Below are 49448 nucleotides of genomic sequence, written 5' to 3'. Positions count from 1 at the left end.
AATTGTTATGAGCTTAAAGAGAAAGTATTCGTAAATGAAGAACTAAAAAAATTCATAGATGATAATTTGATTTTCACTGAAGTTGATGTTGATAAATACAAAAATATTTCTGATGAGTATAATGTTAAATGGCTTCCTTGGATAATAGTAATTGACAGCGACAAAAACATATTATACACAAAGAATTCATTTTCAAGTTTCGATAACAAAATGGCTTTGAGTATAAAAGAAGATTTAGAGAAAATAATTAATAAATAAATTTGATATATACTAAGAATTTTTAACTTTGTCAATTTTTTGTGCTAGCTTTACCCTACGGGTACACTTCGTGCCACCACCCCACACTACTCGCCGTAGGGGCTTCCCCACACTACTCGCCGTAGGGGCTTCCCCGCACTACTCGCCTAGCTAACGCAGTATTCGCCATACGGGCAACCCGCACCGTATATCCTAACCTTACAGACAGTACAATGTAGGTGCGGCTGATTATCCAACATTAAACAAAATGTTTATTCAAAATTATTAACATCAGAATTATTATTAAATTTATTCTTTAATAATTCAATATTAGGGGCAATATCAAAACCTAAATCCCCTATTTTTATAACTTTATTAAAAAAGAATTCACTTATTTCACTTTGACGTAAATCATAATTTCTTTTATAGGCTTCTATATTCCAACCTTTCATAAGTGCTTTATTGGCATATCTTTCACATGCTCCTATTATACAATTAGCAGCATGTTCTTTAGAAATCCCTCTTTCTAAATAATCTTGTGAGGCACTTGCCACACTTCTATATATTATATTATATATTTGAGAAACAGAAAAATTATTTAATAATAATTTAAAAAGAGAATAAGTCTTTTTTGCTGGATTAAATTTAAATTTAACTTTAGCTATTCTATACATCAGATATTCTATACATTCATTTATAGCTATTTCAATCCATAAATTATAAGCTTCATCAACATTATCTAAAGTAAAATATTCAGGATTAATAATAGTTTCAATTGTTTTTTCCAATGAATGATCTATTTTTGATATATTTATTAAATATTGTACTCTGCTAATATAATAAACATTTGGGAATTTATCCGAATCTTCAAATGCATTTATATTAGAAAATGGGCTAACCAATAATATTTTTTCTTTTGTTAATTCTCTATATATATCAAAATCAAAATTGTCATAAGGAGATAATTTTATATTTGACAACTCTAATTCTTTTATATAGTCTAAGTCTTCAGATATTAAAGCCCTTACTATAGCTCCTAAATATATCTTATTTGTAAAACTTAATTTTTCAAAAAGAATAGGATCTATTGCGAAAGTATTATAAGCTTCAAAAATCATCTCTTGTTTAGAAATCTCTTTATCTAATAGTTCCTGTTTACAATGTTCACAATTACAAAATTTATCATCATATTTATGATTACAATTTGGACAATATAAATCATAAGTATGATATTTATTACCATAAGTTTTTGAATGTCTATTTGCTACCATATAACTTTTACAATATATACATTCATATTCCTTAAATACAACAGGAGGAAAATATGTATATAATTTAGAAGCCTGTATATCTAATTTATATTCTTCTAAAATTTCTTGTACAGTTATGTTTTCAGAATAATATTTTTCTATTAAAATATTTAAATCTTTTTCATTTAAATGAGATAAATCTTTATACATTTACACCCCCTCAATGACTCTAATTTCAGTATCACTCAAATTATAAATTTTAATCTTCTTTATCATCTATTCTATATTTTATTTCATAATTTTTAATAAAATCAATTTCTTTTTTGGTAAGTCCATACAAAGGATAGATAAAATCATCTATTTCATCAATTATATTTTTGGACATTCTAATTTTATATTCCTTAAAAGAAGTTATATTTTTATAATTAGTTTTTTCATGAACAATAACATTTTTTTCTATGTCATTTAAATATTTTGAATATAACTTTTCAATATATTTTATTTTATCATTATCTAACTTATCAATAGGAATTTTAAAACTCTCTATTTCGTATTTTTTCATATTTAAATTATCTGAAAATATTTGATAATACCAAAAATATAAATTACTACTTAATATAGCCCCTATTGTATTAGCAATTTTTTTATCAAAATAAATTACTTTTTCTGAAGCTGCTTTAGTAGTAGAATAATTAGTAATTACTTTAAAATATCTTCCTCCTGCCATTCTATAATAAATAGGACTTCCTTTATCTTTTACTAATGAACCTATATTATTTTTTATCTTAAATAATTTTCTTAATATATTAACTTCTATTTGTTTACTTATTTTAGGATATCTTCCAAGTAATTTAAATTCTTTTACATCAATAAATTCCAATCTATTTAAAATATCTTGAATAGTATCTTCATTACTTTTTCTATACATTTTTGTACATAATACTTTTTTATTTATTGTATTAGTTTTTAAACATTCCAATATAGAAACATTAACTACAGCATTTAAAAATATAGGTTTTGGTCTTACAGAGTAATTTGATATTTTAATCAATTCACATTGTTTATTAAAAAATTTATGCATACTTTCCATTGATTCACTAGATACTATAGACATAGGAGTTATATATATTAATACTCCCTTATTTATTAGAGATAACCCTTTCTCTATAAATAATGAAAATGTATCAGTAGAACCTTTTAAATTTTCATAACTATTTTTTATTGTCTTAGCAGTTATATAATTATTTTCAAAATATTTTTTTTCATACTTAGTTATTTTAGCACCATAAGGAGGATTTCCTATTACAATATTAAAATTATCAACTGAACCAAATTGAATAACTGGAGAAAAAAATTCAGCTGTGTGATTTTCAAAAGGATTCCAAGATAATATTTTTTCCCTAATTTTTTCATTTACAAGCTCAATATTTTTTACAATACTTTGAAACTCTAAAAATCTATATCTTGCATTTTCTTTTTCTTCTGGAGTTGAAGCTGAAAAGAATAATTTAGCAATATTATTCATTTTCTCTTTAACACCATTAATAACATTAATATTATAGTTATCCATTGTACCATCTTCAATATCAAATTCTAAACTTTTTAAAGAATTAGCACATATAAATCTAAAATCTAAATTTGGAAGAGCTTTAACTCCTAAATTTTTAATTTTTTATCTGCTTTTGCTTCATCTATTATCAAAGTTAAAAAAGCTCTCAATCTGCTAATTTCAATAGCTATAGGCTGTATATCAACTCCATATATGTTGTTTTTTAATATATTTAATTTATAAGAATAACTATACCTTTCTCCGTTTTCTATATTTATATGGCTACTGTAATATTTATTATCTTCATCATATTTTTCTATAAGATATAATATTCTCTGTAATACACCTATAGGGAAGGCTCCAGAACCGCATGCTGGGTCAAGTACTTTTATATTATAAAGACATTTAAAAAGTTCTTTTTTTTCTTCTTCTGTAAATTCAACTCTTTTATTAAAATTAAATATATCATCTATCTTTTCTTCAGGAATATTAAATGCATTAGATTTCAAATAAAATTTTATAGAAGATGTTATTATATAATCAACAATTTCTCTAGGAGTATAGAAAGCTCCTGTTATATTTCTAGTATTGTTTTTGTTATTATTTTTTTTATTTTCTTCATCAGGATTAATTTCATCAAGTAATTCTTCAAAAATACGTCCTAGCATTTCAGGGTCTATGCTTATCTCAACATCGAAAGGAGCACTCTCGTCAACAGTAAAATTGTACATATCAAAAAATTCAAATAGGCCCTTTATTATATCATCGTCTATTGTTTTTACTGCCTCATCGTCTTCCTTCTTTGAAAATAATCCGCCGTTCAAAAATGGTATGCTCTTCTCATAATTATATATCACTCTGTCCTTTGAAAATTTTCGCTTCTCCATATCCATATTAAGAACATTAAAAAATAAATCCTCAAGTACATCGCTGTAATAATTTTCTTTATATTTAAGATTCTCAAAAACACCGCTATTTAATATATCATTTGGTATAAGTTCCTTCTCTCTCAAAAACCAGCAGAAAAGCACGCGTCCCAAAAATCTTAATGCAAACTCTTTAGCCTTATTCTCATCTTTATCAAAATATTTTATTACATCATTATGTATATACTCAAAATATTTCTCAATACCTTTATAAAACTCTTGATTAACGCCTTCCACGCTGAATGCATTTTCTATACTGGCAACACTTTTAAAAATATCGCTTGTAAGTCTGCTCTGTGGAGTATGTAACTTTATACCCTCGCCAAGCAAAAAAGTATATCTCTTAGGATTACTATAATCCTTCTTTATCTCAATAGCATTTCCTACAAATACACCTATCCTGTCATGCTTTACATAAGAAACCCTATATATTCCCTCTTTATCCTCATACAATATAAAAAATATACCCTTACCGTACTCTCCGGCACTAAGTATCTTACTGCATAGCCTTGAAATTTTTACTCTGCTTGCAAGCCTAGTATTTGTTATGCGAACTTCATACACTCCGATAGTCTCATCATTATTATCGCATACATTCAAGTCCACAATCCAAATAACGCTCTTTAAAAAATCCTTATTTTTCTCTAGTATCTCTTCCTCACTGCTTATAGAACCATATTTCTCTGTAAAATTCTCTCCCAAATGTTTAGCCCATTTACTTTTATCATAAGCCTCATCAAATTTAAAATTATTTACAGTATTATTTTTTGTATTACTATTTTTAGCCATAGAGATACTCCTAAATTTTCATACTATAATCATATATCAAAACTGCATAAAAATAAACAATATTTATTTTACTTTTACACACCTAAACAATTACTTTTTTATAATATCTATATAATGTATAAAAGTTGCCAAAATATATTTGTTCAGGTATATACTCAAATATATCCTACTTCATTAAAATACTATTTAATGTTATAATCATAAAAAATTATAATTTGGATATATGATAAAAATGAATATTATCACTAATAAACATGAAACTTTATTAAATTGTTTTAGAATCAATGACAGAGAAATAGAAGAAATAAACATATTGGTAGGATATTGCAGATATAGTGCATTTTATGATATAGCTAACGATGATATAGCTAAAGAAATATTTTTGAAAGCTAATGTAAAAATAATAATTGGAATGAATATAGATAATAAATCTCACTATCTATACTCAAATTTTAAAAATGATAATAAAGAAAATATAGAAAAAATTATAAATAACTTTTTAGAATATACAATATCTGAAAAAAATACTGATAATATAAAGGTTATAGAATTATTTAAAACAAAATGTAAAAACTCTACACTTGAAATAAGAAAAACTAAAGAAGATAATCATGCTAAACTGTACTTATTAAAATACCTAAAAAAACCAAATGAAAACTCATTTAACAATGGTTTGTTTTTAACTGGTTCAAGTAATTTCTCTCACCAGGGAATAAATGAAAGAAGAGAATTTAATATACTTGGATTTGAATACTTTGATCAATTATATGATTTTTTTAAGAATGAATGGAAAGATGCAGAAACAATACTAAATTATCAAAATCAGGAAGATTTTTTCAATAAAGCAGGAATAAAAGATAACAATTATGGTAACAAAGAAAATGATAAAAATAATAAAAATACAATATACCCTACTCCTTATGAAGTGTATCTAAAAGTAATATACGAATATTTTAATTACATTTCCAATGAAGAATTATTATGCAGACCTAAGGACTATAATTATGTAGATTATAAGTATCAATTAGACGCTGTAAAAAATGCAATCAAAAGCATCATCACATATAATGGTGTTTTGATATCCGATGTTGTAGGACTGGGTAAAAGTATAATAGCTTCTACAATAGCAGCAATCTCCTCAAAATGAAAACCGTTGAAGAAATAATAATTATATCTCCTCCTAAAATTATATACTCTTGGGAAAATTATAATTCAGAGTTTAAATTAAATGCTGTAATTAAAAGTTCTGGAAAATTAGATGAAATATATGTATATGTTCAAAATCATAGAAAACCAAGACTTATTATTATAGATGAGGCCCATAAATTTATTAACAATAAAACAGAATCATATAGCCTCATAAAAAATATATGTTCTATGAATAAAGTTATGCTCCTTACAGCAACACCTATGCATAACACCACATCAGATATATTTTCTTTAATAGATATTTTTGACAGAATGCTCACAACTGACAATAATATAAGTGAAATAAAATCAAGAATATTAAAAGAAGAAAGATCCTTAAAAATGGATTATAAAAAAGATGACAACAAGGAAGATAACAAGAAAAAGATAAAAAAAATATCAAAAGAAATATTAAGTTTAATAAACCCTGTTATCATAAGAAGAACAAGAAAAGATTTGCTTGAAGACGAAGAATACAAAAAAGACCTAGATGAACAAAAAGCACAATTAAATGATGTAGCAAGCCCTCAGCTTCATGATTACAATTTAGGTGATATTTCTCAATTATATGCAGATACATTTGAAAAAATCACTCCGAATAACAATGATGGAAATACTAATAAAAAAGAAGAAAATACATTATTTAATTATCAAAACAATAATGAAAATAATAGTGAAAAAGAAAACAGAAGCAAATTCAAGGCCGTACGTTATGAACCATTAGTATATTTAAGAAGCACCACAATAGAAGAACAGAAAAAATCTATGGAAATAATAGAATATGTATACGGAGAAAATATCAATAGAGATTTTGCATCTGTATCATCAAGAAACTTAACCAAATTTATGAAGCATTTGCTTGTAAGGAGATTTGAAAGTTCTATATACGCATTTAAAAAAAGCATAGACAACATGATAGATAAATATAAAATTATAAAAGATTGGATTGAGAGATCTAATTGTTATCCTATATATAAAAAAGGCGATATGCTTTATATAGAAGATTTTTTCTCTAACAATGATATAGATGACAGCAATGATATAGAATATGATAAAATAGAATTAGATTTCACAAAATTAAAGAAAGAACATGAAGATTTGAAAATTATAGAAAACGTAAAAGAAGTTTTGGACAATCAATTCTTTGAAGACTTCGATAATGATTTAAAAATACTTAAACAAATACAAAAAGACTGGAAAAATATAGGAATTGATAAAGATAAAAAATTCCAGAAATTAATAGAAAAATTAAAAAGCTTCAAAAAAGAAAATGATAAAAGAAAAATAATAATATTTAGCGAGTTCAAAGACACAGCAGATTATCTCTATGAATCTATACAAAAAGATGAAGAATTAAATAATATCTTCAGACCATTAAAATCAACTTCTGAATCAAAAAACAGAGATATAGTAGCAGACAATTTTGATGCCTCCATAAAAGAAGATAAACAAAAAGACGATTATTTCCTTCTCATAGCAACAGATACATTATCAGAAGGTATCAATCTTCATAGAGCAGGAGTAATAATAAATTATGATATTCCATATAACCCTACTAGAGTAATACAGAGAGTAGGACGTATAAACAGAATAGGAAAAAAATTATTTGATAAAATATATATACATAATTTTATACCAAGACTAGAAGCTCAAAAGAATATAAAAAACTGGCAAATTTCAAATTTTAAACTAAATTTAATAAATGCCATATTTGGAAATGATACTAAAATATTAAAAGATGATGATGAGATTAACTCTTTATTTTCATTAAAAAGAGAAAATGAAATTTTAGCAGATGATGATTTGAGTTGGGATACTGAATACAGATCAATTTATAATGAGTTGAAAAATAATGAAAAACTTTTAGAAAAAATCAAATCTATAGAAAAAAATATTATTATAAGGCGTGAATCAAATTTTGAAGGTTTACTTGAAATAGTACAAACTGATAATGGAGTTTTTGGATCTTTACTTAAAGGATCAAAAATTGATTTTAATATAGAAAATTTATTCAGAACTTTAAAAGCAAATAAAGAAGAAAAATATCTTTCTCCTAGCGAAAAATTAAAAGGACTTGATGAAGAATTACTAAGAAGAAAAAATATAAAGAAGCCTAAATCAAAATTAGATATAAATATTAGGTTAAATAAATTCTTTGAAAAATGTTCTAATGAAAAAGAAAAAGATTATACCAAAAAATTAATAAATATTATTGATAATAATTATTTATCTGACAAAACTATAAAAGAATTATCACAAAAACTAAAATCAAAAGATGGATGCAATATAAACGATTTGGAAAATATTGTACCTTATGATGAAGTTAATGAAAAATTTAACTATTCCAATAATAATTTGTCGAGCATATATAAAGGATCATATTTAATAGTAAAAGAAGAATTTAATAAAATATAATTTTTATTAAATAATAATATATATAATAGCTATAAAAAATATATAATTAATTTTTGAGTGATTATTACATATAACAAATATAAGAAATATTTATTTCAACAATTAGGCTTAATTAAATTTTTATATTTATAAAGTTTTTAAATATACTGAAATTTTTTATATTTTGTAAATATACTATCAACTTTTTTGCCGCTTACGCTCTGCGGGCTTCGTCAAAGTTACAAAAAGTGCAATTGCTATAATTTTATATTAAAAACATACATATTAAATATAGTATATAACCTATAAAATGCAGTTCTTAGCAAAGCTATCAGAGTTTATTAAGGATATAGATTATTTAACTAAATACATATAGAGTATCTGGCTGATTACCCAACATTAAACAACAAATTAATTAATTTTTATTCAAAACAAATTTTTTAACCACTCAAAACCTTGAATTATAAAAGGTGAAATATTGAAAGTAGCTTGTAATGAAGTTAATAATTTAGAATATAAATCAATATAAGCCTTAACATCTTTTTTATTTTTTGCTTCTTCAATCTTTTTTATAGTATCAATAATTTTTTGTTTACTATCATCATCAACATTAGAGTTATTTTTTATAATTTTTTCTAAATCTATTAACTCTCTAATATTACTAATATTATTATTTTCATTTGAAACATTATTAGTATTATTAAAAGTTGGTGAAACATTAATACTTGGATTATTATTAAAAATGGGGTTATTTTCTATTGATATATTTATATTATACAAATCATCTAAATTTTTTATGTTATTATTTCTTATTGAATTTAATATCTTTTACCCTTTTGTAGTTAAACGAAGTCTATTATCATTTACAATACTTCCATCAGTAAGAAATCCTATTTTTATATTTATTAAATTATAGTCTGTTAAAAAAATTAGATTTTTTTTATTTTACTATCCTCTTTTATATTTTTATTTACATAAGAAAAAAATCATTTAAATTTTCATCAATCATTTTTTAAAATTGTTTTATTATTTCAAATTCTATAATTTTATACTCCTAAATAACTTTAATTTTATTAATTATAAATTCACATAAAAAATTATCAACCCACTATATATACCCTAATTGGGTAAATAACTACTAATAAAAAACGTTATAAATTTAATATGAGTTAGTCAGACTATATGTGCATCGACAAAGTTCCGCTATGGTCTCGTAATGCATGAGATAGGCAAAAAGAAGAACATAAAAATTGACAATTAAAAAATATATTAGTATAATGCCTAAAATATTTTTTATACAATACAAAGAAAGTTAAAAGGAAAGTTTATGAAAAAAATTATATTAATGATAGCTTTAAGCATTTTAATAAGCTGTAATAACAAATCTAATAACACACAAAACAATACTACAGTTAATAACAATACAAACATAACAACCACTAACAATACCACTCAAAATACAAATCAAATTATAAGTCAGCAAACAACTCCAGAAAGAAAGAAAAAAATAGAATTTAAAAATATATATCCTATCAAACCATATACAGAAGAAGAAATTGATGAGATATTATACAAAACTATTGATGCAGAATTGGCAAATTATGGAATATCAGATAATTCCAAAAAAGAAAGAAGAGAAGAAGAAAAACAAAAAATGCAGAATATTAAAGATTTACTTTTGGAAGGTATAAATAGCAAAGATGAAAATGGAAATAGTATATTTACTCTAATGCAGGAACTTGATTATAAAAATTATACTTATAATGATTTAGTAAAATGGCTTGTTGAACATGGTATTAGTTTAGATGATACTGAAATACTAAATTATAATTATACTGATGAGATTATAGATTATTTATTAGATAGCGGAGTTAATTTTGATTATGAAACAGTATATAATAAAATTGACTTAAAAAATAATAATTATAATTTAATATCAAAATTGATTAAAAAGTTAGAATCTGCAGGTTATTATTTTTCTGATATAGATTATAAATTACAAAGCGACTTATTATTTCAGTCTATTTCAGCTGATAATTTGGATTTAGTAATATTATTTTTAAAACTTGGTGCTGATATTAATTCCATAAACAGAATGAGTGATGGTTATGTTGGAACTCCTTTAATGTATAGTCTCTATTATGAAAAGTATGATATTATGGATTATTTAAAAGAGAAAAATGCTGATATTACTATTCACTGCTTTCAAGATACAGAAGAATTAGAAAGTATTCATACTTATGATCGTCATATATCTTTTGTATTGATGGAAAATTTTCCTGTTTTAAGTCCTACAAATTTAATTAATACTGTTATCACTGGAAATAATAATGAAGATTTGATGATAAAAATATTAAATAAAATATCTCAAACTTTTAAATATGCAGATACTAGCTATATTTATTCACCTGCCTCACAAATTGAATTTACAAACAATAATGAAAAATATATTTTAATACAAAGTCGTATATTAAATGAAGAATATGTAGAAAATCTTATATCAATGGAAAAATATGTACATGATTTTGAAGTAAACGATAAATATTTTAATTATGTAACTATATGGAAAAGAGATAAAAACGATGAAAATAAAGCACAGTTTATAACAGGCTTTTATCCAATACAAAATGATTATTACTCACAAATTTATGATATTGCTTCATCAGGAAATTACATTACAATAGAAGCAATCAATGATGACGGTATATATTATTATACATTTATAACAGAAAATAATGATTTTTATTTGGATAAATTTTCTTCTAAGTATGATCTGTCAGATGAGAACGAAGAAAAGCATTATTATAATTACAAAACTGATGCTAGTAAATTTAATCACACAAGCAGAATAAAACCTATTGATTTAGAAAGAGGTTTCTTTAATAATTTAATAGAAGAATACAATAAATAAAAAATAATAAAGGGCTTTAGTTTTTTAATTAACTAAAACCCTTTGTTTTTTATCAATCAATAATGATTTATAAAATTAAATTTCCTCACCGTTCTCTATTTTTGTAAGCAAGTCAACTCTTCTAGCATGCCTTCCGCCTTCATATTCAGCATCAAGCCATTCTTTTACAATCATCTTAGCCAAATCAACGCCTACTACTCTAGCACCGAAAGCTATTATATTAGAATTATTATGCTGTTTAGAAAGCTTAGCAGAATAAGGCTCACTGCAAACCGCTGCCCTTATGCCTTTGACTTTATTAGCAGCAAGTGAAATGCCTATACCAGTTCCGCATATTAAAACACCGTATTCGTATTCTTTGCTTACAATAGCATCAGCAACCTTTTTTCCATATATTGGATAGTCAACACTTTCTGTGGTATGCGTACCAAAATCAGTAACATTATGTCCCAATTCTTCTAAATATTTTATTATCTCTTTTTTTAATTCAATAGCTGAATGATCACAGCCTATAGCAATTTTCATAATTTTTATTCCTTTATATATTTTTATTTTTTATTAATACAAATAATAATCAATTTACAGTGATAAAGTAAAATCAATTATAGACTATAAGAAAACTCTAATATAGCATAAGTTTTATTATCTTCACTGTCAAACTTTAATAAAACTTTGTTCTCAATTACAGCTTTCTTTACAACAATAGTATCGCCTAAAGCAGCAGGTACTCTGTATTCTATTCTTATTCTTTTATAATAATCATCAACATAATCTATTGCCATATCAATATATCTAGCATTATTCACATGGTTATTATCATCTATAAAATATTTTTTTACTTTGAATCTGTCAACTTCTTTTAATAAATTATTGTCAACTTTTATTTTTCTAGGTAAATAATTCATTTTCTGCTTTTCATCAAATTTAAAATTTTCTATAAATGAAGAAGGCACTCTAATTAAATTACCATTAGATAAATCTACAAATCCGCCTATAGCATAGCAAATAACAAGTTCATTATAATTTTCATCATATATAACAGTATTTCTATAACCATAAGCTTCATTGCACTCATAAACGTAAGTACTCACTATAACTTTATCGCTATACTTTGGAAGTTTATATATATCAACTTGCCTAGACACCAAAAACATACTCACATTGTTTTCATTAAAATATTTTGTAAGCTCCTCTTCTGAATCTAATTGAAAAAAAGAACAGTCCTGCATAAGATCAAATATTGATGATGTTTTCAAAAGTCCGTCTTTATCAATCTGACTTGTTCCCACAATTGTTTTCATTTCATACATAAATAATACCTTTTCTTAAATTTAATTAATACAATTCAAATATTATAATACTAAAATTATAATTGTCAAAGCTATTAAATCATAAGACTTTCATATATACCGCACGGTTAGCTAATTTCTTATATAATTAAAATTTTATTATTTAATACGCTAATTTTATATATTAAAATTTAATCGTGCGTTGATACTGCTTTAAATTTAAAAAACTCTAGGGTGGGCATCTATAATTTATATTTAAGTTACAAAAATAAAGAAAACTATAAACTCAAAATAAATCATCAAATCTTAAGGGTGGGGAGTGAAAGTAAAATTTAAAATCTACTTAATACCCCGCCCTTTAGATTTATAGATTAACTTAATATTTTAACTATATTTATATTTATTATTTTACAAAGAAAAAATAAAACCCGCCCAAGTTTTGATTAGATTGAATGATAAATTTAACGCACGATTAATATGATTTTGATAATTAATGAAATGTTAAAAATGAAACTATTTTTAATTATTAGCTTTATTTACCGTGCGATTTAGAAATAAAAAATTATAAAATAACTCCAAGAGTAAGCATTCTTCCCACCTGAACACCATCACGTCTGTAAGAATAACAAATATCATCATAAGTATTTATATTAGAAATTTCAATATTATTTTCTAAGATACCGCACTTAAGCATTTGATCCTTAATCTCTAAACCATTATCAATATGCCATTTATCATTAATAATAGCTTTATTTTTGAAATGAACAGCTACTTCATCACCCACTTCATAATCTTTTTGAGCTATATAAGGTCCTATATAAGCATACATTTTTGAAGGATTGGCATTGTATTCTTTTTTCATTAAATCTATAGTTTTTGCAGTAATATTCTGAACAGTTCCTCTCCAGCCAGAATGTATAGCAGCCATAGATTTGCTTTCATCACAATAAAGTATTATAGGAGCACAATCTGCTGTTTGAACTATTAAAGGAATGTTTTTAAGATTAGTTATCAAAGCATCTGTATCTTTAACTAATTTTTCTCGGCTTCCAAATAAATGAATATTAGATTCATCTATTTTAACTATATTATCTTTATGAACTTGATGCATAAAGATAGCTTTGTTTATATCAAAATTAATATATTTAAAAAAATCTTTTTCTGTATTTTCTCTATATTCTAAAGTAATATCATGAGCATTAATATTTCCCTTAGATAGTATGGCTATATATATTTTTTTATTATCATTTTTAGATGGATAAAAAATATTATTCATTCTTCAATCTTCTAATCTCTTCTTCCAATTCTTTTACTTTTATAGTTAATTCTTTAGTTTCGTTTCTGGATTGCTCCATAATGTTTTCATATAAAGTAAAAAATTTCTTCGCGTACTCTAATTTCTGCTTCAATTCATTTATCTCTTCTTTGTAGATATCTATTTTAGAAGAAAGCAGTTTATTATCTTCCTGCAATTCCAAAATGATCTCTTTATCAGTATATTCCACTTCTACAAACCCTCTAATTATTTAATATATAATATCTATTATGTACATTATAAATGAATTGTCAAGTAAAATTGAACAATATTATGAAGTAATTAACAAGAGGTAAAAACCTCCTGTTAATAAACATTATATAATTATATATTAGATACTATTATATCACCCATCTCAGAACATTTAACCTGCTTGTATAAATAAGTCATCATATTATGCTTAGGCATTATATCTGTAGTTCTGTAACCATCATCTATAGCCTTATAAACAGCTTTTTCTATATCTTCAGCCTCATTTTCCATTTTAAAAGAATATCTAAACATCATAGCAAGAGAAAGTATTGTTCCTATAGGATTAACTAAGTCTTTTCCAGCTATATCAGGAGCCGAACCATGAATAGGCTCATACATACCAACTGTTCCATCAGAAAGACTAGCAGAAGGAGCCATACCAATAGAACCGCTTATAACACTAGCCTCATCAGAAAGTATATCCCCAAACATATTCTCTGTTACTATAACTCCAAATTGCGAAGGATTAGAAGCTATCTGCATAGCTGCATTATCCACATACATATCATTATATTTAACATCACTATATTCTTTAGCTAAATTGTTCATAACTTCACGCCATAATTTAGAAGTATGAAGTACATTAGCCTTATCAACAGAAGTCAAAGGTCTTTTTAAACTTCTAGCTAATTCAAAAGCAACCTTTCCTATTCTTTTAATTTCTGTTTCTGTATAAAGCATAAGATCAGTAGCCTGTCTAACTCCATCAACCACTTCAAATTTATGCTCTCCGAAATATACTCCTCCAGTAAGCTCTCTCACCATAATAAAATCAACCATATCTTTACATATAGTTTCTTTTAAAGGAGAAGCATATTCTAAAGACTTTAATATTTTAGTAGGTCTTATATTAGCATATAATCCCATTCCCTTACGAAGTTTTAATAATCCTCTTTCAGGTCTGTTTTCAGGAGCAACATTATCCCATTTAGGTCCGCCAACAGAACCAAGAAGTACTGAATCGGACTTAATACATTTCTCTAAATTTTCATCTGTTAGAGGAACTCCATATTTATCTATAGAAGCACCTCCCATATCAACATATTCTAAATTAAACTTATGAGAATATTTTTCTTCTATCCTTTTTAGAACATCTACGGCTTTTCCTACAACTTCAGGACCTACACCGTCCCCTTCAATAATAACAATATTCTTTTCCATTTTAATAATTACCCCTTAGAATTTTTTATAGAATTTAAAAGCCCATTAGAGTTAATAATATTTTTTATAAACTCAGGAAAAGGCTCTGCTTTGTAGCTTTCATTTTTAGTAATGTTTTTTATTATACCATTATCAAAATCAACTTCAACCTCATCGCCGGCATTTATTTTCTTGCTTGCCTCATCGCATTCTAGTATAGCAAGTCCTATATTAATTGAATTTCTATAAAATATTCTAGCAAAAGATGATGCTATAACACAAGATATACCAGATTCTTTAATAGCTATAGGAGCATGCTCTCTTGATGAACCGCATCCGAAATTATCTCCTCCAACCATAATGTCACCAGTTTTAACCTTGCTTACAAAATCTTTATCAATATCTTCCATACAATGTGCTGCTAACTCTTTATGATTTGCAGTATTTAAATATCTTGCTGGAATAATAACATCTGTATCAACATTATCACCATATTTATGAACGAAACCTTTAGCTTTCATACTATCTCCCATTAAAATATAATATTAACTTTGTTTTATTTATATAAAAATCAGTAATTTATAAATTATTATTTAGGCTCTGTTATATAACCTGTTATTGCACTATATGCAGCAGTAGCAGGACTAGCCAAATACACTTTTGAAGTTTTATCTCCCATTCTTCCAACAAAGTTTCTATTAGTTGTAGTAACAGCAACTTCATCATGAGCAAGTATTCCCATATATCCGCCCAAACAAGGACCGCATGTAGGTGTAGATACCGCACATCCTGCATCAATAAATATATCCATATAACCTAATTTTATACATTCTTTATAAACTTTCTGAGTTGCAGGAATAACTATACATCTTACGCCTTTAGCTACTTTCTTTCCTTTCAAAATATTAGCAGCTGTTGCCATATCAGATAATCTTCCATTAGTACAAGAACCTATAACAACTTGGTCAACTTTTATATTTTTTAATTCTTTAGCTTCTTTTGTATTCTCTGGTAAATGAGGACATGCCACTGTAGGCTCTACCAAAGATAAATCAATATCATATTCTTTATCATAAACTGCATCATCATCAGCTTTGAAAACAGTATAATCTCTTTTTACTATATCTTTTAAGTATTCTATAGTTTGATCATCAACTTCAAATATTCCGTTTTTTGCTCCTGCTTCAATAGCCATATTAGCAATACAAGCTCTATCGTCCATAGTGAGAGATGAAACTCCTTCACCTCTAAATTCCATAGATTTATATAAAGCTCCGTCAACACCTATCATTCCTATAATATGAAGTATAACATCTTTTCCAGATACATTTGGCTTTAATTTGCCTTTAAGATTAAATTTAATAGCAGAAGGAACTTTAAACCAAACCTGTCCTGTAGCCATAGCAGCAGCCATATCAGTACTTCCTACTCCTGTAGAAAAAGCTCCGAAAGCTCCGTAAGTACAAGTATGAGAATCTGCCCCTATTATAACTTCACCAGGAGCAACCAATCCTTTTTCAGGTAAAAGAGCATGCTCAACCCCCATATCTCCAACATCATAATAATTTGAAATATCATATTTATTAGCAAAATCTCTGCATTGTTTGCATTGTTCTGCTGCTTTGATATCTTTATTCGGAGCAAAATGATCCATAACCAAAGCTATTTTTTCTTTGTCAAATACCTTATCAAAACCGTATTTTTCAAATTCATTAATTGCAACAGGGCTTGTAATATCGTTTCCTAAAACCAAATCAGTTTTAACCATTATAAGCTCGCCTGCTTCAACTTTATCAACACCTGCATGTGCCGCTAAAATCTTTTGAGTAATAGTCATATTCGTATCCTTTTAATTTATTTTTTAATTATTATAATTTAATTCTTCCAATTCCTTTTTTGCATCTGAATGATAAGGGTAACTCTTTAAAACCTTATTATAATATTCTATAGCCTTATCTTTATCATTCATTTTATTATATGTATTTGCTGTATGATATAAAGCATCTAAATTACTAGGATGTATTGATAATGCCTTTTCTAAATAATATAAAGCCTTATCATAAATGTTTGTTTCATTATAAATTACACCCAACCAATAATAATTATAAAAATTATTTGAATCTAATTCCAAAGCTTTATTAAAATTCTCTACAGCTTCATCATAACAGTTTTTATGATAATAGCATACACCTAAATAATTATTAACTTCGCTATTATTATTATCTAATTCTAAAGCTTTATTGAAACTTTCTATAGCTTCATCATAACAGCCTCTACAATAATAAACAGTTGCTATCAGCATATAATTATAGGCATTATTCGGATTTATCTCTAAAGCTTTATTAAATTTTTCAAAAGCCTTATCATACTCCTGCCTTTCCAAATAAACATTTCCTAAATACTGATAATTATCTTCATTGTTAGGATCTAATTCTAAAGCCTTATTTAAATAAGTTACAACATTTCCATAATGTCCTAACTCAAAATAAGTCTTACCAAGCAAACTATAAACATCAGCATTATCATCATGTAATTTTAAATATTTCTCTAAAACATCAGCAGCATCTGTATAATACATTTCAGAATAATAAGATCTGCCTAAAAAACAATAATCATTATTATGTAATGCTATACCCCTATTTATATTTTTTTCAGCTTTTTCATAATTATCTTTGTTGTTATAAGCAAATCCAAGCCAAAAATAATTATCTTCATCGTAATGATTATAATACACCGCTTTATCAAAATTTTCTATAGCAGCGTCATAATCTCCTTTCATATAATAAACTCTGCCCAATAAATTACGGTTTTCAGAATTATCATATATCTCTACAGCCTTTTCAGCATTTTCAAAAGCTTTATCATAAGATCCCTTTTTTAAATAAACTGTACTTAATAAATAATAAGCATCAGCATGATTATATTTATTTAATTCTAAAACTTTATTAGCATATCTTTCAGCATTATCATAATCTTCCATTTCTAAATAAGACATACATAAACAATAATAAGCTTGTTTATTATTGATATCCGATTCTATGACTTTATTAAAAATTTTTATAGCATTATCATAATCACCTTTTTTGTAATAAGAACTAGCTAAACTGTCATAAATATAAGAATGATCATGTATTTCTAAAGCCTTATTAAAATATTCTATGGCTTCATCATAATATCCATTTTCTGAATAATAATTACCTATCCAATAATTTTTTTCACTGTCAAGTTCTGAAGCTTTTTTAAAATTTTTTTCAGCATTATCATATTCGCCGTCTTCTAAATAGCATCTTCCCAAAGAAAAATAATTATTAGCATCATCACTGCCTAATTCTGCTGCCTTAATATAACTTTCTTTAGCATTATAATAATCAGATACAGCCGCATAAGAATTGCCTAACCAATAATAATAATCCGCATTATTAGGATTGAGTTTTATAGCCTTAATAAAATTTTCTATAGCAGTATATTCCCAATCACCTATAAGTAAAGAAGCTCTGCCTATATAATAGTAATTATCTTCATTATCAGGATTCAACTCTGAAGATTTAATTAAATTCTTAGCAGCATCTCTATTACTATTTTTATAATAATAAGACATACCCATTAAATGATAAATACGCCATTCATTTTGATTTAATGATTCAGCTTTTAAACAAGTTTCTATTACTTTTTTATAATCTTTCTTTTTATAATAAAACTCCGCTAATTCTAAATAGCTTTCTGATTTATCAGGATATTTTTCTGATATATCTATTAAAGATTCTAGTATTATTTTTTCTTCATCGTTGTATTGAATTTCTTGATGATTATAATGAATTTCATCATCAAAATATTCTTCCAAATCCATAATGCCTCTTAATGCTAAGTATTAAAAAACTTTATTATAATATAAAACTAAATTTTAAATAATTAATTCATCTTCATCTTTTTCATCAAGATTATGATTTTCTAAATAATCTTTATAACTAGGATCTAATTCCATAGCTTTATTGAAATTTATTTTAGCAGTTTCATTGTCTCCTTTCTTTTTATAATAGTTTCCAATCATAAAGTAATTAACTCCGTCATTTACAGCAATGCCCAATTCTATAAGTTTATTTACAGTAGCTATAGCATCATCTATTCTTCCTATTTTTTCATAGTATGAAGATAATTTTAAATAATTATATTCTTCTGGACTAACTTCTATAACTTTATTAATTGCATTTATAGCATTATCATAATCATTAATACTATCATAATATTCAAACAACATTAAATGATTATATTCATTATTAGGGTCAATATCTATAAGCTTCTTTATAGTTTTTAAAATATTATCTTGATCTTCTACTATTTTATAAATATTTATTAAGGTTATATAATTATCTCTATTATGAGAATCAAGTTCTATAGCCTTATTAAAATTTTCTATAGCTTTTTCATAGTCATCAAGTTCTAAATAATAATAATTAGCTAATTGAGACCAGCTTTCAGATTTATCAGGAAATTTTTTAGTATTTTCTATTAAATCATCTAAACTTTCTTCGAATAAACCATCTATACTCATAAATACCCCATTTATATGATAATATTAAAATTCCGCATAAAAATTGAGTATACAATAATTATGCGGAAAATATATAATTATAATTTGTTTAACCCATTAACATAAGCTCTCAAACTAGCTTCAATAATATCTGTACTTACTGCTCTTCCTATAACAGTTTTATCATTAGAAGCCAATCTTACAATAACCTCTCCCAAAGCATCTTCGCCTTCTGTAATAGCATTAATACTATAATTAACTAATTTAGCCTTATTAGAAGTGATAGAGTCTATAGCACCGAATGCAGCATCGATAGGTCCGTTTCCTTTTCCTATTCCCTCAACAATATTATCCTGATTATCCATAATAGATACAGTAGCCAAAGAAGATATTGAATTACCGTCATTAACAACAAATCCGTTTAATGTATAAGTAGGATTTTCTGAATCATTGCTTCCTATCAATAATGCTTCTATATCTGAATCAGTAACTATTTTTTTCTTATCAGCCAAAGCCTTAAACTCTATAAACTTATCTTCTAAAGACTTATCATCAATATCATAACCTAAAGATTCGATTCTGTCTTTAAAAGCATGCTTTCCTGAATGCTTACCTAATACCATTTTATTTTGAGGTATTCCTATATCTTCAACATTCATAATCTCATAAGTAGAGCGTTCTTTTAATACTCCATGTTGGTGAATACCTGCCTCATGAGCGAAAGCATTAGCACCTACTATAGCTTTATTAGGAGCAACTACCATACCGGAAATTGTAGATAATAATTTTGAAATCTTATAAATTCTTTTAGTATTAATATCAGTATAAGCATTATAAAAATCTTTTCTAGTTTTAATGCCCATTACAATTTCTTCCAAGCTAGCATTACCAGCACGCTCTCCTATACCATTAATAGTACATTCCACCTGAGTAGCTCCAGCCAAAACAGCAGATAAAGAATTAGCAGTGCCAAGTCCTAAATCATCATGACAATGCACAGATATATCAACATTTTCTATACCTTTAACATTCTCTTTTAAATACTTTATCAAATCAGCCATTTCTAATGGAGTGGTATATCCTACAGTATCAGGAACATTTATTGTAGTAGCACCGTTTTCTATTGCAGTAGAATAAGCCTGAGCCAAAAATTCCCTATCGCTTCTTGATGCATCTTCAGCAGAAAATTCTATAAACTCAAATTTAGTTTTAGCATAAGAAACAGATTCTTTTATGGTTTCCAATACCTGCTCTCTGGTCATCTCTAATTTATGCTTTAAATGTATGTCGCTAGTAGCTATAAATGTATGAAGCATAGGATGTTTTGCCTCAGCAAGTGATTCATAAGCTCTGTCTATATCCTTCTTATTACATCTTGCCAAACTAGCCAATTTAGCATTCTCTACAACTTTACTAACTTCTCTTATAGCATTGAAGTCATCATCTGAACATATAGCAAATCCAGCTTCTATAACATCAACGCCTAATTTATCCAATTCAGCTGCCATTTCTAATTTTTCAGCCAAATTCATAGTACAACCAGGAGATTGTTCTCCATCTCTTAAAGTAGTATCAAAAATCTTAATCTTTCTCATTGTTAAAACCCTTATAAAATAAACATTTGTATAATTAAATACTTTTATTGATTTTTATTTATACAATAAACTAAATATTTTTATTGTTCTTTTTCCCGCCGCAAAAAGAACCAAAAAGTGCAAATAAAAATAGTCTAATATAAATCATATTTTATATGTAAACTGATTTATTAAATTATTATCAAATGCAGTTCTTTTGGTTCTTTTATAGCAATAAAAGAACTGGGGTGCGGGGCAAAGCCCTGCAAATTGCAAATATTTTTTAATAAAAAAAACTTATTTTATACAAACTTTAATTTTTTAATGTACAAAAAAATATCAAATATTAAAGTATTTAATTATAACAATAGAGTGTGAATAAAAATTACTTTTTAATCCAACTCATCATCTTTCTCAATTCAGCACCGACTTTCTCTAATTTATGCTCGCTTTCTAATTTTTTAGTAGCATTAAATTTAGCTTTGCGGCCTGCACTAAACTCTTGAATAAACTCACTAGCAAAAGTACCGTCTTGTATCTCTCTTAATACTTTTTTCATTTCTTTTCTAGTTTCTTCAGTGATCATTCTTCTTCCAGTTCTGTAATCGCCGTATTCAGCAGTATTTGAAATAGAATATCTCATCATAGCAAATCCGCCTGAATATATTAAATCAACAATCAATTTCATTTCATGTATACATTCAAAATAAGCCATTTCTGGTTCATAACCTGCTTCTACTAAAGTATCGAATCCTGCTTTCATCAATTCAGTAACACCGCCGCATAATACAGCTTGTTCACCGAAAAGGTCAGTTTCAGTTTCTTCTCTGAATGTAGTTTCTAATATACCAGCACGTCCGGCACCTATTCCTGAAGCATAAGCTAAAGCATAATCTTTTGCTCTTCCGCTGAAATCCTGATAAACAGCTATCAAGCTAGGTACTCCTCTTCCTTCTAAATACTGACTTCTTACAGTATGTCCTGGACCTTTTGGAGCAACCATAATAACGTCTATATTTTTAGCAGGAACTACAAATTGGAAATGAATATTAAATCCATGTGCATACATTAATACATTACCTTCTTTCATATGAGGAGCAACTTGAGTATTGTATATATCAGCTGAAACCTCATCAGGAACAAGCATCATTACTATATCAGCAAGCTTAGCAGCTTCTTCAACTTCCATTACTTTAAATCCGGCTTCTTCTGCTTTTTGGCAGTTTGCACTGTCTTTTCTAAGTCCTACAATTACATTCATTCCGCTATCTTTTAAGTTCTGAGCATGAGCATGTCCTTGGCTGCCGTATCCCATTATAGCTATAGTTTTACCGTCTAGTAAACCTAGATTACAATCAGCATCATAATATTTTTTTATCATTTTAATTCTCCTTTAACTTATTATTATTTATTAAAATTCAAAATTATTGATTATATTCATATCAGGAACTTCATCGCCTAATTGTATTGAAGTTACTCCTGTTCTTGAAAGCTCTAAAATATTGAAATCTTTCAATGCTTCCAAATATCCGTCTATTACTGTAACAGAAGCAGTAATTTCAACTATCATGCTTTTTTTACCTATATCAAGTATAACTCCGCTATGTGCATTAGTTATATCGCAGGCTTTTCTCCTATTGCTGTCATCAATTTCTATTTTTACTAATAATAAATCTCTTATTATACTATTAGTATGATCTATTAAATGAACAGAGTGAACTTCTATAAGTTTATAAGTCTGCTTTATAATATGTGATATTTGCGTATCATCGCCTTCAGTAACTATAGTCATTCTTGATATGCTAGGAACACAAGTTACAGAACAAGTAATTGTTTCTATATTAAAACCTTTTTGACTGAATAATAAAGTTATTCTATTTAATACACCTGAACTGTTATCTACAAATAAAACTAAAACCCTTCTTTGTTTCTTATCCATTTTTTAACTCCTACTATTTTTAATCTACTATTATATCATCTATAGTACCGCCGGCTGGAATCATAGGTAAAACTTTCAAATCTTTATCTATAACACATTCTATCCATACAGGACAATTACATTTTAAAGCCTCTTCAAAAGCTGTTTCAAATTCTTTTATAGTCTCGCATCTGAAGCCTTTAGCACCGAAACCCTCAGCAACTTTAACATAATCCATTTTTTTATTTATATCTGTGCTGGAATATCTTTTATCATAAAATATAGTCTGCCATTGTCTAACCATACCTAATGTACTATTATTTAATATTATTGTTATAACAGGAAGATTATATTCAACAGCAGTTGCAACTTCATTCAAATTCATATAGAAAGAGCCGTCTCCTGTTATATGTATTACTCTTCTATCCGGCTTAGCAACTTGAACACCTAAAGCAGCACCATATCCGAATCCCATAGTACCCAAACCGCCGCTTGTTATAAAACTTCTTGGCTTGGTATGTCTTATATATTGAACTGCCCACATTTGATGCTGTCCTACATCTGTAACATAAATAGCTTCATCTTTAGTTTTATCACCTATTATATCCATAACCTTGCTTGGATAAATACCGTCTTTCTTGGTGTTTCTGTCCGAATCTTCTTTCATCTCTTTAGCTCTTAAATCTGCCAAATATTTTACCCATTCATCATCTTCCACTCTTTTTACAAGTTTATTAAATCTATCCAATACATCATTCAAGTCGCCTATTATACTATAATCAACATGAACATTTTTGTTTATTTCGCTTTTATCAATATCTATATGAACCTTTTTAGCAATGCCCCCGAATTTTGAAGTATTTAAAGCTACTCTATCGCTGAATCTTGTTCCAACAGCAAGTATCAAATCAGCTTCATTCATAACCTTATTAGCTGTAGCAGAACCATGCATTCCCAAAAGTCCTATATTTAATTTTTCATTATAACCTAATACTCCGGCTCCCATTAATGTATGAACTGAAGGTATATTGGAGTTAATCATAAACTCTCTTAATTTATTACTAGAATCCTTAGCACCGCCTCCGAAATATATAATAGGTCTTTTTGATTCATTTATTAATTTTGCTACTTCTTCTATAGTTTTTTCATCTTCAGCACTTATTTTTACATGCTTAGGTACAAATTTTTCTTTTCTTTCGTATTCTGTTTCTGTAAATGTGAAATTTTTTGGTATATCTATTAAAACAGGTCCTTTTCTTCCTGTATTTGCTATTACAAATGCCTTTCTTATTATATTTGCTAAATCATTAATATCTCTTACAACAAAATTATGTTTAGTAATAGGCATCGTAATACCTGCAATATAAACCTCCTGAAATGAATCTTTACCTATTAAACTTTCAGGTACATTTGCCGTTATAGCAATCAAAGGTACACTGTCCATATATGCTGTTGCCAATGGTGTTACCAAATTAGTAGCACCTGGTCCGCTTGTAGCAATTACAACTCCGGTTTTTCCGCTTGCTCTTGCATAGCCGTCTGCTGCATGACAAGCTCCTGTTTCATCTGTAGGCATTATATGTTTAATTTTATCTCTATATTTATAGATAGCATCATATATAAATAAAGCTGCTCCTCCCGGATAACCAAATACAGTATCAACACCTTCCTCTATTAGAACTTCCATTATTATATCAGAACCGTTTAACTTCATTAAATAACTCCTTATATTTTATAGCCTTTTTTAATTTTCTTACTAGTATTTCTACTTATAGAAATTTTATTTTTAAATGTATTCAATCAAATAATGTATTTTATAAAAAATTGATTATAATATTACAGGATAATAAGAAGAATTGAGAGGAGAATATTTAAGAAGACAATAGTTTTTGAAGATTTATTTTGTTTGTAAAAATTAGAGGCAGATGCTTGCATTTGTTTCATATCATCAAAAACAGCATTCATACCATTAGCAGATGATGTATTCATCTTTATTCTCCTTTTAACATTTGCTAACTATTATAATATTTTTGAGTAATATTGCAATACTTAAAATCAATTTTTTCTAAACTTTTATTATTAATAGTAATTGACAATATAAATTATTTTAGTATACTATCAAAACAACTATGCTGCAGGTTTTATGAAGATATTAAAAAATAGATACAAAAATAAAATATTACATATACAAAACAATAAAAGAATAATTGAAAATAAAATAAAAAATAAAAGCGGTATATATAAATTTATAAATTACATACCGCTAGTTATTATTTCTATTTTTTATTTTCTTCCTGAAATTATTATTCTATCTCTTATATCGGCGGTAATATTATATTCATCTGTTTCACTTTATTCAAAAAGATATATATATTCATCAATAGAAGAAATACCATATAATGATGTTGCTCTGGTATTAGGAACCAGCAAATATATGAATAACGGTCAAATAAATATGTATTTCAAATTCAGAATGGATGCTGCTTATGAATTATATAAAAGCGGAAAAGTAAAATATATACTTGTAAGCGGAGACAACAGATATAAATCATATAATGAACCTAGACAAATGCGTCTTGATTTAATTAAATTAGGAGTGAATAAAAAGCATATATTTTTAGATTTCGCCGGATTTAGAACAAGAGATTCTATAATAAGAGCTAATAAAGTTTTTGAACTTACAAATTTCACTATAGTTTCTCAGCCTTTTCATAATGAAAGAGCAATATTAATAGCAAGACAAAAAAATATTAATGCAATAGCATATAATGCCGATAATGTTAGAAAACTTTATAGAGTAAGACAATTTCCAAGAGAATTAGGTGCAAGAGCTTTAATGTTTCTTGATATACTATTTAATAAACCGCCTAAATTCTATGGAGATATCATAAAAATAGAAGAGAGAGAAGACACTGTAATAGATAAAAGTAATAAACTCGATAAATCAACAATCAAAAAATTATAAATAATACAAAAAATAAAAACATTCATTTTTAAGGAAACAAATATGACATCTAAACTATTAACTGAATTATTGCAGTCATTATCTTTATTATCGGTACTGCTGCTTATAGGGGTTTTTTTAAGGGCTAAAATAAAGCTCTTTCAAAAATTATATTTGCCGGCTTCTGTAATAGGGGGATTTATTGGGCTTTTAATATCTCCTGAAATATTAGGTAAATTCTCAAACTATTCAATATCTTCAGAATGGGTAAAAACTTATTCGCTTCTTCCCGGAATATTATCAATACCTATATTTGCCGCTATTCCTTTGGGTATGTTCTTAAACGAAACAAAAAGTATAAAATCACTTTACCCTACAAAAGTTTTAATAGCATTCGGTATATTTCAATGTGCAAGTATGTTTCAGTCTGCCATAGGATATGCCACTAATATACTATTTACAAAAATAAATCCTGATATAAATATGTATAGAACTTTCGGTTATGAACTTTCAGCTGGATTTGCCGGAGGTCATGGACTTGCTGCTGCTACAGGAAAACTTTTAGAAGGTTTCGGAATACCTCAATGGGAAATAGCTCAGGGAGTTGCTCTCACTACTGCTACAATAGGACTTGTAGGCGGAATGATATTTGGAATCATATTCATTAATATTGCAGTAAGAAGAAATAAAACCAATGTTATAAAAAGAATAGTTAATGAAAATGATGATAATCAAAATATAAATAAAATAGATAGAAACATGGAAGTGGGATACAACAATGATATAAGCAAGCAGGCAAGTTTAGGAAGAGAAACATTTTTAAGCAGCTCTATAGAAACAATAACTTTTCATTTGGCTGTAATATTTGCCGTATGCGGAATTGCTTTTATAGTTTTGAACTTCATTAAAAAATTAAAAGTACCGGGATTAGATGTTCTTCCTGTTTGGACTTATTCTATGATTATAATGTTTGCTTTAAACATGATAATAAAAAAATTAAAATTATCTTGGATGGTAGATGCTAAAGTAAAAGCGAAAATTATAGGTACATTAAGCGACTTTGCTATAGTATCTGCAATAACAAGCCTTCCTATAAAAGCCATAATACATTATATAGCACCTATAATAGTTATGTGCATAGCTGGTTTTATATTTACTTATTTAATAGTATTCATATTCCATAACATCTTATTTAAAGATGATTATGCTTTTGAAAGGGCTATAATTTCTTGGGGTACTTTAACAGGAGTTTTAATAACAGGAATGACTCTTTTAAAAATATGCGATCCTGAATACAAAAGCCCAGCACTTACAGAATTTTCTCTAGGATTTTCTTTGATGTCTGTTACAGGTTTATTAGTTGTGCCAATACTTAATACTGTACTCGCTGTAGGATCAACTTGGGATAATCTTATAACTGCCTTAATAACTTCGTCTATTTATTTGATTATAGCATTTGCTGTTTACTTTATTCATAGAAAATCTGCTAATTAATACTGTTTATCAGCTTTTTTGTTTTATTTATAGCTAAAGATATAAAGGAATCCCATTCCCCTAAAGTTTTATCTATTACTTGCACTTCAAGTCCCAATTTTTTTATTTCATTGAATACTTTTTCAGAAATATCATGTTCATAATGAAATGATTTTGATATTAATATTGGTATTATTAATACTTTTTTATTTCTCTTTATTAATTTGTCTTTTACATCATCAATACTTATACCTTCTGAAAATGTAATTGATATATAAGCATCATTTTTTAAATTTAATTTATAAGCAAGCATTCCATAAGCCGAATTAGAATGATGCTTTCCACCATGTCCTACAAATAAATATGTATAGTCATCATCTTTAAATTTCTCTGATATAATAGAAACCATATTATCATAATCTTCAGGAACAGATAATAATGATTCCCCGTATTTTAATATATCATAGCTGCTTTTATACTTCACTATTGAATGAAAAATCTTCATATAATCTTTATTTTGAAGAAGTACTATAGGAGAAATATATACCTCATTTATTTTGCTTTTTTTTAATTCTTCTAATCTTTCAATCACAGAAGGAAAATGCACATTATCAGATATAATTTTTTTTATAGCGGTTGAACTGTAAGCATCAACTATATAAAAATCTTTAAATTCATCTTTAAATTTTTGTATAATTCTTTCATACATTAAATTTGTATTAGTATAATTCTTTGCCCCATGAAATAATAATATAATACTCTTATTAACCATAAAAAAATATCCTTATATAAAGAAGATAAATTAATGTATTATAAAACGGAATATATCAAATATATTAGAAGTTTAATTTATATTAAATAAAATTAAACATAATGTATGCCTTTCCAATAAACAGGAGTATAAACTTCGGCTATATCAGGTAATTGAACATCTTTTAAAGCCCATTTCTTAAACTCTTCAAAACCTGTTCTATCTACAATATATCCGACATGTTCCTTACCTCCCGGAGCTGTTAAATCTATATATTTTTTAACATATTCATAAGTATTTAATATTATTTTTACTATACTGTCTTCATCAGCCCATTTTATAAAATCTTCTCCAAGCCTAGGATTTTTTTTACCAGTACGTCCCATTATTGTAAGCCTGTAATATTTTTTATCGCTTCTAGTCCAAGCTCTCATAGGACATTGAAGCACACATTCTCCGCATCCTATACAGCCTTTATGATTTCTTTCTATTTTATAATTAACCATACTAAGTACATCAGCAGACTTTCTTTTACAAGATTTAACGCAAGCCTTACAGCTTATACATCTATATTTCTCATATTGAGGATGAGTCATACCAATAATACCAAAATCATGCATTCTCACTTTCGCACAATCATTAGGACATCCTGTCAAAGCAACTTTAAAATGCAAATCATTTGGAAATATTGCTTTCTCTATTCTCTGTGCAAATGCTGTTGTATCATAACAAGCAAAAGGACAAACCCTGTTTCCAATACAAGCAGATATATTCCTAGTTCCGGAAGAAGTATAACCTTTGCCTTTTTCATCTTGATTAATATGAAGTCCTTCTATTATAGGCTGTATAAGTTCATTAACTTTAGGCATATCTTCCATTTTTATATCTGGAATCTCAAAACCCTGACGAACTGTCATATGTATTGTTCCATTGCCGTAATTTTCAGCTATATTCTTTATAATATCTAAATATTTAACATTTAAATGTCCGCCTGGAATCCTTATTCTTGAAGCAGTTAATCCTCTTTTTTTAGTAATACGAAATGCATTTTTTTTAAGTTTTTTAACATTTATATCCAGCATAATAAAACTCCTTCTTTATAGTACTTAATCAACTAAAGTTTTACCTTTAACATAATTAAATACAGGACCGTCTAAACAAATATAAACATCATCAATTTTACAATGTCCGCATTTGCCTATTCCGCAGCACATTTTTCTTTCGTAAGATACCCAAATATTTTCTTCTTTAAGTCCTATTTTATCTAATTCCATTATTGAAAATTTCATCATTGCAGGAGGCCCTACAACTATAGCAGCTGTATTATCATTAATTTTTAAATCAGGTATATATTTTGTTACAAGTCCTATATTTTTATTGTAGCCTTCAGGTGCAGCATCAACAGTCAGTACAAGATTCATATTTTTTTCCCATCTTTCTAAATCTTCTCTAAATAAAATATCATCAGGACTTTTAAATCCTATTATGGCTGTCATATCTTTTCTTTCATTGCTATGTTCACTGAAATATTCTATAACGCCTCTTACAGGTGAAACTCCTGTACCGCCTGCAATGATTATTATATCTTTTCCCTTATATAAATTAACATCAAAACCATTACCATAAGGTCCTCTCATGAAAAGTTTATTACCAATATATTTTTCAAAAATTTCATTAGTAACTTTACCTACTCTTCTTATAGTTAAATCCACACTTCCATCATTTATACCGCTTATAGATATAGGAGCTTCTCCAAATTTTGGTATTGATACTTCAAAAAATTGTCCTGGTTTACATTCTCCATCAAATGACATCTTAAAAGTATATTCTATAGATGTATGCTTCTTTATATCTAAAATCTCAGATAAAAAAGGCAAGTATTCATTATTGTTCATTTAGATACCTCCTTCATTCCATCTTCTAATTTATTAATACAATTAGAATAAGATATATATTCAGGGCATGCATCATCACATCTTCCGCATCCTACACACATAGTATATCCATTTCTCTTTTTATAATCAAAAACCTTATGCATAACTTTAAAACGCATACGCTCGCCATTCTTTTTCCTATAAGAACCTCCGCCAGCAACATCAGTATATTCATCAACCATACATGAAGCATGAACTCTTCTTCTTTCTCCAACCTTTCCATTATCTGTATAAAAAATATCCTGCATAGTAAAACAGCTGCAAGTAGGACATACAAAATTACATCTTCCGCAATTTATACATCTTGAATCATACTCATCCCACATCTTAGATTTATAAATATCTAAACTCAAATTATCCGGAACTCTTACTTTTACTTCATTTTCTTTAACATAAGAAATTTCTATATCAGCAGTTTTATAACCGCTCAATAAAGGTTCAAATTCACTATTTTTACAATCTAATTCAAAACAATTATCTAAAGCATTAATTGCTAAATCATATTCATCACATTTATTGCTGTTCATACTAACGCAAAAACAATTAGTAAATGATTTAGAACATCCTATTAAAACAAATTTGATGTTATCTCTCAAACGTTTATAATAATAATCCTCAAATCCATTTTTTAAATATATCTGATCAAGTCTTTTAATAGCATGCAAATCACAGCTTCTCAAAAATATTAAAGCAGATTTATCCCTCTCAATATTTGATTCCTTAACTTCATCTTCTGTAAAATAAAATAATGTTTGGGTAATAGGTAAAACAGCCTCTTTAAAAGAATAATCAAACTTTTTCTCAAATTCTATATCATCAACACTTGATATAGATGCATATCTAACTATATCTGTATCAGAAAATGTTCCGCTGCCCTTAAAAATTTTAGGGGCATATATAATATAGTCTTTTTTTAGATGATCAAGTAGTTTTTGAAGCTCTGATTTATCTAACTTGTATCCCATATTATGCCTCCGTTTAATTATAATAATACTATACAAGTAAATAAAAATAAGTATGTGATATAAATCACACATCATAAAAATAGTTTCTTAGTTTTTCTATATCTTTTATAAATATAAAATTATCTTTAAACTCTATTAAACTTAAATCGGATAATTTTTTTATTTGTCTTGATACTGTTTCTCTTCTTGAGCCTATCATTTCAGAAATATATGTAACAGTTAATGGTATATTTATTTTAACTATATTTTCACAGTATATACCATTATCTTTTGCTAATTTTAATAATTTAGAAGCCAATTTCTTTTCACATTCTAAATTGTTTGTGGTATTTTGCAGCTGCCTGTAAAGCCTTCTTATATTCAAAGACATTAAATCCAATATAGATTTTGATAATAAAAAATCATTTTCCATAGCCTTAATAAATATATTGCAAGGAATAGACATTATTACAGAAGTTTCTAAAATTTCACAATTTATAGATACTTTTATATTTTGAAGACTATGCTCATTTAATATCTTGCCTTCATCGAATATAAATATTATTTTCTTATCTCCAAAATTATTTAACTTATACAAAGCTGCTTTTCCAAGTACTATTATATAAAGATTACTTATTTCATCTTTATCCATAAATACATGTTCTCTCTCTTTATATGTTTTTAAAGTGGAAAAAGGTTTTATATATTCTATAGTTTTAGAATTAAGTTTTTTTAGTATTTCAATATTATTAAAAGCTTCATCTAATGTAATCATAAACTGTTATTTAAACAATATAATGATATTAAAAAAAGTCAATAAGTATTGATAAAAAAATAATAAATTGCTAAAATAAATCGACTATCGAATAACTAAAAATATTTTCTAATAATTGGAATTACCTATGGAAATGAAAAAAAAATTCATTGTAGGAAGCAGATCAAGTGAGCTTGCAATAACACAAACTAATATAATTATAAATAAATTAAAAGATAAATTTAAAGACATAGAAATAAATATAGAAAAGATAACCACAAGCGGAGATATACATTTAATAGAAAATCCAAATAGTAAAGAAAAATCTCTAAAAGGTGCATTTACCAAAGAAATAGAAGAAGCATTATTAAATAAAAAAATAGATTTTGCTGTTCATTCTATGAAAGATATGACAACTGTAAATACTAAAGGATTGATATATGCATCTATACCTGAAAGAGAAGATCCTAGAGATGTTTTAATATCAAAAAATAATATCAAATTTAATGATCTAAAAAAAGGCTCTATATTAGGCACAACTTCTTTAAGAAGATCAAGCTCTATACAGCTGCTTAGAGATGATATAATAATAAAACCCATACGAGGAAATATACATACAAGATTAAAAAAACTTCAAACACAAGATTATGATGCTTTAATATTAGCTTCGGCTGCAATGAAAAGATTAAATTTAGAAAATCTCATAACTCAATATTTTTCTATAGAGGATATACTTCCTGCACCTGGACAGGGAGCTTTATGCGTTCAATGCCGAGAAGATGACTATGAAATGATAGATATGCTAAAAATGATAGATGATAGAAGTATAAGAGAATTAGTCGATATAGAAAGAACTTTTGCATGTTTATTTGACAGCGGATGTAATTCTCCTGTAGGATGTTATGCAGAGATTAAAGATGATAATATAATACTTCATGGAAATTTTTTCTGCAATGGCAATAATTATAGAGATAAAGTTTCTCTTGATGAAGTAAAAGAGAAAAATGAATTAGCAAAAAAACTATATGATAAAATAAATAAAAAAATTCAAATGAATATAAATCAATAGATTATTCATAAAAAATTAAAAAATAATTTATGAATAATCTATATACATAATTTTATGGTATAATTTAGGCTTTATTAGAATGCAAATACATTTTTACAAAATTAAAAAATACTAAGCACATAAAAGTAGATGATATTAATAATTGAAAACCTGTAACATTTGCTGCTAGTATTCCTAAAGATTTATAAGCTTCAATAGGAGTAAAGAATGCTCCTGCTCTATATCCTGCCAAAGTACCTATAGCCATAGGGAATGTTAAAGCTCCAAATAAGGGAGTAAATCCATTTTCAAAAAATTTAAATATATTAAACAATATATATATAAATGTTAATAAAACACAAATATATAATACTAATGCTATAATAGGATTAAAATACATTTTTAAACTTTCTACATTATTAAAATTTAAATAACTCACCAAACATAAAGAACAAGGTGCTAATAATACTGTTTTAGTCTGAACAAAATTGGCAGGTATAGGTTTTGTTATTATTCTTGGTATTAAAAATATTAATATAAGAACATAAACACCTATTCCGTAAAAAGTTATACCCATTGCAAGTTTAGGAGGAAGCATATTAATTCCTGCAACTGTAGAAACTAAAAGACCATTATAAGTTACAAAATATGAAGGAAGTAAAAATTCTACTTTAAGATTCATAATTATATGGTATGTAGTATAGCATAATATCATAGCCATATGAACAAATACGCCTGCTAAAAATATAGCTTTACCAATAGCAGGATTATATCCGGCAATATAAGTACCAAATAACATAGTATTCATTGTTATTGTGGTATACATTGCAGCTAAAACTCCGCTTTTATATTCCTCTTGTACTTTAGGAAAAAATAATATAACTTTCAATATACCTAATATAGCTGCAAATCCAGCTAAACACATACATACATGTCTTACCCAACTGAAACCTAATAGATTATAAACATTTGATAATGTAGCTAATCCTACACATGTTCCAACAAAACCTATAGGCAATCCTTTTAATTTACTCATACTTAAACTCCTTTTACAATTAAGTATTAAATTGTTATTATATTTGATATTATAAAATTCATTATAGAAGAAATATCATTTATATTGAGTATAGGAAGATCTGTTTTATAGCTTAAATTATCAGTAACTAATGCCATTATAGATTTATCATCACAAAACGGCTTATCTGAAACACTAGATCTAAACACTTCTATTTTTGGTATATTGTTAATATGTTTAAAACCCTCTAATATTATAAGATCATATCCTTTCATCTTATCTATAAAATTACTAAGATCATCATTTTCATTGACGCTTTTTTCATAATCTTGAACCATCATATATTTTAGAGGAGAATATATTAAAGCTGCTTTTGCCCCACTCTCCTTAAAATTATAAGTATCTTTTCCTTGAGCATCAAAAGAATGATCATGAGAAGTATGTTTTATTACAGCAACTGTTTTTCCAATATTAACAAATTCTTTTATTAATTTACAAATTAAATCTGTTTTACCGCAATTCCTTTTACCGCAAACAGCAAAATATTGAGGCATACTCTTTTGAAATGATAAATAATCTTCTAAAGTATTAATATTAAATAATTTAAATTTTGTATATTTCAAATCAATATATTTAACTTTAATCTTATCTATCAATTTTTTTATGCTATATTCTTTATTATCAATATTTTCATTTATTACAGATAATATATTTTTAGAATATATACCGCATAAAAAATAAACATTTCCCTGATAAACAGGTATGAAAGCATCATGATATTCATCTGCCATACTAATCATATAATCAATAAAATCATAACTAATAGTAGGAGTATCACAGCTTAAAAATTGTATATAATCTGACTCAATATTTTTAAAAGAACTATAAATACCGCCCAAAGCACCTATATCTTTATAAATATCTTCTATAACTTTTATATTACTTCCAGAAAAAAAGGATTTGTATTTATCAGTATTATCCACCGATAGAAATACATCTCCTTTGCATTCTGAAATGATTTTCTCTAAAAAATTTTTGTTATTATCATACTTAAGTAAAGCTTTATCATTAAAATTAAATCTAGAGCTTTTACCTCCGCATAATATCACAGTAGATATATTTATATTAGAAAGCAAATTTAAAGTTTTCATCTATATTAAAAAAGTCTGAATAATCTATTTTAAATAAAGGTTTTTTTACTTTAGTTACATCTATATTTTCTTTAATAAGCTGAGTCAAAATACCGCTGTAACGCAAATCACCTTGCAGTAAAGCACCTATTATTTTTCCATCTTTATGAACTATTTTTCTGTAATTTCCTTTTTTATCATCGAAAATTTCAACAGAATAAGAATCATCAGGAGCAATTACAGTACCTATAGACATAGAAGGAATATTAAACAGATTCATTGTAGATTTAAAATTAAATAAATTATCAATATCAATACTGTTTCCCACCATATTATTAGCAGCTATTATTGCTTGTTTCACAGCAGCAGACCATATAGCAGTAGTTACAGTAATATCTCCGGCAGCATATATATCAGCAATATTTGTTCTGCCATATTTATCAATCTCAACTCCGCCAGCATCATTTAATTTTATTGCAGTATTTTTAAGATAATCAATATTAGGAGATATACCCATAGCAACAACTATAAAATCTGCTTCTATTTTTTGACCATCTTCTAATTCTATAAATCTAGGATTTTTATCATTATCAATATCAATTCTTTTCACTTTCATTGAATAATATTGATCTACATTCTTTTCTTTTAATTTATTCTGATATACATTAGCAGTATGTTCATCTAACTGTTTGCTTATGATAAAAGGAGCAATATCAATAATTGAAATCTTATCCAAATTATAAGGTAAAATACCGCTAACAACATCAACACCTATTAAACCAGCACCTATAACAGCGGCTTTCTTATACTTTTTAGCTAATTCCATTATTTTATTGCAGTCATCAAGAGTTCTAACGCCTACAACATTATTAGCCTCTCTTAAATTTTCTATAGGAGGAATTGTACTGGAAGCACCTGTAGCCAATAATAATTTATCATAATTTTCTTCATTTCCATTAGAAAGCTTAACTGTCTTTTTATCAGCATCTAATGATACAGCTTTAGTATTATTTATCCATTTTATATTATAATCAGAGAAAAAATTTTTAGGCATAAAATTTAATGACTCTTCATTTCTTTTTCCGCTTATATAATAATGGAGCATACATCTTGAATATATTTTATCGTCTACAGATACCAAAGTAATATCTGCATTTTTATCTAGCATTCTAAGTTCGCGAGCCCCATTTAAACCTGAGGCAGAAGCACCTAATATAAGATATTTCATTATTTTACCTCCTCTAAAGTGATGGCTTTCATAGGACATTTTTTAACACATTGAGAACCGTCTTCATAATTTTCACACATATCACATTTAAGAATTTCAGTTTTTGTTAAACTATCCTCTTTTAATACACCATAAGGACAAGCCATTATACACATATAACAGCTGGCACATTGATTTTTATCATAAGTTACATATCCGGTTTTAGGATCTTTTTTCATTGCACCGGACATACAAGTATATACGCATTCAGGCAAATCACAGTTACGGCAAAATATAGGAGAGTTTTTATAATTACTGCTTATAACAACTCTGTTTCTTGGTTCTTCTCCGTCATGAGCAACTATACATGCACTTACACAAGTTAAACAGCCTATGCATTTATCTCTATCTATTGCTATTCTTTTTATAGGTTTCATATTCACTCCTTTTTAGTTTTTATATAGCCTTTTTTATATTTACCGGTGTTGATTTATATGATGGTTCTTTTGAATAAGTATCATATACACTAGGTGTTAAGGCATTAGTTTCTATATAGTGTATAGGAGCATACAATTGATTTTCAGAAAGAGAATCTGTTACAAAAGCAATAAATCTTCTTGTCTGACCATTTATAGATTCCACTTCAACGGCATCAAAATTATTAATTCCTTTATTCTTTGCCATAGCATCACTTATATAAATATAAGCATCCTTCACAGCTACATCATTAACAACATCCAATTCTCTTGTTCTAGTTTGAGTATGCCATTGACCTACTGTGCCTCTTCCTGTATTTAATATATAAGGATATTTTTCACTGCATTGAACAGGATTTTCTATAGGCATTTCAAACATAAATTTAGCTTTTTTATTAGGAGTATAATATTGATTATTTTCAAAAAGTCTTCTTTCATTATTAGTGAGAGGTGCACTTCCTTCCGGATAAGGCCACTGTATTCCAGGAGAATCATTCAAAGCATCATAATCTACACCTGTAATATCACAAGGCATACCCTTACTGCATTTTTTCATTAATTCAAATGCATCTCTAGGAGTTTCCCATCCTTTTAATAAATCACCCATACCTAAAGCTTCGCCCATCTTGTAAAATACTTCATAATCAGTCAATTTACCATTTTTTTCTGTAAGTACAGGACGTAATTTAGATAATCTTCTTTCTGTATTGATTATGACGCCCTCTTTATAAAGTCCGGAAGTTACAGGGAAATAAACATCGCAAATCTTTGAACTGTCTGTATCATCGTATATATCCTGAACTATAAATAATTCTAAATTCTCAATAGCTTTTTTAAATGTTTCATTATTAGTCCAAGAATGTCTAGGATTAGTACAGCATATCCAAAGAGCTTTTATTTCACCGGCAATAGCTTTTTCTATAATTGCATTATATGTAATAGTAGGAGCATTAGGAAGCCATTTTTCTTCTATACCCAAAGCTTTGGATACAGCCTCTCTTCTCTTAGGGTTATCAAAATCACCGCCTCCATACAATCCTGCTGTATTACTAAATGCCCTTGAACCCATAGCATTACATTGTCCTGTTATAGAATTTGCTCCTGTGCCTGGTCTCCCAATATTTCCAGTCATAAGTGCTAAATTAATTATAGATTGAGCAGTGCGTACAGCCTGATATCCTTGATTAACTCCCATAGTCCACCAAAATGATACGTTCTTACCTTCATGAATCATAGTAGCTATTTGCATAACTTGTTCTTCTGATAAGCCTGTATTTTCTTTTGCCTTACTTAATGGGAAGTTTTTAACATGTTCTTTATAAGCTTCAAAGTTCTCTGTATAATTATTTATATATTCTTCATTAATCCAGCCTTTTTCTATTAATACATTAGCTAAAGTATAGAATAAATAAATATCTGTTTTAGATTTTAAACCATACCAATAATCAGATTCTTTAGCTGTTTCAGATTTTCTAGGATCTATAACTATAACTTTTTTATTAGGAAGTTTATTTAATTTTATTCTATCCCATATAATAGGATGTGCCACTATAGGATTTGCTCCAATTAAAAATATAGTATCAGATAATTCAAAATCATTTAAAGTATATGGAGGAGCATCAAATCCAAAACTTTGTTTATGAGCAACTACAGAAGTAGCCATGCATAATCTCGTATTTCCATCCAAATTACCGCCCAAAAAATTTCTAACAACATGTCCGAATATAGCCATACCTTCTGTTTCTAACTGACCTGTACTTATTCCAGCTATAGCCTGAGGGCCGTATTTATCTTTAATCTCTTTTAATTTAGAAGCAGTATAATTAAATGCTTCCTCCCAAGATACATGTTTAACATTTCCGTCTTTATCTTTTATTCTTGGCTTAGAATCAGGACTATTCATAAGACCCTGCTTATTTAAATTAAGTCCTTTAATACAAGAAAAACCTTTATTAACAGGATAATTCTTAGTAGGTATAACCTTTGTAATAGTTTTACCATCAGAAGTAACATCAAAATTACAAGCTAATGAGCAGTAATTGCATGTTGTCTGCATTGTTTTCATATTTTATACTCCTTCATTTTTATTTATATAAATTTTATTTCAACATTTTCAAAAGCCTTTATTTCATTAATGCCAATATTAATTTTCATAAGAGCCTTCATATTAGCAGGCAAATAAAAAGAGCCTTTATAATCTAACAGCTTCACAAATGTTCCTTTATCATTAGTTATAAAATCAACTGGATAATACTCCTCTGCTTTGCTATTTTTTCTTTTATAATTTTCATACAATGGGAACTTATAAAAACAATTATCATATCTTATTCCCATACAATTATTTATATAAGGCTTAACAAAATTTTCTATAGAAACCAAAGAAGCAAAAGGATTTCCAGGTATTCCAAATATTGCTTTATTTATTTTATTACCATCTTTTTTTACACCAAAATAAAAAGGCTTACCCGGCTTAATTGATACCCCATGACATAATTTTTCTACACCCAAATCATTAAAAACTCTCTTACTATAATCCATATTTCCAAATGATATTCCGCCATTAACTATTACTATATCATTTTCTTTTAATGCTCCAGATATTACAGAATATAAACTATCATATTCATCTTTTACTATGCCATAAAATTTAGAATCTATATCAATATCTTTCAATTTATTTACTATAAGAAAGCCATTAGAATCGTATATCTTTCCAATTTCTAATTTATTTCCAATTTCTATTAATTCACTTCCGGTACTTATAACAGCAACTTTAGGACTCTTAAAAACTTCTATCTCTGAAAAACCATTTGAAGCTAATCTTGATATGTCCTCTGCATCAAGACGTTTTATATCTAATAATAAATCTCCTATTTTTGAGCTGGTAGATTTTAATATGATATTATTAGAATTTTCCTCTTCTTTTACATAAACATATTTTTTTCCATCTTCTTCAACAATATCAGCAGCCTCAAACTTTGAAATTTTATTTATATTATCAGGCACCATAGCACCTGTCATAATTTTAATACAGCAATTTTCTAATATATTAATATCAGTTTTATTACTGCCTGCTGAAAATATTTCTTCTAATAATTCAAATTTTATGCTGCCATTATCATAATATCCATAACCATCCATAGCAGCTTTATTAAAAGGAGGATCATCTATCTTATAATATAATTTATTCGATATAACTTTTTTATAGGCATATTTCAAATTGATTATTTCTTTTTCTAAAGATATCTTATTTTTATAAAGAATATTATGAACTTCATTAACTAGTAATTTATCATTGTCAAACATACAATATACCTTCAAATCATTTAATTGTATAATAACATCACAATATATAAATGCTGTGATTTAAATCACAAACTATTTATATTTGAAATATTTTTTATTACTTCTTAAATGTATAGGTATAATTTTTTCTTTAAAACTAAATTAATTTGTATCAATATCATTAAATAATTTATTAATTTCCATTTTTAACTTTAAAGCATCTGATACTTTTCCATTGGCAGATATACCTACAGAATAATTTTGATTTTCAATGATAGTGCAAAATCTTGCATTCATATTATTTTTTGAGGATATATTATTGACTAATATATTTTTATCAATACAATATTCTGAAATTTTATTATTTAAATCTCTATCATTAGTGGCGGCTATAATCAAAAAATATTTTTCTATTTCTTTTAAATCATCATTATTATTGAAATTAAATTCTCTTGTTATTAATTTTATTTTATCTTTATTTGAATCATATAAATTTAATATATCATCTAATATATATTTTGACATAACTGTTATATTGCAATTATATTTTAAAAGCTTATTTATCTTTCTAAGTGCTACATTGCCTGCGCCTATAACTAAGCAATTATTTACATTTACAAAAATAGGGAAAAACATAATTATAAAATTAAAATTCTCTTAAATATTTAGCCAAATCTTTAGCATGATAAGTTATTATAATATCTGATCCTGCCCTTTTTAAAGAATACATATTTTCAAGAACTATTCTCTTTTCATCTATAAACCCAAGTTTAGAAGCAGCCTTAACTAAAGAATATTCTCCGCTTACATTATATGATGCTATAGGTATATCATTGAATCTATTTGAAACATCTTTTATAATATCTAAATATGCTAATGCAGGCTTAATAATAAATATATCAGCACCTTCTTCTATATCATTTTTTATTTTTTGAATATACTCTTTAGAATTCCTAAAATCTAACTGATATGTTTTTCTATCTCCAAAACTAGGAGCAGAATCAGCAGCTTCTCTAAAAGGTGAGTAATAGGAAGATGCATACTTTACACTATATGACATTATAGGAATATTAATATACCCATTTTTATCTAATATATTTCTTATAGCATAAACATGTCCATCCATACAATCAGAAGGAGCTACCATATCAGCACCTGACTGAACATGCGATAAAGCTATTTTTGATATATATTCAAGAGTAGAATCATTATCAACATTACAATTATCTAATATTCCGCAATGTCCATGTGAAGTATATTCGCACATACATACATCTGTTACTATTAAAAGACTAGGAAAATTATGCTTTATGTATTTTACAGCTTTTTGTATAATTCCATTTTCATCATAAGCAGAACTACCTTTTTCATCTTTATTTTTAGGTATTCCAAATAATAATAAGCCCCTTATACCTAAATTACATATTTCATCTAATTCATCTTTTAATTTATCTAAAGAATATCTATATTGATTAGGCATAGATTCTATTTCTATTTTTATATTATCACCCTCTTCTATAAATATTGGATATAAAAAATCATTTATAGTTAAATTAACATCATATATTAAATCTCTAATTATAGGATTATTTCTTGTTCTTCTAGTTCTATTAAACATTATTATTTATCTCCTAGTAAAGTATCAATTACACCTTCTAAACAAAATTCTTTTGCCTCTAAATGAACATTTACATTATAACTTCTTAATTTTTTACTAGTTACAGGCCCTATAGATACTATTTTTTTATCAGCAATTATAGATACATTATTATTAATAGATTCAAAAAATGCTTCCACAGCAGATGGACTAAAAAATGTTATATAATTAACCATATTAATATTATCAATCATTATCTTTTCTTCATATTTCATTTTAATAGTATTATAAAGTTCTAATTTAGTGAAATTTCTTTTATATTTACTGCTAATATCATCAGTTTTCACATTAGAAAGATTTGATGTGATGATTAATATATTATCATTTTCATTAGTATAATTTAATGACTCTTTTATAAGCTCTTCAACTAAAAATTTCTTTGGACAGAAATCAGCATTTATTTTATACTGCTTTAATCTGTTTAAAGTGGATTGTCCAACCACTCCTATTTTTATATTTCCTAATATTCTTAAATCTTCTATTTCTTTTATAAAAGCATTAACTCCATTAGGAGAACATAATAAAACAGACTTATAATTATCTAAGTTTCCTAAATGATTATTATTGTATTCTATATCTATCATAGGAAGACTGTAGCATTCCGCACCTAAACTTATTAGCTTATTGCATAAATTATTTGAATCGCTTTTGCTTCTTGTAATTAAAATTGATTTTTTACTTAAAGGCATTTTATCATACCAAGAAAATCTATCCTGAAACTGAACCACATCTCCTATAACAATTGTGGCAGGTGATTTTATATTATTGATTTTAGATAATTCTACGATATTTTCTAAAGTTCCTACTATAACTCTTTGTTTAGGACGGCATGCATTTTCTATTATAGATACTTTAGAGGTTTTAGATTTCCCATTTTCTAAAAGTCCGTTTATAATATTTTCTATCTTTGCTACACCCATTAAAAAAACTAATGTGCCTTCCAATTTTGATATAACAGAAAAATTTAAATGATATAATATATCCATAGCATGGGCAGTAAAAACATGAAAGCTTCTTGATATATTTCTGTATGTTAGAGGAATACCTGCATATTCGCTTGAAGCTATAGATGAACTTATACCCGGAACTATTTCAAATTTAATATTATTGTCATATAAAAAATCTAGTTCTTCTCCGCCTCTTCCAAAAACCAAAGGGTCGCCGCCTTTTAATCTGACAACGATTTTATCTTTTAATGCGTATTTTAAAATGGTATTATGTATTGTTTCTTGCAAATGATGATTTCCATGCTCTTTTCCTAAATAAACTAATTCAGCATTGCTATTGCAAAATTGAAGTATACTATTATCTACAAGCCTATCATATATAACACAATCGCAAATTCCCAAAACTTCCTTAGCTTTTAAAGTAAGCAATTCATAAGAACCACATCCGCCGCCAACAATATATACCTTACCAGACATTAATAATCTCCTGATAATTTTTATAACTGCAAAACTAATCTATAAAAAAACGAGTCCTATTTGAATAAGACTCGTTTATAATTCTAAGAACTTTATCATTCTACTTCTTTAACATAAACTTTATTCATAGTAGAATTTTCCATAGGGTTGTCATTATGATCTCTTTTTAACGACACTATTTTATCAGCAACATCCATACCATCAACAACATTTCCCCAAACTGTATACTGTCCGTCCAAATGAGGGGCATCAGCTACACAGATAAAAAACTGAGAACCGGCACTGTCAGGATGCTGACTTCTAGCCATAGAACATATACCTCTTTTATGAGGCTTATCGCTAAATTCAGCAGGGATATTGAATCCAGGACCGCCTGTACCATGTAAATGTCTTTTTGTTGCATCTTTACTTACAGGGTCTCCGCCTTGTATCATAAATCTAGGTATCACTCTATGAAATCTTATTCCATCATAAAAACCTTCATTAGCAAGCTTTTTTATAGCTTCAACATGTTTAGGTGCTATTTCAGGATAGAATTCTATTTCTATAGTACCATAATCTGTTTCAATAAATAAATGTTCTTTCATTTTAATTTCCTATTTTTCCTTTATAAAAAATAAATTAATTAACTGTTTTTACATAAACTCTATTCATTTTGGCAGGCTCTAAAGGATTATCATTAGCATCTCTTTTTAATGCTACTATTTTATCAGCAACATCCATACCGCTAACAACTTCGCCCCATACTGTATACTGTCCGTCTAAGAAAGGACTATCAGCTACGCAGATAAAGAACTGAGAACCGGCACTATTTACGCTCGCACCTCTAGCCATAGAACATATACCTCTTTTGTGAGAAACATCATTGAACTCTGCAGGTATAACGAAATTAGGGCCGCCTGTACCATGCAAAGATCTGTTAGGCTGTTTGCTCAATGGGTCTCCGCCTTGAATCATAAAACCAGGTATAACTCTGTGAAATAATGTTCCATTATAAAAACCCTCATTAGCAAGTTTTTTTATAGCCTCAACATGTTTTGGTGCTTTTTCAGGAAAGAAAGCTATTTCTATAGTACCAAAATTTGTTTCTATAAACAAATGCTCTTTTGAAGTTTTCGGCTTTTGTGCTATAAGAACTGTTCCGAATACAATCACACCCAATAATGAAATAATAATGATTTTTAATTTTTTACCCAAAATATGTACCTCTTAAATTATAATAAACTTCAATAATCTTCGTAATTATTTTCTATAAATTTATTTTTACTTTTATTATTGATTTCCTTCTTCTGCTGCTGCCTCATTAGTAGATGTTGTATCATTAGGCATTTCTGCATTTTCGTCAGTAGTTGCTGCATCATCAGTCATTTCTGCATTTTCATCAGTAGCTGCCGTATCATCTGTCATTTCTGCATTCTCATCAGTAACTGCTGTATCATCTGTTATCTCTGTATTTTCATCAGCTGTATCAGTTTGTTCATCTATAACAGTTTCTTCTGTCTGCTCTGTTTGCTCTTCCATAGCTTTTTCATCTTCTATGATTATGTTACCTTCAATCTGATTAGTAGAGAAAGTAGTTATATTTCCATAAGTTTGATTAGTATCATAAGTTCCCTGTCTTGTCTCGCCTTTAAGACTAGGTATAATTAATTTTTGACCTGCTCTTATAACATTAGGATTTTTTATAGTATCTTTGTTAGCATCATATATTTTTTTCCATAAATTACCATTACCATATATGAAGTCATAAGAAGCTATACGCCATAATGAATCTGTATTAGTTCTTCTAGACTGAACTATATAATACTGAGGGAATACTGTTCCATCTGTTACTATAACTTGTTCTTCTTCAGGAGCAGATATATCTCCAGATGTACTTTCCATTGAATTAACTAAACTTATAACATTTTTAGAATGCATTAAAGAATCACTATAATTATTAGCTATCAAAGTTTCGCCTGCTGAAGATAATGATTTTAAAGCTTCAGTATACAAATTAGGCTTACTATTATTATAGCCGTCTTTTTTAGCTTTATCCATAGAATCCTGAGCTTTAGCGTAAGCTAATGGAGCTTCTAACATATCAAGCATATTCATAGCTTCTCTTGATTTTGTCAAAGAGTTAGTATAATCTCCGCTGCTTAATGCATTTTTAGATTCATCTCTTAAATTTGTAATTTGTGTATCATTATTATCACCATTAGTTAATACTGATTCACTCATTAAATATTCTCTTCTTAAATCTATAGCAAGAACATTATATCCTAATTCTGATTTTTCAGCTGATTTATTATACTCAAGCATAGTGTTAGTATAATCTGTGCTGTTAGTAGATGCTTCAAGCATGCTATGAGCAGAATTAAGATCTGTAACAGACTCTTCATATAAAGAAGTTGTTAATTCATTAGTATCTCCGCCAACTCCTTTGAATAAGCTAAGTTTTCTTTCTGCATCTCTTTGGCTATTCAAAACATATTCATAAACACCATATCTCAATATGATTTTATCAGAATATTCTTTACTTTGTTTTGAATATTCTATACTTTGATTATAATCGCCTACACTATGAGCATCTATAGCCATTTCTCTATATCTTTGTGCCAATTTATAATCATCGCTTTCCTTTATACTAACAGGCAAATCTGCTGGTAATTCAGGAGGTAAAACTAATTCATTTGTTTCCTGTGCATACAAAAAACAAGAAAACGTTAATAAGATAAATAAAAATAATCCCTTTTTCATATTTTTTCTCCATTAATTTTTTATAATTAAAGTAAAATTATTTCTTAGAAGATGATCTTTCTAATTCTTCAACTTGTCTGATTTTATCTTCAGCTTCTTTTATTCCTCTTGTACTCTCATCATATCTTATCTTAGTTGTGAAATATGCTTTGTGATGATATTTTTTAGCATTTAAAAAACAACTTACAGCTTCTTCATAATTGTTTGTACTTAAAGCTGATAATGCATTTATATAATTAAGTTCTGCAAACTCATAATTTTCTTTATCTACTCTATATGCTTTTACTTCCTTAGAATATACTCTTTCTAAATCTATTTCGCTTTTTAAAACTTCAGCATATTGTGGTAATCCATCATTCAATACTGTTTGATATGAATTTGATGCTGTTGTAAGAAGTTCTTTTACTTTTGCTGAATCTTTATTTTCATCTATTAATATCATAGCTTCTGAATAATTCGCTTCAGCTATATCGAATTGTTCTTTAGAATAGTTTTGCAAATCATATCTTATAGCTTTATCTCTCAAGGTAGTTGCATCTTTATATTCTTTTAAAGGCATGCTTTCAGAACAAGATACAACAATGATCAAACAAAATACTAGCGGTATAAAAATATATTTCTTTAATTTCATAATCACTCCAAATATTTTATCTAAAAAACAGAAATATACATTTATATTATACTACTGAATATAAAAGTCAATAGTTTATTAAAAATTTAAAATAAAAAAGGCAAGATAATATAAAAATATTATCTTGCCCAAAAATATAGATAGTGTTTAATTAGTTTGCATTTTCACTTGCTACTTCTACATTACCTTTGAAAGTATAAATTAAATTAGTACCTGAAGTAGTAGTAATAGTTAATACATCTCCGTCTAAAGAAATTGTATCAGCACCATTTAATATTTGTAAATATTCTGTTTCTACAGCCATATCTTCTTCAGGACCAGCCATTTTAGTAGAAGCTAAAGCATTTAATTTGATTTTGTTACCGTCTAATGAAAACTCAGTAAAATAGTTATTAACAGCTGATTTTCCGCCTAACATATTAGTGTCAGAAAAAGCTATAGTAACTTCTTTGCCTTCGTACATATTAGTAAGAGAATACTCTTTTCCTAATAAATCATTAACTGTAACTACTGCTGCAGCTGTGTTTTCTGTACTAGTAGTATTAGAAGTATTACCGCCGCATGATACTGCAAATAGTGTTCCCATAATAACAAGAACTAAAGACAATATTTTTTTCATGTTTTCTTTTTCCTTTACAAAATTTTTAAATTCGCGAACCATTATATTATAATTAAAATTTATTATCAATGTTATATATAGTAATTTCAAATAAAAATAACACTTTTTTTATTTTTTATATAAAAACTTTAAAATTATTTACCGCCTGCTGCTTTTAAAAGGCTAATTACATTTTTATGTTTCTCTTCTGAAGCATAAGTTAAAGCTGTTTTATCTTTTCTATCTTTCAAATTAACTTTAGCACCTGCATCAATTAAAAGTCTTACAACATTAACATGTCCATTCTCTGATGCCTTACTTATCGCTGTTCTGCCGTCTTTATTTTGAAGATTTAAACTGCATCTGTATTGCACCAATAATTCTATAACTTTTAAATGTCCATTTTCTGAAGCTTTTATCAATGCATTATCACCTTTAGAGTCCTGCTCATTTATGTTAACACCGCTTCTAAGAAGTTCTCTCACCTTTTTTATGTCGCCATTTTCTGCAGCATTTACTAATTCTATATTACTTTTAGAAAATGCACTGTTACAAAAAAGTAATGAAAAAACTATAAAAAATAAAAATATTTTATTATTTAATTTCATAAAAAACTCCTATCTTAAAATAAGAAAATAAATTTACATAATTTTATAATAATTATTAAATCGTCATTTTTTTATTTTTACACAAATATTTTTTAAAGAAATTAAATAATTTTACAAAAACAATTTAATGATTTAAATTCAAATATATTAAAATATAATAGATAAAATTAATTATGAACTACTTTTTTAATATAGAAACAATATCTTTATGTCCTCTCTCTGAAGCATAGTCCAAAGCAGTTTTTCCATATTTATCTTTAATACTCTTATCTGCTCCAGCATTCACTAACATAATAACTATTTCTATATATCCTTTATATGAAGCTCTGCTCAAAGCTGTTCTATTTCTAACATTAGCTGCATTCAAATTTACTTTCTTTTCTATCAAAACTTTAACAACATCTGCAAGTCCTTCTTCCGCCGCCTCTATTAATGGAGTTTCTCCCATTCTATCTTTTGTATTAATATCAACTCCTGAGTTTATTAATTCTATGGCTCTTTTAGTATCTTTTTTCTCTAAAGCCTCCATTAAAGGCGTCATCTTTCTTTGAGCAAAAACACTAACACCAATTATAAAAATAAAAACTAAAATCTTTTTCATAAATATATCTCCTTAATTAAATATTTAAATTATGTTAGCTTTATTTAGCATTTGCTGATTTTAATATTTTTACTATATTCTGATGTCCTCTTTGATTGGCATAAGTTAATGCTGTTCTTCTTCTATTGTCTTTGATATTCAAATCGGCTCCTGCTTCTACAAGTACATTTACTATATTGGCATAACCTTTTGAAGAAGCTCTCATCAATGCAGTTCTGCCCCATTTACTTTTTAGATTAAGATTTACTTTATTTTCTATTAATAACTTTACTACTTCTATATGTCCGCCTTCTGCCGCTTCAATCAAGGCATTCTCACCTATTCTATCCTGCTGATTTACATTAGCTCCGCTATTTATTAATTCTTTAACCTTATTAATATCACCTCTGCCTGCTGCATCAATTATTGCTATATTGCTTTTTGAAAATGCATTCAGACAAAATATTAAAAATAATACAAATGAAAATATTAATATTTTAGAATTAAAATTTTCCATAAAAAATCTCCGCATAATAATAGAATATATATCTTAAAGATAGTATAATAAATATAATAGATTTTGTCAATTTTTTGTAAATAAAATTTATTTAAACTTTACATTTTATATATTATACAAGATTTATGTAAACTAAATTTATAGATAAAAGACTTGTTATTGTAATTTTTTATTATTCATTATTATATTGTAAAGAAAACAAATATAGTAAACATAATATTTAAATATTTTTTTATAAAAGAATATAATTTGAAATATATTATTGATATATAATTTTATTGATTAGTGATTTTATAATTATTTCTTATTTTTAACATTCATTTTTTTATTATTGCTAGTGATAAACTCGCCAATTATTAGCTTACAACTTTATTGATTAATAAAAAAATCTCGTTGTTTAAGAGCCCCAGATATTGCACACTTTTAGTTTAAAAAAAGTAGGTATCCCTTATAATTTAAATTGCTAGAAA

Annotated in this window: 46 protein-coding genes and 1 pseudogene; 7 read left to right on the top strand and 40 right to left on the bottom strand. The window is 26.9% G+C overall.

All coding sequences use genetic code 11. The features are described 5' to 3' along the window. Positions 1-258, top strand: a pseudogene (locus Q0K19_RS09070) (thiol:disulfide interchange protein); the annotation flags it as partial. Between the two features lie 251 nt (positions 259-509). Here the strand turns inward: Q0K19_RS09070 and Q0K19_RS09065 are convergent. The 3 genes from Q0K19_RS09065 to Q0K19_RS09055 form a co-directional block, all read right to left on the bottom strand. After that, on the bottom strand, positions 510-1697 hold the full coding sequence (locus tag Q0K19_RS09065) for a hypothetical protein (protein WP_297247396.1): 1188 nt from the start codon (positions 1695-1697) through the stop codon (positions 510-512). A 49-nt stretch (positions 1698-1746) separates the two neighbouring features. Continuing rightward, positions 1747-3057, bottom strand: coding sequence for an Eco57I restriction-modification methylase domain-containing protein (locus tag Q0K19_RS09060; RefSeq protein WP_297247394.1), 1311 nt, complete (start codon positions 3055-3057; stop codon positions 1747-1749). An 86-nt stretch (positions 3058-3143) separates the two neighbouring features. Continuing rightward, positions 3144-4751, bottom strand: coding sequence for a type IIL restriction-modification enzyme MmeI (locus Q0K19_RS09055; RefSeq protein WP_297247392.1), 1608 nt, complete (start codon positions 4749-4751; stop codon positions 3144-3146). Between the two features lie 223 nt (positions 4752-4974). Between Q0K19_RS09055 and Q0K19_RS09050 the strand changes: the two genes are divergently transcribed. After that, positions 4975-5898 (top strand): hypothetical protein, encoded by a 924-nt coding sequence (locus Q0K19_RS09050; protein WP_297247390.1) that lies wholly within the window; start codon positions 4975-4977, stop codon positions 5896-5898. Further along, positions 5895-8354 (top strand): helicase-related protein, encoded by a 2460-nt coding sequence (locus Q0K19_RS09045; RefSeq protein ID WP_297247389.1) that lies wholly within the window; start codon positions 5895-5897, stop codon positions 8352-8354. The genes Q0K19_RS09050 and Q0K19_RS09045 overlap by 4 nt, the downstream gene beginning before the upstream one ends. A gap of 405 nt (positions 8355-8759) precedes the next feature. Here the strand turns inward: Q0K19_RS09045 and Q0K19_RS09040 are convergent, their stop codons facing one another. Further along, the gene (locus Q0K19_RS09040; RefSeq protein ID WP_297247387.1) at positions 8760-9113 is read right to left on the bottom strand and encodes a hypothetical protein; all 354 of its coding nucleotides are present in this window, start codon (positions 9111-9113) and stop codon (positions 8760-8762) included. A gap of 547 nt (positions 9114-9660) precedes the next feature. Here Q0K19_RS09040 and Q0K19_RS09035 point away from each other — a divergent pair. Then, entirely contained in the window at positions 9661-11244 is a 1584-nt protein-coding gene (locus Q0K19_RS09035; protein ID WP_297247385.1) for an ankyrin repeat domain-containing protein, read from the top strand. Positions 11245-11319: 75 nt separating this feature from the next. Here the strand turns inward: Q0K19_RS09035 and rpiB are convergent, their stop codons facing one another. From rpiB to Q0K19_RS08965, 14 genes are all read right to left on the bottom strand, one after another. Next, positions 11320-11769: a ribose 5-phosphate isomerase B gene (gene rpiB, locus Q0K19_RS09030; protein WP_297247384.1), complete on the bottom strand. Its 450-nt coding sequence runs from the start codon at positions 11767-11769 to the stop codon at positions 11320-11322. 77 nt (positions 11770-11846) lie between these two features. Then, positions 11847-12554, bottom strand: a complete 708-nt coding sequence (locus tag Q0K19_RS09025; RefSeq protein WP_297247382.1) for an acyl-ACP thioesterase domain-containing protein — start codon at positions 12552-12554, stop codon at positions 11847-11849. 541 nt (positions 12555-13095) lie between these two features. Then, on the bottom strand, positions 13096-13809 hold the full coding sequence (gene pgeF, locus Q0K19_RS09020; RefSeq protein WP_297247380.1) for a peptidoglycan editing factor PgeF: 714 nt from the start codon (positions 13807-13809) through the stop codon (positions 13096-13098). Then, complete coding sequence (locus Q0K19_RS09015; protein WP_012670572.1) at positions 13802-14038, bottom strand: hypothetical protein; 237 nt, start codon at positions 14036-14038, stop codon at positions 13802-13804. Before Q0K19_RS09015 ends, pgeF begins: the two co-directional genes overlap by 8 nt. 134 nt (positions 14039-14172) lie before the next feature. Next, positions 14173-15261 (bottom strand): 3-isopropylmalate dehydrogenase, encoded by a 1089-nt coding sequence (gene leuB, locus Q0K19_RS09010; RefSeq protein ID WP_297247377.1) that lies wholly within the window; start codon positions 15259-15261, stop codon positions 14173-14175. A gap of 8 nt (positions 15262-15269) precedes the next feature. Next, positions 15270-15761, bottom strand: coding sequence for a 3-isopropylmalate dehydratase small subunit (gene leuD, locus Q0K19_RS09005; RefSeq protein ID WP_041177399.1), 492 nt, complete (start codon positions 15759-15761; stop codon positions 15270-15272). Between the two features lie 68 nt (positions 15762-15829). Further along, positions 15830-17077 (bottom strand): 3-isopropylmalate dehydratase large subunit, encoded by a 1248-nt coding sequence (leuC, locus tag Q0K19_RS09000; RefSeq protein WP_297247375.1) that lies wholly within the window; start codon positions 17075-17077, stop codon positions 15830-15832. Positions 17078-17101: 24 nt separating this feature from the next. Continuing rightward, positions 17102-19087: a tetratricopeptide repeat protein gene (locus tag Q0K19_RS08995; protein ID WP_297247373.1), complete on the bottom strand. Its 1986-nt coding sequence runs from the start codon at positions 19085-19087 to the stop codon at positions 17102-17104. A gap of 54 nt (positions 19088-19141) precedes the next feature. Further along, the gene (locus tag Q0K19_RS08990) at positions 19142-19789 is read right to left on the bottom strand and encodes a hypothetical protein (protein ID WP_297247370.1); all 648 of its coding nucleotides are present in this window, start codon (positions 19787-19789) and stop codon (positions 19142-19144) included. A gap of 77 nt (positions 19790-19866) precedes the next feature. Beyond that, entirely contained in the window at positions 19867-21363 is a 1497-nt protein-coding gene (locus tag Q0K19_RS08985; RefSeq protein ID WP_297247368.1) for a 2-isopropylmalate synthase, read from the bottom strand. Positions 21364-21727: 364 nt separating this feature from the next. Then, positions 21728-22723, bottom strand: coding sequence for a ketol-acid reductoisomerase (gene ilvC / locus Q0K19_RS08980; protein WP_297247366.1), 996 nt, complete (start codon positions 22721-22723; stop codon positions 21728-21730). Positions 22724-22753: 30 nt separating this feature from the next. Beyond that, a complete protein-coding gene (gene ilvN / locus Q0K19_RS08975) occupies positions 22754-23281 on the bottom strand; it encodes an acetolactate synthase small subunit (protein ID WP_014488511.1) in 528 nt (175 codons plus the stop codon). A gap of 19 nt (positions 23282-23300) precedes the next feature. Further along, complete coding sequence (ilvB, locus tag Q0K19_RS08970; RefSeq protein ID WP_297247363.1) at positions 23301-24974, bottom strand: biosynthetic-type acetolactate synthase large subunit; 1674 nt, start codon at positions 24972-24974, stop codon at positions 23301-23303. Positions 24975-25096: 122 nt separating this feature from the next. Further along, the gene (locus Q0K19_RS08965; RefSeq protein WP_297247361.1) at positions 25097-25249 is read right to left on the bottom strand and encodes a hypothetical protein; all 153 of its coding nucleotides are present in this window, start codon (positions 25247-25249) and stop codon (positions 25097-25099) included. Positions 25250-25403: 154 nt separating this feature from the next. On the opposite strand from Q0K19_RS08965, the gene Q0K19_RS08960 reads away from it, so the two are divergent. Together Q0K19_RS08960 and Q0K19_RS08955 are read left to right on the top strand one after the other, a co-directional pair. Continuing rightward, positions 25404-26225 (top strand): ElyC/SanA/YdcF family protein, encoded by an 822-nt coding sequence (locus Q0K19_RS08960; protein ID WP_297247359.1) that lies wholly within the window; start codon positions 25404-25406, stop codon positions 26223-26225. Positions 26226-26267: 42 nt separating this feature from the next. Further along, positions 26268-27698, top strand: a complete 1431-nt coding sequence (locus Q0K19_RS08955) for a sodium/glutamate symporter (protein ID WP_297247357.1) — start codon at positions 26268-26270, stop codon at positions 27696-27698. Here Q0K19_RS08955 and Q0K19_RS08950 read toward each other — a convergent pair. The 5 genes from Q0K19_RS08950 to Q0K19_RS08930 form a co-directional block, all read right to left on the bottom strand. Then, positions 27691-28449 (bottom strand): sirohydrochlorin cobaltochelatase, encoded by a 759-nt coding sequence (locus Q0K19_RS08950; protein ID WP_297247355.1) that lies wholly within the window; start codon positions 28447-28449, stop codon positions 27691-27693. The two genes, Q0K19_RS08955 and Q0K19_RS08950, sit on opposite strands and share 8 nt — an antisense overlap. Positions 28450-28541: 92 nt before the next feature. Then, a complete protein-coding gene (asrC, locus tag Q0K19_RS08945) occupies positions 28542-29510 on the bottom strand; it encodes a sulfite reductase subunit C (RefSeq protein ID WP_297247353.1) in 969 nt (322 codons plus the stop codon). Between the two features lie 24 nt (positions 29511-29534). Further along, positions 29535-30323 carry an anaerobic sulfite reductase subunit AsrB gene (asrB, locus tag Q0K19_RS08940; protein WP_297247351.1) on the bottom strand — a complete coding sequence of 263 codons (789 nt, stop codon included), beginning with the start codon at positions 30321-30323 and terminating at the stop codon, positions 29535-29537. Then, entirely contained in the window at positions 30320-31327 is a 1008-nt protein-coding gene (asrA, locus tag Q0K19_RS08935; RefSeq protein WP_297247350.1) for an anaerobic sulfite reductase subunit AsrA, read from the bottom strand. Before asrA ends, asrB begins: the two co-directional genes overlap by 4 nt. A 64-nt stretch (positions 31328-31391) precedes the next feature. Next, complete coding sequence (locus Q0K19_RS08930) at positions 31392-32081, bottom strand: Crp/Fnr family transcriptional regulator (protein WP_297247349.1); 690 nt, start codon at positions 32079-32081, stop codon at positions 31392-31394. 127 nt (positions 32082-32208) lie between these two features. On the opposite strand from Q0K19_RS08930, the gene hemC reads away from it, so the two are divergent. After that, positions 32209-33129, top strand: a complete 921-nt coding sequence (gene hemC / locus Q0K19_RS08925; RefSeq protein WP_297247347.1) for a hydroxymethylbilane synthase — start codon at positions 32209-32211, stop codon at positions 33127-33129. 64 nt (positions 33130-33193) lie between these two features. On the opposite strand, the gene Q0K19_RS08920 is transcribed toward hemC, so the two are convergent. The 17 genes from Q0K19_RS08920 to Q0K19_RS08840 all read right to left on the bottom strand — a co-directional run bounded on the left by Q0K19_RS08920 (position 33194) and on the right by Q0K19_RS08840 (position 48978). Next, complete coding sequence (locus Q0K19_RS08920; RefSeq protein ID WP_297247345.1) at positions 33194-34144, bottom strand: hypothetical protein; 951 nt, start codon at positions 34142-34144, stop codon at positions 33194-33196. Between the two features lie 26 nt (positions 34145-34170). Further along, entirely contained in the window at positions 34171-35274 is a 1104-nt protein-coding gene (gene mobB, locus Q0K19_RS08915) for a molybdopterin-guanine dinucleotide biosynthesis protein B (protein ID WP_297247343.1), read from the bottom strand. Next, complete coding sequence (locus tag Q0K19_RS08910; RefSeq protein WP_297247341.1) at positions 35249-36481, bottom strand: FAD-dependent oxidoreductase; 1233 nt, start codon at positions 36479-36481, stop codon at positions 35249-35251. The genes mobB and Q0K19_RS08910 overlap by 26 nt, the downstream gene beginning before the upstream one ends. Beyond that, the gene (locus tag Q0K19_RS08905) at positions 36481-36897 is read right to left on the bottom strand and encodes a 4Fe-4S dicluster domain-containing protein (RefSeq protein WP_297247339.1); all 417 of its coding nucleotides are present in this window, start codon (positions 36895-36897) and stop codon (positions 36481-36483) included. Before Q0K19_RS08905 ends, Q0K19_RS08910 begins: the two co-directional genes overlap by 1 nt. Before the next feature lie 19 nt (positions 36898-36916). Further along, on the bottom strand, positions 36917-39001 hold the full coding sequence (locus tag Q0K19_RS08900; protein ID WP_297247337.1) for a molybdopterin oxidoreductase family protein: 2085 nt from the start codon (positions 38999-39001) through the stop codon (positions 36917-36919). Between the two features lie 23 nt (positions 39002-39024). Next, positions 39025-40242 (bottom strand): molybdopterin molybdotransferase MoeA, encoded by a 1218-nt coding sequence (locus tag Q0K19_RS08895; RefSeq protein ID WP_297247335.1) that lies wholly within the window; start codon positions 40240-40242, stop codon positions 39025-39027. A 141-nt stretch (positions 40243-40383) separates the two neighbouring features. Beyond that, complete coding sequence (locus Q0K19_RS08890; RefSeq protein WP_297247333.1) at positions 40384-40857, bottom strand: bifunctional precorrin-2 dehydrogenase/sirohydrochlorin ferrochelatase; 474 nt, start codon at positions 40855-40857, stop codon at positions 40384-40386. A 10-nt stretch (positions 40858-40867) separates the two neighbouring features. Next, positions 40868-41839: a porphobilinogen synthase gene (gene hemB / locus Q0K19_RS08885; protein ID WP_297247331.1), complete on the bottom strand. Its 972-nt coding sequence runs from the start codon at positions 41837-41839 to the stop codon at positions 40868-40870. Positions 41840-41841: 2 nt separating this feature from the next. Further along, positions 41842-43302 (bottom strand): uroporphyrinogen-III C-methyltransferase, encoded by a 1461-nt coding sequence (cobA, locus tag Q0K19_RS08880; RefSeq protein ID WP_297247329.1) that lies wholly within the window; start codon positions 43300-43302, stop codon positions 41842-41844. A 95-nt stretch (positions 43303-43397) separates the two neighbouring features. Then, on the bottom strand, positions 43398-43889 hold the full coding sequence (locus Q0K19_RS08875) for a peptidylprolyl isomerase (protein WP_012670582.1): 492 nt from the start codon (positions 43887-43889) through the stop codon (positions 43398-43400). Between the two features lie 34 nt (positions 43890-43923). Next, positions 43924-44499: a peptidylprolyl isomerase gene (locus Q0K19_RS08870; RefSeq protein ID WP_297247323.1), complete on the bottom strand. Its 576-nt coding sequence runs from the start codon at positions 44497-44499 to the stop codon at positions 43924-43926. A 75-nt stretch (positions 44500-44574) separates the two neighbouring features. Further along, complete coding sequence (locus Q0K19_RS08865) at positions 44575-46044, bottom strand: LysM peptidoglycan-binding domain-containing protein (RefSeq protein WP_297247321.1); 1470 nt, start codon at positions 46042-46044, stop codon at positions 44575-44577. A gap of 37 nt (positions 46045-46081) precedes the next feature. Next, positions 46082-46675 carry a hypothetical protein gene (locus Q0K19_RS08860; protein ID WP_297247319.1) on the bottom strand — a complete coding sequence of 198 codons (594 nt, stop codon included), beginning with the start codon at positions 46673-46675 and terminating at the stop codon, positions 46082-46084. 151 nt (positions 46676-46826) lie between these two features. Further along, positions 46827-47294: an META domain-containing protein gene (locus Q0K19_RS08855; RefSeq protein WP_297247317.1), complete on the bottom strand. Its 468-nt coding sequence runs from the start codon at positions 47292-47294 to the stop codon at positions 46827-46829. 134 nt (positions 47295-47428) lie between these two features. Then, complete coding sequence (locus tag Q0K19_RS08850; RefSeq protein WP_297247315.1) at positions 47429-47881, bottom strand: ankyrin repeat domain-containing protein; 453 nt, start codon at positions 47879-47881, stop codon at positions 47429-47431. A 178-nt stretch (positions 47882-48059) separates the two neighbouring features. Then, positions 48060-48482 (bottom strand): ankyrin repeat domain-containing protein, encoded by a 423-nt coding sequence (locus tag Q0K19_RS08845; RefSeq protein ID WP_297247312.1) that lies wholly within the window; start codon positions 48480-48482, stop codon positions 48060-48062. A 40-nt stretch (positions 48483-48522) separates the two neighbouring features. Continuing rightward, on the bottom strand, positions 48523-48978 hold the full coding sequence (locus Q0K19_RS08840) for an ankyrin repeat domain-containing protein (RefSeq protein WP_297247310.1): 456 nt from the start codon (positions 48976-48978) through the stop codon (positions 48523-48525). Between the last annotated feature and the right edge of the window lie 470 nt (positions 48979-49448).

Origin of the sequence: uncultured Brachyspira sp., assembly GCF_944393015.1 — a bacterium.
Taxonomy (GTDB): Bacteria; Spirochaetota; Brachyspiria; order Brachyspirales; family Brachyspiraceae; genus Brachyspira.
Note: the sequence above shows the minus strand (reverse complement) of the source record. Positions and strands in the feature narration are given on the sequence as shown.

Bases quoted from the DNA above. Each gene is read 5' to 3' on its own strand.
- Q0K19_RS09065 (WP_297247396.1), bottom strand. From the start codon at position 1,697: ATGTATAAAGATTTATCTCATTTAAATGAAAAAGATTTAAATATTTTA.
- Q0K19_RS09060 (WP_297247394.1), bottom strand. From the start codon at position 3,057: ATGGATAACTATAATATTAATGTTATTAATGGTGTTAAAGAGAAAATG.
- Q0K19_RS09055 (WP_297247392.1), bottom strand. From the start codon at position 4,751: ATGGCTAAAAATAGTAATACAAAAAATAATACTGTAAATAATTTTAAA.
- Q0K19_RS09050 (WP_297247390.1), top strand. From the start codon at position 4,975: ATGATAAAAATGAATATTATCACTAATAAACATGAAACTTTATTAAAT.
- Q0K19_RS09045 (WP_297247389.1), top strand. From the start codon at position 5,895: ATGAAAACCGTTGAAGAAATAATAATTATATCTCCTCCTAAAATTATA.
- Q0K19_RS09035 (WP_297247385.1), top strand. From the start codon at position 9,661: ATGAAAAAAATTATATTAATGATAGCTTTAAGCATTTTAATAAGCTGT.
- rpiB (WP_297247384.1), bottom strand. From the start codon at position 11,769: ATGAAAATTGCTATAGGCTGTGATCATTCAGCTATTGAATTAAAAAAA.
- Q0K19_RS09025 (WP_297247382.1), bottom strand. From the start codon at position 12,554: ATGTATGAAATGAAAACAATTGTGGGAACAAGTCAGATTGATAAAGAC.
- pgeF (WP_297247380.1), bottom strand. From the start codon at position 13,809: ATGAATAATATTTTTTATCCATCTAAAAATGATAATAAAAAAATATAT.
- leuB (WP_297247377.1), bottom strand. From the start codon at position 15,261: ATGGAAAAGAATATTGTTATTATTGAAGGGGACGGTGTAGGTCCTGAA.
- leuD (WP_041177399.1), bottom strand. From the start codon at position 15,761: ATGAAAGCTAAAGGTTTCGTTCATAAATATGGTGATAATGTTGATACA.
- leuC (WP_297247375.1), bottom strand. From the start codon at position 17,077: ATGACTATTACTCAAAAGATTTTAGCGGCACATGCAGGTGTTGATAAA.
- Q0K19_RS08995 (WP_297247373.1), bottom strand. From the start codon at position 19,087: ATGGATTTGGAAGAATATTTTGATGATGAAATTCATTATAATCATCAA.
- Q0K19_RS08990 (WP_297247370.1), bottom strand. From the start codon at position 19,789: ATGAGTATAGATGGTTTATTCGAAGAAAGTTTAGATGATTTAATAGAA.
- Q0K19_RS08985 (WP_297247368.1), bottom strand. From the start codon at position 21,363: ATGAGAAAGATTAAGATTTTTGATACTACTTTAAGAGATGGAGAACAA.
- ilvC (WP_297247366.1), bottom strand. From the start codon at position 22,723: ATGATAAAAAAATATTATGATGCTGATTGTAATCTAGGTTTACTAGAC.
- ilvN (WP_014488511.1), bottom strand. From the start codon at position 23,281: ATGGATAAGAAACAAAGAAGGGTTTTAGTTTTATTTGTAGATAACAGT.
- ilvB (WP_297247363.1), bottom strand. From the start codon at position 24,974: ATGAAGTTAAACGGTTCTGATATAATAATGGAAGTTCTAATAGAGGAA.
- Q0K19_RS08965 (WP_297247361.1), bottom strand. From the start codon at position 25,249: ATGAATACATCATCTGCTAATGGTATGAATGCTGTTTTTGATGATATG.
- Q0K19_RS08960 (WP_297247359.1), top strand. From the start codon at position 25,404: ATGAAGATATTAAAAAATAGATACAAAAATAAAATATTACATATACAA.
- Q0K19_RS08955 (WP_297247357.1), top strand. From the start codon at position 26,268: ATGACATCTAAACTATTAACTGAATTATTGCAGTCATTATCTTTATTA.
- Q0K19_RS08950 (WP_297247355.1), bottom strand. From the start codon at position 28,449: ATGGTTAATAAGAGTATTATATTATTATTTCATGGGGCAAAGAATTAT.
- asrC (WP_297247353.1), bottom strand. From the start codon at position 29,510: ATGCTGGATATAAATGTTAAAAAACTTAAAAAAAATGCATTTCGTATT.
- asrB (WP_297247351.1), bottom strand. From the start codon at position 30,323: ATGAACAATAATGAATACTTGCCTTTTTTATCTGAGATTTTAGATATA.
- asrA (WP_297247350.1), bottom strand. From the start codon at position 31,327: ATGGGATACAAGTTAGATAAATCAGAGCTTCAAAAACTACTTGATCAT.
- Q0K19_RS08930 (WP_297247349.1), bottom strand. From the start codon at position 32,081: ATGATTACATTAGATGAAGCTTTTAATAATATTGAAATACTAAAAAAA.
- hemC (WP_297247347.1), top strand. From the start codon at position 32,209: ATGGAAATGAAAAAAAAATTCATTGTAGGAAGCAGATCAAGTGAGCTT.
- Q0K19_RS08920 (WP_297247345.1), bottom strand. From the start codon at position 34,144: ATGAGTAAATTAAAAGGATTGCCTATAGGTTTTGTTGGAACATGTGTA.
- mobB (WP_297247343.1), bottom strand. From the start codon at position 35,274: ATGAAAACTTTAAATTTGCTTTCTAATATAAATATATCTACTGTGATA.
- Q0K19_RS08910 (WP_297247341.1), bottom strand. From the start codon at position 36,481: ATGAAATATCTTATATTAGGTGCTTCTGCCTCAGGTTTAAATGGGGCT.
- Q0K19_RS08905 (WP_297247339.1), bottom strand. From the start codon at position 36,897: ATGAAACCTATAAAAAGAATAGCAATAGATAGAGATAAATGCATAGGC.
- Q0K19_RS08900 (WP_297247337.1), bottom strand. From the start codon at position 39,001: ATGAAAACAATGCAGACAACATGCAATTACTGCTCATTAGCTTGTAAT.
- Q0K19_RS08895 (WP_297247335.1), bottom strand. From the start codon at position 40,242: ATGTTTGACAATGATAAATTACTAGTTAATGAAGTTCATAATATTCTT.
- Q0K19_RS08890 (WP_297247333.1), bottom strand. From the start codon at position 40,857: ATGTTTTTCCCTATTTTTGTAAATGTAAATAATTGCTTAGTTATAGGC.
- hemB (WP_297247331.1), bottom strand. From the start codon at position 41,839: ATGTTTAATAGAACTAGAAGAACAAGAAATAATCCTATAATTAGAGAT.
- cobA (WP_297247329.1), bottom strand. From the start codon at position 43,302: ATGTCTGGTAAGGTATATATTGTTGGCGGCGGATGTGGTTCTTATGAA.
- Q0K19_RS08875 (WP_012670582.1), bottom strand. From the start codon at position 43,889: ATGAAAGAACATTTATTTATTGAAACAGATTATGGTACTATAGAAATA.
- Q0K19_RS08865 (WP_297247321.1), bottom strand. From the start codon at position 46,044: ATGAAAAAGGGATTATTTTTATTTATCTTATTAACGTTTTCTTGTTTT.
- Q0K19_RS08860 (WP_297247319.1), bottom strand. From the start codon at position 46,675: ATGAAATTAAAGAAATATATTTTTATACCGCTAGTATTTTGTTTGATC.
- Q0K19_RS08855 (WP_297247317.1), bottom strand. From the start codon at position 47,294: ATGAAAAAAATATTGTCTTTAGTTCTTGTTATTATGGGAACACTATTT.
- Q0K19_RS08850 (WP_297247315.1), bottom strand. From the start codon at position 47,881: ATGAAATTAAATAATAAAATATTTTTATTTTTTATAGTTTTTTCATTA.
- Q0K19_RS08845 (WP_297247312.1), bottom strand. From the start codon at position 48,482: ATGAAAAAGATTTTAGTTTTTATTTTTATAATTGGTGTTAGTGTTTTT.
- Q0K19_RS08840 (WP_297247310.1), bottom strand. From the start codon at position 48,978: ATGGAAAATTTTAATTCTAAAATATTAATATTTTCATTTGTATTATTT.